Raw genomic sequence first — 54918 nt, forward strand, 5'->3', positions numbered from 1 at the left:
CGTTGCGTAGCATCCTTTGGGAATCCCCTCTCTTTCAAGAAGGGGAGAAGTCAAATCCCTACTTTGTCATTGGAGCGGTGCATCTCATTTCTTCGGCAGTGCTTGGTGCTGGTGCCCTCTTTCATACGTTTCGTGCCCCCCACGATCTCAGTACTGCCACAGGGCGGGCGCGGCGCTTCCATTTCCGCTGGGACGATCCGAAACAACTGGGAATCATTCTGGGGCACCATCTGCTCTTTTTGGGATTGGGGGCCCTGCTGTTCGTGTTGAGGGCAACGAGTTGGGGTGGGCTGTATGACGCAAATTTGCAAACAGTACGCCTTGTTACTGAACCCACATTGGATCCCTTTGTTATCTACGGCTACCAAACCCACTTTGCCAGCATTGACAATCTGGAAGACTTAGTGGGGGGGCATATCTACGTTGCCGTGTTGCTCATTGCAGGTGGGATTTGGCATATTCTTGTACCGCCGCTGAATTGGGCACGGAAAGTGCTGATGTTTAATGCTGAAGCCATTCTCTCCTACTCCCTGGGCGGCATTGCCCTCGCGGGGTTTGTGGCGGCCTACTTCTGTGCAGTGAATACGCTCGCCTATCCCATAGAGTTTTATGGTCCATCTCTAGAAGTCAAATTGGGAATTGCTCCCTACTTTGCAGATACAATTGACTTGCCTCTGGGGCAGCATACTCCCCGTGCTTGGTTAGCCAATGCCCACTTCTTCCTTGCCTTTTTCTTCCTCCAAGGGCATCTTTGGCACGCGCTGCGAGCCATGGGATTTAACTTCAAGCAATTAGAAACTTTTCTCAATCCAGTTGTTGAAAATTAATTGCAGTAGTCATCCTCTTCAGCCATAGGTGCTGCCCTTGATCGCTCCGATCAAGGGTTTTTTATGAATTCAAGGCAGGCTTTTATCCTTTTGGGCAGGTTTGGTACCCCTCAGCTGTCGCGCGATCGCTGGCGCAAAGAAAATCAAAAACGCAACTTGCGCCGTGAAGACCCAGCCATAGTACCGCAGGACAGGATGTAAATCCCACTGCGCCATCAACCCTAGACTGGCCACTGTCCATAGCAGAATGATGGTTGGCAGCAGCAGTTGGCGTTTTGGCCGGGCCATGATTAAGATTCTGCTGGGGTATCGTTTTGCATGGCCTGCATGCGGGCTTTCGCTTTAGCCGCACTCTTTTTCAGGGCTTGCAGACGCAGTTCATAGCGTTTGCGTTGGCGACGATTAGGGGCTTGCTCAATCAAGAGCTTGAGGGCACTGCCAAGACTTTTGTAGGCGTTGGGAAGCTCATAACCAAAGCGGGTCGCCAGGGCGATCGCCCGCTCATCAGCAGCAATGGCTTCCTTGAGAACCTTTTCACTGTTATTGCGCTGGTAGAGCCGCCAGCCCGAAAAGCCACACAGCCCAAGGGCAAGCAGCAGCAACAGGCCGTCCTGTACCCAGAGTTCGCCCACAGCACCCCCCAGACCAATGGCCAGTGCAGCCATCTCCCAGCCATCGCGGGGAATCGTGTCATTTTGGATGCGGGCCACTTCATGCCAAAAGAGGAGGTTGCGCTGATCCTTGGCCAATTGATCCCAACGGGCTAGATCAATTTGAATTTCCACCTCATCCTTACCGATTTCCTCGCAGGTAATCAGAGGCGGATTCACCCCACTGGCTGGTTCAATCATCACCCAGCTTTGCAGCTCTGGTGGCAAGAGAGACTTGAGACGACGCAATTCTGCTAAGTCAGAACGGGCAACTGAGGATGCAGCCGAGGTCATAGCACACCACAATTCTAGGGTAGGTATTACTTATCTTAACAGTTGAAGGCTAACCAATCGGGATGACAGGATTTGAACCTGCGACCCCTTCGTCCCGAACGAAGTGCGCTACCAAGCTGCGCTACATCCCGATAACTTATCTAAGATAGCATTTGCTGGCTTTTTCCTCAATTAGGGGACTGTGCAGCAAAGAAATTTAGGCCAACTTTAGTCCACCATGCAAACTAGGGCAGTTAAAACCCTGTCTGAGAGACACTTTGAAAAATCTGCTTTATTGCGGCAACCGCAAACGAGCTACGCCTAGGAAGAACAATACTCTCCCTCTCAAGTGCCGGCAGAGTTTCAAATCAGCTGAGATCCAGTGTTTGCCCTGATTGTTTTGTTCATCTGCTCCCAGCATTGCCCACCTAAACGGCTCTACGCAGCCAGAAAAGCTATCCTAATTACTCTGCTGTGCTTGATTGGATGGGCTCGGCTTTTTCGCGATCTAGCTTTTTAGTATATCTCGTATGAGATTAAAAATCTCATCAAAAGCCTTATCACGAGTCCAAATATCTCATTTAAGATTATCTCATTTAAGATTAAAGTCGCGACAAGTTGCAAATACGCCCGCTCTCGAAGGGATGGGAGCTTTCTTTTCGAGGTTAAGATTTGCTAAAGTCACGGCCTTACGGCAAGACGGTGCTATAAATTGAGAAATATCTGCAATAAGTTAATTTTAAAAAATTGTTAGATGCAATATGTTATCATCCTTATGGTCGCCTTTTACATACATTGCCGACCCGCATCTTCAAAGGCAGCGCCGGAGAATAGGCATGTCTAAACTGATTTCCCTTGCTGAAGCCAAGGTGGGCGATCGCTACACCATTGCGAAATTAATATGCAGCAATACCCAACAACTCTTGGGGATGGGTTTGGCACCGGGGGCGGTAATCACCATCTTGGACCGGAGTGATAGCGGGGCAGTAATGGTAGCTCTTGATTCGCAGCGATTTTGCCTTAACCACGAGCTAGCCCAAAACATCTTGCTCAAGGCGCTTCCAGGGGTGAACCTGCGCACTGCGCCGGTTGGTACTCGCCTGCGCATTATTGGTTATGCTCCCACTCACCCCAGCTACAAACGCAAACTATTGGCAATGGGCTTAACCCCTGGCACCGAAGTAGAGGTGATTCGCCATGCTCCCTTGGGTGACCCCACAGACATTAAAGTGCGAGGCTTTCATTTGACCTTGCGCAAGGATGAAGCCGATGCCCTTAAGGTGTCTCTCCTCTAGATAAGGAATGTTCTATGGCAGCAACAATTGCTCTAATTGGCAACCCAAATTGCGGTAAGACAACCATTTTTAATGGCCTCACAGGGGCAAATCAGCGGGTGGGGAATTGGCCAGGAGTAACTGTTGAGCGGAAGGAGGGTTCTTATTGGGACCGCGGCCTCGCCGTAACGGTGGTGGATTTGCCGGGGGTGTATGCCCTCGATGCTGAGGATAGCGGCCTAGATGAGCAGATTGCCCGCAAGTTTCTATTGGCGCGCGAGTATGATTTGGTCGTCAATATCCTTGATGCGGCGAACTTGGAGCGTAACTTTTACCTGACCTCACAGCTGCTCGATCTGGAGGTACCGCTCCTCCTCGTCCTCAACATGATGGATGTGGCTCATGCCGCAAGAATCAACATTCATCCAGAGACGCTGAGCCAACGTTTAAGCCTTCCTGTTTTGCCCTTTTGTGCCAAACAAAAACAGTATTTTGAGCAACTGCGGCAGGAAATTCGCACTGCCTTGAAAGAACCCCAACTATCTCCGCTGAGCATTCCCCAACCTTCTGTCATTGAGGAGGCCATCGCTGATCTACTGACCCAAGGTGCTCAAAATCGAATGCAAGCTTTGGTTTGGCTGCAATATGCCGAATCCGTTTCCCAAGAGGTAATTCCTCCCTTGCGCCGATGGCGACAGCGGATTCACCAGACCTTAGGGGAAGATATTGATCTCATCATTGCCGATAGTCGCTATCGATGGATTCAGAGCCTGATGGCCGACGTTCTTGAGCAGCGCGATCGCCTGACAACCACCGTCTCAGATCGCATTGACCGCATTGTCCTCAACCGTTGGCTCGGCATTCCGATTTTCTTGGCCGTCATGTACTCAGTGTTCCTCATCTCAATTAACGTGGGGGGTGCCTTTATTGACTTCTTTGATATTGGCGTGGGCACGCTGGTTGTGGGCTGGCCAACCCAGATCCTTGCAACTCTGAATGCCCCCGGTTGGCTGATTGGTCTTTTGGCCGAAGGGGTGGGGGGCGGTATCCAAACAACGGCAACATTTATTCCCCAAATTGGTTTGCTTTTTATTTTTCTCACGCTGCTTGAGGACTCTGGTTATCTCGCACGGGCGGCCTTTGTCATGGATCGACTCATGCGCTGGATGGGTTTGCCGGGTAAATCTTTTTTGCCGATGATGATCTCCTTTGGCTGTAATATCCCCGGCATCATGGCCACCCGCACGCTCGAAAATCGGCGCGATCGCCTGATGACAATCCTTATGAATCCCTTTATGTCCTGCGGTGCTCGCTTACCGGTCTATGCCCTGTTTGTGGCGGCTTTCTTCCCGCGCAATGGACAAAATCTGGTTTTTTTACTCTACATATTGGGAATTGCAGCCGCCATCTTTACGGGTTTCTTGATGAAGCACACCCTTTTTCAGGGGGAGATGGGGCCTTTTGTCATGGAATTGCCCCGATACCATCTGCCCACATTCCAGGGAGTACTCCTGCGGGCTTGGGAGCGGCTGAAGACCTTTATTGTGCGGGCAGGCAAGATGATTGTTATTTGTGTTGCTCTACTTTCCCTGTGTGTCGGCCACTGCTGCCGTCTATCGGGAAACGAATTTGAGCTAAACGGTTTTTGTTGCGGCTTGGACCACAGGCTTGGCTTATTGGGTGGCCACGGCCTACTACCAACTCATGACATTTGCAGCCCATCCGCTGTTCTCATTCCTGTGGTTATTGGGTTTGGGAGTGGTGATGGGGATGGTGATCATGGGCTTGAAATACTGGGGCGATCGCCAGCGGTTTTCCACCCTAGGGAGGAAGTGATCGTGCTCTTGCAACTACAGGAGTATATCAGGAACCGTCAAATCGTGTCTTTGCGGGAATTGGCAACCCATTTTCGGGCACCACCAGCGGCAATTGAACCCATTTTGGATCAACTCATCCGCAAAGGCCGGGTGCAAAAAGTAGCCTCTAGACACTGTGGCGGTTGTAACCAATGCAGCTCAGAGACCTTTGAACTTTACCAATGGGGAACCAGCAATGCTATCCGAAGCAATGACAAATCGACTCAATGAACAGATCAACCTTGAGATCTATTCAGCGCATCTCTATTTGCAAATGAGTTCTTGGTGTGCCCACAAAGCTCTCGAAGGTTGTGCGGCATTCCTCAGTCAACACGCCGACGAAGAGATGGCCCACATGCGACGCCTGTTGACTTACATGCACGAAACCGGTGCTTTGGCCATTCTAGGAGATGTGGCAGCGCCACCGCACACCTTTCAGTCTCTGAAGGAGATGTTCAGCAAAGTCTATGAGCATGAACAGCTCGTAACCCGCAAAATCAATGAGCTAGTCCAGTTGGCAGATACGGAGCCTGACTATGCAACATTGCAATTCTTGCAGTGGTACGTCGCTGAACAACACCAAGAGGAGTTTTTATTCAAGAGCATCCTCGACAAAATTGAACTGATTGGCACAAAGGGGCAGGGACTCTTCTTCATTGACCAAGAAATTGGCAAGCTTGCCTCAGCCAAGTCTCCCACTAACACTAAAGTGTAATTGACGCCCGTCGCCCCGAAAGTTAGGTGCCGCTTGAGAAAGTGTCATGTGTCGCTCTACAGGTTCCCAGAAGCTCAGAGTATCGTTTAGTTAGTGAGGAGTGATTCGCAAACAAAAGTCCTGGGGTCGAAACACGGCAAGACTCCCGGGGCTTTTTATTTATTTTGAATTTTGAGCTAAAGCCATTACCTTATAGAGTATGCCGTTGCGAATTTCTGGCCAGCGATCGCTCAAAACCCTTCCCGGCCACAGTACCCGTCCCACGAGTGCCAAAGTTCGCCAAGCGATTTTCAATATTTGGCAGGGTCGCCTACAAGGGTGTTGCTGGCTGGATTTGTGTGCTGGTACTGGTGCAATGGGAGCGGAAGCTCTGCTGCGTGGCGCCCAGTGGGTGGTGGGTATTGAGCAATCTCCCCAAGCCTGCCAAGTCATTCGTCAAAACTGGTCAGCCCTTGCCCAACCCCATCAGCACACGCTGGTTTTGCGGGGGGATGTGCGCCAGAAATTGCCTCAAGTTCCTATTCCCCAGTTTGACTTGATTTATTTTGACCCCCCCTACAATAGTGATTTATATCTACCCGTTCTCCAGTTGCTCTGGCAGGACAAGCGTCTCACCCCTGAAGGAGAAATTGCCGTTGAGTGTCGCACAAAACATCCACCAGACTTAGAGGCGATTCTGGCGATCGGCTGGCAGCAGCAGCGAATTAAAATCTATGGCAGTACAGCGGTGCTTTTCTTTTGTGGCCACCCAATTTGACGTTTGCGAGGCAATTTCATCCTTCCGAAATTGGGAATATTCAATCGGCAGTGTGGCAGTTGCAAGAGACCCTGCACGCGCGGTACAGTGTCCATAACATTCTGCAGCGAGCCAGGGAGTGCGTCTGGCTGAGAGCTTGTTCATACAGCGAATCAAGTCCTTTACGCCACCAACGGCTAGGGACAAAGTTAGATTGTTGGGCGCCCCTCCAATACTCCCAGTGTCTCGCCAGTGGTTCCTCAACAAGGACTTTCTATGCAAACTCGCCCCCTCGGTCGCACGGAGATTCAAATTACGCCACTCATTCTTGGCACTTGGCAAGCCGGTAAACGCTGGTGGGTCGGTATTGAGGATGAGGAGTCCATTCGCACGATTCGTACTGCTGTCGAAGCAGGGATGATCACCATTGATACGGCAGAAGTCTATGGTGATGGTCATTCAGAGCGGATTGTGGCTGCTGCTGTGGGAGACTTGCGCGATCGCTGTGTCTATGCGACAAAGGTCTTTGCCAATCACTTGCGCTACAAAGAGGTGATTGCCGCTTGCGAGCGATCGCTTCGCAACCTCAACACCGACTACATTGATCTCTACCAAATTCACTGGCCAGCCGGTTCCTTTGGCTCAGAAATCGTGCCCATTGAGGAAACCATGCAGGCAATGGTGGAGTTGAAAGTCGCCGGCAAAATCCGTGCCATTGGTGTCTCCAACTTTTCCCGTGCCCAACTGGCTGAGGCAATGCAGTACGGACGCATTGACAGCATCCAGCCCCCCTATTCCCTCTTTTGGCGCTGGGCAGAAAGAGAATTAATTCCCTTCTGCATTGAGCACGACATTAGCATTTTGGCCTACTCCCCCCTGGCCCAAGGGTTACTCACGGGTCGCTTTGGCCCCGGCCACCAGTTTGATCCCGACGATAACCGTGCCAAAAACCAACTCTTTCAGGGGGAAACCTACGCCCGTGCCCTCGAGGCGATTGAACTGATGAAGCCCATTGCCACCAGCTTGGGCACGACGCTAGGGAATTTAGCCTTGGCGTGGCTACTCCATCAACCACAAACCTGTGCCATTGTTGGTGCCCGCCATCCAGAGCAGGTGCTAGAAAATATCAAAGCGGCTGACCTCCACTTAGATGAGTCGATTTTGGCCATGCTCGATGAAATTAGCCAGCCAGTCATCGCCACCCTTGATCCGGAAAATCCAGTAATGTGGAAGTGGTAGTTCAAATTCACCAACCTCTCTATGGAACTCCTCGGTCTTGGGGCAATTGTTCTCTACTTCTTAATTGCCCTGCGCTTTTGGCAAGGGTTTCACCGCACGTACTACACACAATCGCGCTTTATGCTCAGTGTGCTGTGGCTGCCACTGCTCGTGAATAAGTCCTATCGGGAAAACTTTCGCCGCGCACTGCTGGGCTAGGTGAGGGGGACGATTTGGCTGATTGGCGGCACCCATGAGAGTCGCTGGATTGCCGATTTAATCCTCTGCCAAGGGTTTCCTTGCTGGGTGAGCGTAACGACACCAGCCGCCTCTGGCCTTTATGCAGCCCATCCATTGCTTACGTGCCATGTTGAGCGCTTGACCCCTGACCACGCCCGCGAGTTAATTCAGCAACACTCTATTCAGGGGATTGTGGATGCCTCCCATCCCTTTGCAGTTGCCATCTCTGCCCTTGCTATTGAGATCAGCCGAGAACTGGGGCTGCCTTACCTGCGGTTTGAACGCCCAAATTTGCCCCAAGTAACGGGTATCTATACAGATGTAGCGACGCTGCTGCAAAGTCATCTGTTGGTGGGGGAGCGGGTATTGTTGACCGTGGGGGTAAAACAGTTGGCGTCCTTTGCCCCTCTCCAGCGTCAAGCAACGCTCTTTGCACGGATTTTACCCACAGTCACTGCCCTAGAAACTGCCCTAGCGGCCGGGTTTGATCGCCAGCGGTTAGTTGCCATTTTCCCACCTGTGTCCTTCGAGCTCGAACGCGCCCTTTGGCAACAGTGGCAGATTACAGCGGTGGTGACCAAGGCCTCGGGTACTGAGAGTGAGCAGATCAAGCAGACCCTTGCCCGTGAGCTGGGGGTGAAGCTGATTACACTACAACGCCCCCCTATGGTTTATCCGCGCCAAACGAGCGATCGCGCTGGTATCGAGGCCTTTTTGCAGGAATTAGCCACCTCTAAACAAAGCGATCGGTCACCGCCCCCAGACTACTAGAAGACACCAGTTTGGCATACTTGGCCAACACCCCACGGGTATAGCGCGGCGCCGGGGGCTGCCATTTAGCCCGCCGCGCTGCCAGTTCTTCCTCACTGACATTCAGTTGCAGCAGCCGCTGATGGGCATCAATGGTGATCGAGTCTCCCTCCTCCACCAGGGCGATCGTCCCACCCACCGCCGCCTCTGGAGCCACGTGACCCACGACCATGCCATAGGTACCACCAGAGAAGCGACCATCGGTAATGAGGCCAACACTATCCCCTAAACCGGCACCAATAATGGCAGAGGTGGGAGCCAGCATTTCCCGCATCCCGGGACCACCAACAGGGCCTTCATAGCGAATGACAATGACATCGCCGGGATTGATCTTGCCGGCAAGAATGGCATCAAGACAGGCTTCCTCGGAGTCAAAGACGCGGGCCGGCCCAGTAATTTGGGGATTTTTCACCCCAGAGATTTTGGCCACAGCACCCTCACTGGCTAAATTGCCCTTGAGAATGGTCAGGTGGCCGGTGGCGTAGAGAGGCTTGTCAAACGGACGAATCACATCTTGGTTGGGATCGGGGGTATCGGGCACATCCCGCAGCCGCTCGGCAATGGTTTCCCCCGTAATCGTTAGGCAATCCCCGTGGAGCAAACCAGCATTGAGGAGCATTTTCATCACTTGGGGAATGCCCCCTGCCCGATGTAGATCCGCAGTGACGTATTTACCGGAGGGCTTGAGGTCGCAGAGGACAGGCACCCGTTGGCGAATGGTTTCAAAGTCATCAATGGTGAGGGGAACCTCGGCACTGTGGGCGATCGCCAGAAAGTGCAGCACGGCATTTGTCGAGCCACCGATCGCCATAATCACACTGAGGGCATTTTCAATGGATTTGCGGGTGATAATATCGCGCGGTCGAATATTCTTGCGAATCGCCTCCACCAGCACCTTGCCCGCTAGCTCTGTATTGTCAGCTTTTTCAGCATCCTCCGCCGTCATCGTTGAGGAGTACATTAGGCTCATGCCCATGGCTTCAAAGGCTGAGGACATTGTGTTGGCCGTGAACATACCGCCGCAGGAACCGGCTCCCGGACAGGCATGGTGTTCAATGGCATGGAGCGTCGCCTCATCCATTTTGCCGGCACTAAACTGACCCACGGCTTCAAAGGCACTAACAACCGTAAGGTCTTGACCCTGCCAGTGACCAGGCTTAATCGTGCCGCCATAGACAAAAATGGCGGGAATGTTCATCCGTGCCATGGCAATCATCGCGCCGGGCATATTTTTGTCGCAGCCGCCGATCGCCAGCACCCCATCCATACTTTGGGCATTACAGGCGGTCTCAATCGAATCAGCAATCACATCTCGCGAGACCAAGGAGTATTTCATCCCCTCCGTGCCCATGGAAATACCATCGCTGACCGTAATTGTGCCAAACAACTGCGGCATCCCCCCCGCTGCACGAATGCCTGCTTCGGCGCGACTGGCAAGGGCGGCAATCCCCATATTGCAAGGGGTAATCGTACTGTGGGCACTGGCCACCCCAACAATGGGCTTGTTGAAATCCTCATCGCCAAAGCCCACGGCTCGCAGCATGGCTCGGTTGGGGGTGCGTTGAACGCCTTCTGTAATGATGCGACTGCGCCAGTTTTCTGCCATAGTGTTCTCGCGATCGGCCTAAACGTCAATAGAGCATCCTTCTATTTTCCCTCACCCGTGGACGATCGCTCCAGAGGCCAAGCCAAATAAAACCCTAAAGCAGCAAACAAGCCTAGACCAGAAAGATACTTCACACTGTTGGGAATCAGCGGATTGGGCGACCAGAAGCCCTCAATTATACCCGCAGTCACCAGTAGGGGTACAATTCCAAACATGAGTTGCGCGGCTAAGGCACCATTGCGCTTCAAAGCGCTAAAGCGGCGGTATCGCCCCGGAAAAAGAACCGCCTGCCCCAGCAACAGACCCGCAGCACCGGCTAGAAAAATGGCGGGCAACTCCAAGGCACCATGGGGACTGACAAACGCCCAAAAGGGATACTCTAGGTTGTTTTGCGCCACAAGGGCAGCGATTGCCCCCATATGTAAGCCATTGTTCCACAGGATATAGAGGGTTCCTAGCCCCCCTAGGATTCCTCCCGCCAGCGTTGCAAAAGCAACACTCAGGTTATTGGTCATAATCGCACTGGAGGCGAAGGGTTCGACACCCACAATTGACCCCATCCACAGCTTGCCCTCCTCTTCTACGAGGGACAGAATATCTGAGGGCACGATCAGTTCCAAAAATTGGCGATCGCTCCACCCATACCACCAAGCGATTGCGGCCCCCACCAGAAAGACCCCGAAGGCAAAGGCAGTATAGGCCCATGTTTGCTGGACCACTGCCGGGAAGCCCCGCTGGAAAAACCACCAAACTTTGCGCCAATCTTGGGAGCGCTGCCCCTGATAGACTTGGCTGTAGCTCCGCAAGGTGAGACCCTGCAAATAGCTGACGATGCTACTGCCCAAGCGGCGAGTTTTTGCCCGCGCCAAATCTGCACTGACCAAGCGGTACAACTGACTGAGGCGGCAAATCTCCGTTGCCGATAGCCCCTGAATCCCCTCTGTCTCAGCACGGTTGAGGAGTTGTTCTAGCTCTAGCCACTGCGGCTCTTGGCGGATCAGCCAGCGTTCAACATTCACGACTGTCGGATTCCTCTTGAATCGCCCCCAAAAAGGACGCTAGGCGTTTGCGGGGAATGTAGGGCCAGCCGCCATTGGTTTCAATATCCCGCAGCAATTTATAGAGCGCTTGGCGGTTGGTGGGCAAGGCCGCTTGAAACTGATTGTCACAAATTTCACGGTGCAATTGCTCCAAAAGGCGCAGCAGTGCCAACAGGTCGTGGACATTTCCATTGGCTTGGTCAGCCGCCATACGGATGCGTTCAGCAAGGGCGTTGAGGTCGGTTGTACTTAAAGAGGATGGTGAGGAAATCATTTTTTCTATAAAGCTTTTTGAACTGAGAATAACGATGTTTTAGCACAGTTGCTACGATCGTCTTAACAAAGAAAGAGGTTTCTGACCATGTTTCGGACACCTGTTGCCCTTCTGGGGACAGCAACTTTAAGCCTAGGTCTGGCGATCGCCCCCCCTGTTTTGGCAGAAATGGAAGTGAAAGTGGCTCGCGACAGTAGAGGCCGTGTTTATACGGTAGATATGCATTCCCGTCGCTTTTATCCAAGTGGATTTTAGCCTCTCGACCGTTGGAGACGATTACTGGCATCAGGCAACCGCCTCCTGTAATCCCTACGATGTTAAGAGTGATTATTACGGTTGGGAGTGGACTGGGACAAAAAGCTATCCTCCCGGCACGATAGCGGGTGACATTGCCCGTGCGGTCTGTCGTCGTTAACCTGCTGCTGCACCAATACCCCGTGCGAGGTCAGCGGGAGCAAAAACCCCTAGCTCCGTGATAATGCCGCTAATTAAATGGGCAGGGGTGACATCAAAGGCAGGATTATAAAAATCCACGCCAGCGGGTGTAATGCGGCTAAACCCCACCTGATAAATTTCTTGGGGGTGTCGCTCCTCAATGGGAATTTCCGCTCCAGTGGCAATTTTGGTGTCAATAGTAGAAAGGGGTGCGGCGACAAAGAAGGGAATGTTATGGGCTTTGGCAGCAAGGGCAACACTATAGGTGCCAATTTTGTTGGCGGTATCTCCATTCAGGGCAATGCGATCGGCACCCACCACCACCGCATCAATCATCCCCCGCTGCATACAGTGCGCCGCCATCGTATCCGCAAGCAGGGTGACGGGAATCCCCTCTTGCACACATTCCCAAGCGGTTAATTTAGCTCCCTGAAGGCGGGGACGAGTTTCATCGGCATAAACCCGCTCCAAGCGACCCGCCGCCCAAGCCGCACGAACCACCCCTAACGCTGTTCCATAGCCTGCTGTCGCTAGGGCACCGGCATTGCAGTGGGTGAGCAAGCGCAACTTCTCGGGAGTTGTCGGCAGGATACTAAGGCCGTTTTCACCAATGGCTTGACAGGTTTGCACATCTTCACGGGCAATGGTTTGGGCGGTTTCAAGAAGGTGATGCTGGAGTTCCTCAAGGGTGGCTGTGGCCTGCTGGGCTGCCCCTAGCATGCGATCGATGGCCCAAAATAAATTCACTGCCGTCGGGCGGGTTTGCCGCAATTCGGAAGCGACATTCTCCAGGTGAGCCAAGAAGCCCTCGCGATCGCTCCCCGTGTATTCCCGTGCCCCTAAGACCATGCCAAAAGCGGCTGCCACACCAATCGCTGGTGCACCCCGGACAATCATTGTCCGAATGGCGATGGCCATCTCCGCTGCGGTGGTGATGTCCTTGAGTTCATACTGTTCTGGCAAGCGGGTTTGGTCGATTAATTGCACGCGATCGCCCGCCCACACCACAGGAAAGATGGTTCCGACATTTGCTGTGACAGCCACAACAGCCTCCGTGCTCACTAAAATAAAATTGAATACAAATCATAACCCAAGGGAGAGCTTATCAGTCTGGAATTTAGCCCCCTAGGCAAAGGTCAGTTCACCATTCACCTCGAGACGGGTAAATTGGTTGGGAATCAGAAACTGCTCCCCCAAGGTTTCCGCCACACTGGGGGTAATCCAGCCCAGTTGCTTCAAAAGTTGAATGGCAACGGCATATTTGGCACGCTTGGCGCCATCGCTGACCTTAATTGCCAATCCCATGCCTTCGCCCACACGACCCACACACTGAATCCCCTCAGCTCCAGACTTACTGAGGATTTCCCCCTCCGTGAGGCGCATTAGCTCGCTATCAAAGGCACCGACTCCGGCAACAAAATCAGGATGGTGAGTCATGGCACGAACGACGCGCTCCATTGCCCAGTCATTGCCCGAGGCCAGTTGGCCGTAAAGGGTAGCCATCTGCACCAGCTGCATCAAGTACGTGGGCGCCCCACAGTCGTCGTGGGCACAGATAAATTCTGCGGCGGGCATCTTCAGTAGTTCCGCCACCTTGGAGAGGATCAGGGTCTGAACGGGGTGATTTTTGTGGAGATAGCTTGCCAATGGCCAATTGCGCTGTTGACAAACCGCTAGCATTCCCGCGTGTTTACCCGAACAGTTGTGTTGGAGTGCCCCTTGGCGGCCGGGGGGAACGGGACATTGCAAAGCGGTGGGATCCACATCAGCACGCCAGAGAATATTAAAGACTTGGCGTACTTGCTCAATACGGCCTTGGTGAGAGCTACAGATAATGGCGAGGTCGCGATCGCTCAAGTCAAACCGCTCCATCGTGCCCGTGGTGGTCACTGCCAAGGCTTGAAAGGGCTTGAGGGCAGAGCGGATAAAAGCAGCGGTTTCAGCGTTTCCCGCAAGGGCAAGAATTCGCCCCCGCACATCACAGACAACGGCATGGGCATGGTGGCGCGACTCAACAATCCCTTCCCGCAGTAAGCAAACATCGAGGGCAGGGGCTTGGGTGCGTTTGGACATAGATTCGGTCATGCGGGTAAATGAGCAACAATAGCAGCAGTAGCTACAGGAGTGCCCAAGCAAGGGCCAGTCCCAACGAAAAGAGCACGAGTGCCAAAAGGGTCACCTGTAACCGTTGCAAAATCGGGCGCAACTCGTAGGTATAGATCAGGCGATCTTGAGCCAATTCCGCTTCGGGCTTTTGCCATTCTTGACCGTCATACCAGCCCGTTTCTTCATAAACCACGGTGGGACGTTGCAGGCGATCGCCGACGTAGGCCCAACCCAACACAAGGCGCAGGAGAATGAGTAACAGCAGGAAATTGGCGCCTAGGGCACCGGCCAAGAACGTGTGAATGGGTGCCTCTTTCAGAGAAAAGCTGGCGATCGCCACCGGTCCACTGACTAGCCAAGCCATCCCCCACAGCAATGCCAAACGCCGTTGAAAACGCGGACGCGGCCAACTCGACCATTCAAAAAACCAAGAGGCTTTGAGGTCACGATATTCGTTGATCGGTCGTTGATCTGCCGGGACAGGACAGAGAATCTGAGACACAGTGGCACAAGTTTAAGGACACTGTTTCCAGCATACCAGTCTCGCTGAAATCGTGGATCGCCACAGCATGTATGCAATCGGGCGATCGCCCCGTACACTAGAGGGTGGCACTCCAACCCTGCGTCTAGTGGGGGAAAAACGTTGTTGGTATATTGATTAATCCCTAACTCCGGCACCTTTGATGGAATGGCACCATTTTGATGTTGCGCAATTACGTCTGATTGATCAGTTGCTGGCCGGGCACAACCTGAGTCCAGCACAGTACGATATTACGCGCCGTGTGATTTATGCAACGGGGGATTTAGAATATCTGAATTTGATTGTCTATTCAGAGCAGGCCCTGCAATCCGGTGTGGCTGCCCTTGCCGCTCATACCCCGATTGTGGTGGATGTGACGATGGTGCAGGTGGGGGTGCTCTCCTACACTCAAAATACCTTTGGCAATCCCATTTACTGTGGAGCAGAAACCTTCACCCGTCCGCAGCAGGAAAAGTCCCGCATTGCCTTTGGTGTAGAAACCTTGGCACGACGCCATCCCACAGCCATTTTTGTTATCAGTAGTGATCCTTCAGTCCTAGAACCCCTCCTGACCTTAGTGGAGGCTCAGGAAATTCGCCCTGCCTTAATTATTGACGCTGCCCCCAATTTTCTCCCTCCCATTTTGGATCGCCTGCAAAAGTCTTGGGTGCCCCACATCTCCATTAAGGGATGCAAGGGGGGCGTGAGCGTTGCCACAGCAATTATGAACGGCTTACTCAAGTTGGCTTGGACGGCCTATGGTGATCCCCTTCCCTGAAACGAGTGAATGGCTCTGTATCGGCCAAATTGTCGGTGCCCACGGCCTGCGGGGGGCGGTCAAGGTCAAGCCCTTTAGCGATTTTCCCGAACGCTTTACAGTGGCGGGTTCTCGTTGGTTGCGATCCCTTCGGCAGCCCCAACCCTATGCGGTTACCCTCGTGCGGGGGCGATTTTTACCCCGTGCTGAACAGTTTGTCGTTACCTTTGCGGAAGTCAGCGATCGCACCGCAGCGGAGGCACTCAAGGGGGCAGAAATTTTAGTCCCCGCCAGCGATCGCCCACCCCTTGCAGCCAATGAATACCACCTCATGGACTTGATTGGACTCGCCGTGTATCACCAAGGTGAGCGGGTTGGCGAAGTGGTGGGCTTGGTCAATGCGGGCAATGACCTACTAGAAGTGCAGTTACTCGACCCAGCGCACAAAGCCCCCCGATCGGTGTATATTCCCTTTGTGCCAGCCATCGTGCCGGTGGTTGATCTAGCAGCCCGAAGAATTGAAATTGATCCCCCCTTAGGGCTGTTGCCCTGATCAATCCCTACTAAGATCGTTAATAATAGTTGTTTAGCCCCGACTCTTGAGATTGTTGTTGAGTGAGTTGCCCCAGCCCATCCCTTAAAACCCGTTAATTTCACCTTGACGGTAGCCTTTACCTGAGCGATCGCCCTACCGTTTGCCCTTTCGTAGAGATTTCAGAGCCTTTGAGAGACAGCATGAGTATTGGTAAAGTTCGCATTTATGACCTATCAAAAGAGCTCAACCTAGATAATCGAGATTTATTGGCGATCTGTGAACAGTTGGGAATTGCCTATAAAAGTCACAGCAGCACAATTTCCGATGCCGATGCCGATCGCATTCGCGAAGCTGCCAAAACCTATCAACCCCATAGTGCCTCTCCCCGTAAAGTTTCAAAAACACCTCCTCCTGTGAAGAAAGCCCCAGCCCCTCCAAAAACACAGCAAATTGTTGCTGTGCACACTCAACCCCGCTCTGAGATGCCAGAAGCGCCCAAGCCTCAATTACAACAACCTCCCGCTCGTCCCCAGGCACCGCAACCCCCTGCGCCAGTTGCCACCAAGCCAGTGGAACCTGTGGCGCCCAAACCCCCTACACCTCCCGCAAAACCCGAACCGACACCACCGCGTCCAGCGCCTACTTTAGTTCCCCCGCCCGCTCGCCCGACCAAGAAAGTGGAAAAAGTCGCTGCGGCTCCCTCGCCCCGCAAAGAGCTAAAGGAACCCCCTAAAAAAGAAAAAGTGGCGATCGCGCCCGCGAAACCCAGCAGTCAAGATCGCATCGAAATTGTCCAGCGGGCAGTTCCCCCGGTACCCGTCAAGCCCCCGGGAATGGCCCCCAAGCCAGCTTTACCAGAGCTACAACCGCCACCCAAACCCGTTGCCCCAGTCCTGCGGGCACCGAATCCACCGAAGCCCGTCACCGAAACCGTTGAGGTACTCGATGACAAGTCCGCTAGCAAAGTCATCAAAGACCGCCACCGTCACAAAGACTTTGATGATGAGGAAAACAAACGGAAATCCTCCCGCGTCGTCAAGTTGCGCGAAGAAATCATTGACGAAGAGGAAGAACTGGAACTCACCAGCCGTTTGGTCGGGGTACACCAAGTAACGGTCGATGTCAGTCAATCCCTGCAACGGCCACCCAAGCCCAAGGCGCCTCGTCCCGCCCGTCCCATTACACCAGCGGCGAAAACTGAAAAAAGCAGCGAGAAAAAACAACCCCGCCAGCGCGATCGCCGTCATGAAGAGCCAGCCGAAGCACCACCGCCCGATCACATTACGATTGAAGGCCCGATGTCAGTGCAGGAGTTGGCCAGTTTAGTGCGTCGTCCCGAAGCGGAAATCATTAAAATCCTCTTCTTTAAGGGAATTGCCGCCACCATCAACCAAACCCTTGAGATGGAAACGATTGAACTCGTGGCCAAGGAATTGGGGATTACGGTGGAAACGACACAGCACAAAGCCGAGGCCACAAAAGTCACCGAAATGCTCGAGTCGAGCGACCTCGATCACCTGCAACGGCGTCCACCCGTGGTCACAATTATGGGTCACGTGGATCATGGCAAAACCAGCCTTCTCGATGCCATTCGCAATGCCAAAGTTGCCCAAGGGGAAGCAGGCGGCATCACCCAACACATTGGTGCTTACCACGTGGATGTCGAACACAACGGCGAGAAACATCAGGTGGTCTTTCTCGATACCCCTGGTCACGAAGCCTTTACCGCCATGCGGGCACGGGGGGCACGGGTCACCGATATTGCCGTTCTCGTGGTTGCTGCCGATGATGGGGTGCAACCCCAAACCATTGAAGCCATTAGCCACGCCAGGGCAGCTAAAGTGCCGATCATTGTCGCCATTAACAAAATTGACAAAGAGTCTGCCCAACCAGAGCGGGTCAAGCAGGAACTTACCGAATACGGCTTGGTGCCTGAAGAGTGGGGGGGCGACACCATTATGGTGCCCGTCAGTGCCCTGCAACAGCAAAATCTCGATACCCTCCTAGAAATGATCCTGCTCGTCGCTGAAGTGGAGGATCTCTACGCCAATCCCGATCGCCCCGCCAAAGGCACCGTCATTGAAGCCCACTTGGATCGGGCACGGGGACCTGTAGCCACATTGCTGGTACAAAACGGTACCCTGCGGGTCGGCGATATTCTGGTGGCAGGTGCCTGTTTTGGTCGGGTTCGCGCCATGATTGACGATCGCGGACAGCGTGTCGAGGCAGCAACCCCCTCCTTTGCCGTCGAAGTCTTGGGTCTGGCGGATGTCCCTGCTGCCGGGGATGAATTTGAAGTCCTCAGCGATGAAAAAGCCGCCCGTGCCCTTGCGGAGGAGCGAGCCGCCGCTCAACGCCAATCCCGCCTTGCCCAAGCCGCCGCCGCCCGGCGGGTCTCCCTGACCTCGTTGTCCAGTCAAGCCCGCGAAGGGGAACTCAAGGAACTCAATCTCATTCTCAAAGCCGACGTTCAAGGTTCCGTCGAGGCGATTTTGGCGGCTCTCAACCAACTGCCCCAAGATCAAGTACAGTTGCGAGTCTTGTTGGCTGCCCCCGGCGAAATTACCGAAACCGATGTTGACCTTGCCGCCGCCAGTAGTGCCGTTATCATTGGCTTTAATACTACCCTTGCCTCAGGGGCACGCCAAGCGGCTGAGCAGCACAACGTTGATGTCCGCGAATACAACATCATCTATAAGCTCCTCGATGATATTCAAGGGGCAATGGAGGGGATGCTCGAACCCGAACTGGTCGAGGAAGAACTGGGTCAAGCTGAAGTGCGAGCTATCTTCCCCCTCAGCAAAGGGGCTGTGGCCGGTTGTTATGTCCTCAATGGGAAGCTCGTGCGCAACTGCAAAGTACGGGTGCTGCGCCAGCAAAACGTGATTCACACAGGCATCTTGAGTTCGCTCAAACGCATGAAGGATGATGTCCGCGAAGTTGCAGCGGGCTACGAGTGTGGTGTGCGCTTGGAGGATTTTCAGCAATGGCAGGAAGGAGATATTATTTACGCCTTCCAAACAGTGACAAAACGTCGTAGTCTTGGCAGCGGTAGCGATAGAAACTAAACTGAGTCAGAGTTGATCAATTGATAACTCTAAATTCAAGATCAGCCTGATGTGAGGAAAACGCTATGGGACTGCAGCGTCGTACGTTTTTGCACCGTTTGGCGCAGGGGATCGAGGCGATCGCGATCGCCACAGGCAGTAAAACCCTACTCACGGCCTGTGCCGGCAATGTGGATTCGACCTCTGGAACCTCAACTACGGGCACCGTCTCCAGCAATGGCCTACTTAATCCCGGTACATTGGCTTGGGGTGCTGAGGCTATTAGTGGTGCTCCCTACGTTTTTTACGACCCAGTTGATCCCAGTAAGTTGATTGGCTTTGAGGTGGAAATTGCCGACGCGATCGCCCAACTGATGGGGGTCAACGCCGTATTCGTTGCCACCGCCTACGATCAACTGTCCGCAGCCCTTGCCGCCAATCGCTTTGACATGATTCTCAACGGTTGGGAAATCACCACCGATCGCAATCGCACCCAACTCTTTTCCCAGCCCTACTATCGCTATGGTCAACAGATCGTTGTCCGAGCCAATGACCCCCGTTTTGAGCAATACACTGCCACTAGTGAAGTCACACTAGCCAATCTGGCTGGCATGACTGTCGGTACTGGCATTGGCTACAAAGCCCAAGAAATTCTTGAAAGGGACAAAAACCTTAAAACCCGTGCCTACGATGGCAACCTGCCCTTTGATGATCTCGCCCAAGGGCGCATTGATGCCGTGATGCTAGACTATCCGATTGTCGCCTACTACGTTCTTGGCGCCGGTCCAGGGGGCACGGTGAACAATAGCCTGCGCCCAATTGGTGTCCCGATCTTTTTGAATAACTATGTGATTGCCTTTAACAAGAACAACCCCAAAGGAGAAACCCTCAAAACAGAAGTGGATCAAGCCCTCGACATCCTCAAGAAGGACGGCACATTACGCCGCATCTACGAAAAATGGAAAATGTGGAATGATCAACAGACCCAAATTGGTATCGTTTAGGCAGTAGCAACAGACGTAACCCAACCTCTTCGATGGAACTGATCCAAGCTGCCCTGCCCGCCTTTTTGCAGGGGGCACTAAATACACTCATTTACTGTGGCATCTCTTTTCCCTTGGCAGTGTTGCTAGGCATTGTCCTCGCAGCCATGAGCACCTCCCCCTTTCTGTTTCTGCGCTGGCCAGCTCTTGGCTTTATTGAGCTAATGCGCAATACCCCCATGATCACCCAACTGCTCCTGCTCTACTACGGCATCGGTGCAGTATTAGCCCAGATGAATCTCGCGACTTGGGTGAATGCGTGGACAGCAGGGGTGACAGCCCTGGCGCTCAACTATGGCACCTATGAAGCAGAGGTCTTTCGTGCCGGCCTGCAAGCGGTGGATGTGGGTCAACGGGAAGCTGCCCTCTCCCTAGGCATGAGTCAACAACAGGGATTTGTGCGCATCATTTTGCCTCAAGCCATTCAAATTGTGATCCCACCCCTAGTCAATGACTTTATCTACATGCTCAAGGATTCGGCCATTGTCAGTGTGATCGCTGGGGTGGATCTAACCTCGGTGATGCGGGTATGGGTGATTCGCAACAGTAGCAATCCATTTCCCCTCTATGCGCTGGCCTTCATCCTCTACCTGCTGATGAGTTTACCGATCGCGTGGTGGGGACGGCGTTTGGAGCAGCAGCTAAAGGCTAAAATATCCTAAGGTCTGCACATTCTGGAGCCGCTTTCCCTGTGAGCGATCGCCTGCACCTGACCCACTTACCCAGTCTCGCCACAGAACGGGACGGCCAAGATGTCATCCGAGGTCTGACTCAGCAACCCAAGTCCCTTCCCTCCTACTACTTCTACGATGCTGCGGGATCGCGCCTCTTTGAGCAAATCTGTGAGCTGCCAGAATACTACCCCACCCGTACAGAATTGGGCATTTTAGAAACCGCCGCCGGGGCGATCGCCCAACTCACGGGCGCCTGTGAACTCGTGGAACTTGGCAGTGGCAGCGATCGCAAGATTCGCCTTCTCCTATCGGCCTATGCCCACGTACAACCTCGGCTTTACTATCGTCCCATTGATGTCAGTGGCTCGATCCTCAAAACTAGCGCCATGACTCTTCTTGCCGACTATCCCCAGCTCAGTATTCATGGTCTTGTCGGCACCTATCAAGTGGGCTTAGAGCACCTACCCCCCCCCTTGGCACCCCGCCGCTTGCTCTGCTTTCTCGGTAGCACCATTGGCAATCTCTCCCCCAGCGAATGCCAGACCCTTTTTCAACAGATTTATCGGGTTCTTAGGGACGGGGACTATTTCCTGCTGGGCGTAGATCTGATCAAAGACACCAGCATTTTGCTCCCTGCTTACAACGATGCCCAAGGGGTGACGGCTGCTTTTAACCGCAATATCCTCCATCACCTCAACTGGCGCTTTCAAGGAAACTTTCAGCCCGCAGCCTTTGCCCATCGCGCCATCTATAACCCAATTGCCCAGCAAATTGAAATGTATCTCGATTCGCAACAGAGGCAAACCGTTACCTTAGCTGCTCTTGATTTTCTGTGCACTTTTACTGTGGGTGAACCGATTCTCACCGAAATTTCCCGCAAGTTTGATCTTGCTACCCTCAAGGAAGCATTAACGGCTGCTGGATTTCGATGGATCAACGCCTTTACTGATCCTCAGCAGTGGTTTGCCCTCTGCCTCTGCCAGGTTTAGAGCGAAGGCCCTAGGAATAGGTTAGAATCAGGGAGAAAAGCCGCCTTCATGGCTCAGGTTGCGGCGTTGATAGCTCAGCGTGGAAGGATTCTATGCCCATCGGAGTACCCAAAGTCCCCTACCGCATGCCCGGTGAACCCTACACCCAGTGGATTGACATCTACAACCGTCTCTATCGCGAGCGGATTATTTTCCTTGGTAAAGAAGTCGATGATGAGATTGCCAACCAAATTGTGGCGGTGATGCTCTACCTTGACTCCGAAGATCCGGGCAAAGACATCATGCTCTACATCAACTCCCCTGGTGGCTCCGTCACCGCCGGCATGGCAATCTATGACACGATGCAACATATTAAATCCGATGTCGTCACTATTTGTGTGGGTCTGGCTGCCTCGATGGGGTCTTTCCTCCTTGCAGCCGGTACCAAAGGCAAACGGTTGGCACTCCCCCACTCCCGCATCATGATTCACCAGCCCTCTGGCGGTACCCGTGGCCAAGCAACGGACATTGAAATCGAAGCGCGCGAAATTTTACGGGTACGGCGACAACTCAATGAGCTATACGCCTACCATACCGGCCAGCCCCTCGAAAAAATCGAGCGGGATATGGATCGCGACTTCTTCATGTCCGCCGAAGAGGCAAAAAACTACGGCCTGATTGATCGGGTGATTGAGGAGCGTCCCAACTAGTTTGCCTGCCCTAGTGACATAAAAAATTGTTGAAATATTGAGGTTTACTATGTTGCAAATCGTGCAAGCATGCCGTAGGCATTTGCCCAAGCGTACCGTAAGCATTAGCCTATCTGTTAGCAGCTTCTCTCTCCTTGTTGGTGCCCTCATGACATTGGGCACAAGTCAGCCCGTGCGTGCTCAAGCCGCCAGCCCTCTGCCGCCGGAAATGATGAAAACCACGGTTCAGCAAGTGAGTGATTCCCTTGCCAAGTATGTTGCCAGGTCAAGCTGTAGCGACATTGGGAAACTAATCAAAATGTTGCCCACCGAGGGAAGTAGCCCAGCACTCGATCCCAACTCGATCATTGGTGCAGTCATGCTCTCAATTAAAAACAGCCCCGATCTGCAATCCATCATTGCCTCGCGGGTCGGACCACCTTTGATTAGCAAAGCCGTGGAATGCAATATGATTCCCCCTGAACTAATTATGCAGGTGATGAGCCGATAACTGTCACAACTGCAAGGAGAACCCCATGACTTGGCGTGCCACCACCACTGTCCTGGATCGGATTTTTGCCAGCTTGGCGTATTTGCTACCGCTCTTTTACGTTATGCCCTTTGGCGGCTTCTTATTTGAGCTGTTTCCGCCACTGCAAGCACTGGTGTTGGTGGTACTGCCCGTCGCCTTGATCTATTCGATTCCCTTTGCAGGGTTACTTGTTTTTATGCTGTTGTACCTGCTGGTGGTGCGCAACAACCGTGTGAGTCTCTTTATTCGTTACAACACGATGCAGGCACTGCTGATGGGGATTGTGCTGTTTATTGTCCAACTACTGGTACAACTACTGATCCGCGTTGCTAGTTTTGATCTACTGATTAAAGTACTCTTTAACTTTGTCTTTATTGCCACGGTGATTGGCGTCGTTTATGCAGTGATTCAGTCTGTGCGCGGCATCTATGCCGAAATTCCCACGCTGTCGGATGCGACAAAAAGCCAAGTATTCTAGGGGATGCGAGGGAGTCCCTCATCCCGTATGATCAGAAGGTGACGCTACGAAAAACGACAACATCATGGAAACACTCAAAATTACCGTTTATATCGTTGTGACCTTCTTTGTCCTGCTGTTTGTTTTCGGGTTCCTCTCGGGTGACCCAGCTCGTAACCCTAAGCGCAAGGATCTTGAGTAATCCTCGCCAAAGGGGGCGGGCATCGGGTAACGTAACTAGGCAGTGGTCGTGAGGAAGTTTGGCCGTTGTTGTTCTTACCCCTTTTTGCTAGTTTGCCCCCCCCGACACAACCCGCAGAAATTACTGAGGTCAGCGGTGCATCACAAGCGGATTTATTGGGAACAACGGTAGCCCCTGATCTCAGCAGTACAACGCCGGTCATCCCCAGGCCAACACTGGATTTTACAGCCCCCCTCCGCCTTGGGGAGGCCAGGGCAGAAACGCCCGTTGTCCGTGACCAGCCCTTAGAGGTGACGGCCGATCGCCAAGAGTTTGACCTGATACGGCGATTATTTAATGCCATTGGCAATGTTTTCCTCCGATTCAAGGAAGCCGAACTCACTGCCGATCGCATTCAAACCGATATTGACGCCCAAATTCTTGTGGCGGAAGGCAATGTGACGATTAGGCGTGGCGATCAAGTCCTACAGGGCGATCGCTTAGAATACAACCTCAGACTCGATCAAGGCTCCCTCACGAATGCTCGCGGCGTTGTCAATACCGCTAGGGCGGATCAAGATCTGAGCCTGATCAGTTTTCCTAGCCCTCTCCCCGGCCTTGATGAACAGGGCACAGACCCCCAAGCAGAAGTGACGGAAACGTTTGATCGGTTGCGTTTTGAGGCCGATCGCCTAGAATTTGATGGCCGCCGCTGGTTTGCCACCAATCTACGCATAACCAATGATCCCTTTAGTCCCCCGGAACTCGAAGCACGGGCACAGGAAGCCACCGCCGAACCCCTCAGTGCCGATGAAACTCTCCTAGTTGTGCGACAGGGGAGGGTTGTTTTCGATCAACGGGTGGCTTTGCCTATAGTCCTGCGCCGCTTTGTCGTGGGTCGCCCCTATGAAATTCTGCCCTTTGAATTTGGCTATGACGAGCGCGATCGCGGCGGAGTATTTTTGGCCTATCGGTACAGAGCAATCAACACCCCCAATACCCAAATCACCTTCCTGCCATCCATTTATTTAGAACGGATCATCAACAACAACTTTGATGTCTTTGATGCCAAGAGCTACGGGGCGGCGATCGAGCTAGGCCATCGGTTCACTCCCCAGACTCGTGTGCGCGGTTACGGCTTCTTGAATACGCTAAACCCCAGCGACTGGCCGAGTACGTCACGGGCAGGGGCAGACTTGTTCCACACCATTGATGCTCGAAATCTGCTGACGGTTTCTGCCATTTATCGCCAACGGGTTTTTAATCGTTCCCTTGGGGAGCAGGAAATTACGAGTAGCTTTGGAGGCGCGTTTAGGGGTACAAGTATTCCCATAATTCAAGGCCTAGCACTCAGTTATCTTCTGGGAGGTCAATATGTCACGGCTGCCAGTGATGATCCCTCCCTACCCCCCAAGCCAAGCCTAGGTCGTCTTCAAGCTGCTGCAAGTCTTAACTGGGTGATGCCCATTTGGCGGGGTACGCCCTCACCGCCAACGCGAACCCAAGGCCTGCGCTATAGCCCCCGTCCTGTACAACCCTTCTTGCAGTTCTATAGTCAGTTGGGCGGTGTAGCGAACTACTATACCAATGGCAGTACCCAACCCGCGTTAGTTGCAGGGGCAGGTTTTCGGGGTCAAGTGGGTCATTTTTCTCGTAATTGGTTTGACTACACCAGTTTTGATGTGGGATTTACACAGACATTGAGTGAGCCATCCTCCCCCTTTCTCTTTGATCGGATTACTGACTTTAGTGTGCTTAATGTGGGACTGTTGCAGCAGATTTACGGTCCGCTGCGAGCGGGTGCCCAAATGCAGATTAATGTGGACACTGGCACAGTTTTCGATACCAACATTATTGTGGAATATAGCCGTCGCACCTATGGGGTGGTGTTTCGCTATAACCTCGATCGCCAGTTAGCGACAATTCTTTTGCGCATTAATGGGTTTAACTGGCGCGGCAATGCTGATCCCTTGTCCAGTCGCGGACTCGGTAGGGCGACCGATGGTGTGATTCGCTCCAATTAGGATGATTCTTCTATGCCAACACCCAATGTACGTGTTTTTCCGGATTTGGCTGCCCTGACAGCGGCGGCAAAGCAGTTTGTTATTGAGCAGGCCACTGGGGCGATCGCCCAACAGGGGCAATTTACGCTTGCCCTTGCCGGGGGCAACACGCCAAAACCGTTGTATGAAAGCCTTATCTCTGCAGATACCCCCTGGTCACGGTGGCACATTTTTTGGGGGGATGAACGCTATGTGCCCCTTGAGCATCCCGACAGCAATGCGGGGATGGCTTTTCAGGCGTGGCTCAATCATGTACCGATTCCCAAAAACCAGATTCACCCCATGCCAACGGAGGATGCGGATCCCCAGATGGCTGCCGATCGCTATGAGCACATCCTGCGCCAAACCTTTGGCATCCGTGAAGGAGAATTTCCCAGCTTTGATCTGATTTTGCTCGGTATGGGGCCCGATGGCCATACGGCGTCCCTGTTTCCCCACACAGCAGCCCTGACGGTGGGCGATCGCCTGATGACTGTGGGCAACAAAGATGGCCAACCCCGCCTTACCTTCACAGTGCCCCTGATTAACCATGCCCGCCAAATTCTCTTTCTCGTGACCGGTGCCAATAAACAAACTGCCCTGCGCCATATCTTTGCCGGCACGGGTGATCCCCATCTCTATCCGGCACGGCTGATTACTGGCAACGCCCTTTGGTTTTTGGATGAGGCGGCGGCTGAGGGTGTCGTTGAAAACGCCTAGGCGGTGGGTCTGCCCCGTTCGTGAATGGCCTGAATAATTGCAGTATTGGCTTTCGGAAAGGGAAACTGCGCCAAGCCCTCAGGGGTTACCCAACGGATGGCATCGCACCCCAAGGGCTGAGGACTTCCTGAAAGATGCTGGCAGTAGTAAACATGGAGCGTCACCCGAAAATGGGTGTAGGCATGATCAATGTCAATCAAATGCTCACCAACACTAATCTCAATGCCCAATTCCTCACGAATTTCCCGCTGAATACACTCCTGAACTGTCTCATTGGGTTCAATTTTGCCCCCCGGAAATTCCCACAGTCCCCCCAATAGACCCGTTGGTGGCCGCCGATCAATGAGAATCTGACCTGCCGCATTCCAAATCACCGCGACACCAATCTTTTTGTGGGGTAAGGGGGAACGGCTCATTTTGCGAGGAATCTCATGGGTTAACTGGTGGCGATGCGCCAAGCAATGATCTTGCCAAGGACAAGCATGACATAGGGGTTGGCGGGGTGTACAGATCATTGCCCCCAGATCCATCAGGGCTTGATTAAAATCGCGAGGCGATTGGGGACAGAGGAGTTGGGCCGACCACTGCCACAGTTGGGCTTCTGCTTGCTTGGGGGGGATAGTGAGTCCATAGAGACGGGCAAGCACCCGTTTGACATTGCCATCGAGAATCGGCTGTGGCTGATTAAAGGCAGCACTGAGGATCGCACCTGCGGTACTACGACCAATTCCCGGTAATGCCACCACGCCCTCGTAGGTGTGGGGAAATTCACCCCCATGATCGGCCATGATCTGTTGAGCCGCTCGGTGCAAATGGCGTGCCCGTGCGTAGTAGCCCAATCCTTGCCAGAGTTTCAGGACGGTTTCCAAGTCGGCAATGGCTAAGTCGGCGATCCCAGGAAAGGTGGCTAGCCAACGCTGGTAGTAGGGAATCACCGTGGCCACTTGGGTTTGCTGGAGCATGATTTCTGAGACCCAGATGGCGTAGGGATCGCGAGTGTGCCGCCAAGGTAAATCCCGCCCCTGCTGCTGATACCACTGTAAAAGTGCAAAACGAAGGGCAGGTAGTGCATACCCGCCCCCACTGTCCTGTACCGTTGGCATGGGTTATTTGCTGTCTTCGGCTTGGGCAGCCGCTTGGAGCGATCGCTCGAATTCAAGACGTTGCTCGGCACCGCGCAAGAAGTAACCGCTCATCATTGCCGAAGCCAAGAGACGCCCCAGGTGCTCCCGATTCGTGGTAATGGAAACCTCAAACCCCTCCGGTGGCAAGTAGCCCAGCAGGTTACCAATGTGGCGTTCCATCACAATGGCCATTTCCGGCGACGCGGGACGGGACAGGCGAGCCACCACTTCTGCATCCAAACTTTGCAGATAGTTCCAGAGGGAATCAGCACTTTCTTGAAGATTGCGAGGGTTCATGGTTGGCTCCATAGAGTGTCCTCCCAAAAGGTAGTCTGGCCAACAGGTCATCGTGCCTGTGATAGCCTAGTTTTAATCTAGCAAGGGTGAATTTTAGGTGGGGGGTGGGAGAACCGATCTCCCAAGGTCTCATTTTCCGTCCCCGTTTTTACTATTATTTTTAAGTTACTAAGAGTAGGGTTGTTCTTGGTGAATCCATATGACGGAAGGTGATTTGTTTGACCTTGCACCCTACATTGATCATACCCAGCTTGACCCCCTGGCAACCACAGCAGATATTGAACGTTGCTGTGCCGAAGCCGAACAATGGAAATTTGCCACCGTCTGTGTCATGCCCGTATGGGTGAAGACGGCAGTCGAGTTGCTCCATCGCACACCTGTAAAAGTGTGTACTGTTATTGGCTTTCCCAGCGGTGCCCACACCAGTGCCACGAAACTCTATGAGGCGCAGGAGGCGGTTGACAGTGGTGCGACAGAGTTGGATGTGGTCATTAACTTGGGGTGGCTCAAGGAGGGAAACACCGAGGCCGTCTATCGCGATATTGCCCCAATCTGCGCTGAAACGGGGGTGACCGTCAAGGCAATTTTGGAAACCACAGTGCTGACGGCGGAAGAAAAGCAACTGGCGGTGGATATTTGCTTGGATGCTGGGGTGGCTTTCCTGAAAACCAGTACGGGCTGGCGCGGTGGTGCCACGGTTGCGGATGTGCGTCTTCTCAAGCGCCTGAGTCGCGATCGCGTGGGCATTAAGGCCTCTGGCGGCATTCGTACCCGGGAGCAAGCCCTTGAACTCATTGATGCCGGTGCCACCCGCTTGGGCACCTCCCGTAGTCTCGACTTGATGCAGGTTTAGCTATTCACCTGTAATCGCAAGGGGACTCACCCACACGGGCGGACAGCAACCGTAGGGGGTCACTTCAACCTCCGTGCCCAGATGGAGGACGTTTTTCAGCAGGCTGCGGATGTCTCCGGCCACGGTGGCCGCTTCAATGCTGATGGCTTCGCCGTTGCGCAGTAACCAACCGTCAAAGGGCAAGGAAAACGAGCCTTGAAGGGCTTTGACACCGGCGTGCAGAGCATGGAGTTCATCAATCCACACAAGGCCATCGGCGCGATCGCCCCCTTCACCCGCTGGAACATCGTAGAAATGACCACTGACCGTTACCTTTGCCCCTAAGTTGGCATGACCCGTGGGTTGGGTTTGAAAGCGGCGAGCGGTGCCTGCACTGTGGTAGAGACCCGTAAGAATCCCCTGCTCAATTAAAGGGGTGCGGCGGGTGGGAGTCCCTTCGCCATCAAAGAGGGGTTGACCGACATTTTCAGGGTGGCGAGCGTCATCATAGATGCTGAGAAGGGGGCTGGCAATCACCTGATGCAGGGACTCTGGGGTTGAGAGGCTCTGGCGATCTAATATGCTTTGGGCATTAAAGAGATTACTAAAGGCATTGAGCAAGCTGAGGAAGGCGGCGGGCGAAAAAAGAACGGGGTATTGACCCGAAGCAATGGGTTCATAGGCCAAGTGGCGAATGGTTTTCTCGGCCACTTCATCAATGCAGCCTGCAATGTCTAAGTGCTCAAGATCGGGACTGATGCGAATGGCACCGGCACTGCGGGGTTTGCGACCCGCCTCATCGGTTTTGCTGTAGAGATAGAGCGTGGTCGTGGTGGTGGTTTGCTGGCGATTGGCGCCCTCACTGTTGAGATAAAACCGTTCTAACCGCCGCTGACTGAGACCATTGTAGGGCACACTGGCGATCGCTGGGTGGCGTCCCAAGAGGTCTTGTTCCGCAGCAATCAGTTGATCCAAGAGGGTTTTTGCCGGGGCAAGGGGCACATCAGCCGTCGTTCGCGTTGTCTCCCCAAGGGGCGCTGTCGCCAAGGGGCTAAAGTCGGGAATGTCCTCGGTGACGCCAAAGGCACTGGCTTCTTTGGCCATTTCGAGGGCTGTTTCCAGACCGCAATCGTCCAATTGGGTGGTGCTGGCGACCCCTAAGCGACCCGTTGAGTTCCACACCCGCACGGTAATCCCCGATCGCTGGGAGGCCTTCACCTGTTTGGGTTCCCCCTGCTGTACTTGGACACTCACCTCATCCACGTGGGAGCCACCAAGGTCAAATTTCTCAATACCAAGGCGGCGGGCGATCGTCGCGACCCGCTCGTGGAGGGTAGATGTAGGGGTCAAGGTTACCGTCATGGTGTTCGGAGGGATTAATTAACAAATCTTAAAACTATTCTAGCCCTATCCTCGCTGCTGCGAGCGATCGCCAAAGTCGACCAAACCTCATCATTTCTCGCTAAGATTTTTGGAGCAATGTCAGTTACGGGAAAAAATTCATGGTGCAACCATCCCTAGGGATCGATGGTGACGGTGAATGGTTGGGGGGAAAATCACCCCAGTGGTCTGAGCGCCGCGCCCGCCTTGAAGAATTAATTGTGACACTGCGGATTGCCGATGAATTGGCGGCTGGTAAATACTTGATTACCAGTGGCGAATTGGCAGAATTGATGGATGTGCACGCCAGTGCCGTCACCAGTCGCGGTGAAGAATGGACATGGCGCAATTGGCAAATCTCCCGCGTCCGCCGTGAAAGCAACCAAATCCTCTGGCAATTGGAACGCATTGATGTTGCCAAAGAGCAGTCCTCAGAATTGCCGCCCACCTAGTTTGCGAGCGAACCATGGATCTGGAATTTCCCCTTGAGTGTTTTGAATACGATTTGAGTGCCACCGCCCTAGCCCATTTTCTCAATGCCGATCAGTTGGCCGTGGATACGGAAACCATGGGCTTGAATATCCCCCGCGATCGCCTGTGTCTGGTGCAGGTGTGTGACCCCGAGGGGCAAGTAGCCGTCGTCAAGATTGGTCGCGGCCAAGCCGAAGCCCCCCACCTTCAGCAACTCCTAGAGCACCCCCGCATTACCAAAATCTTTCACTATGCCCGCTTTGATCTGGCCACATTGCGCTACCACTTGGGGATCCGTGTTCATCCCGTCTTCTGTACGAAAATTGCCAGCAAGATTGCCCGCACCTATTCCCCCCGCCACGGCCTTAAGGATTTGGTTCTGGATTTGCTGGGGATAGAAATTGACAAATCGGCTCAAAGCTCCGACTGGGGCAATGCGATGGCACTGCGGGAAGATCAACTGCGGTATGCGGCCAATGATGTGCGCTATCTGATTCCCTTACGGCAGCAACTCACGGCAATGCTGAAACGGGAAGAACGCTTTGAGTTAGTGCAAACGGCGCTGAGTTGTCTACCCGCGATCGTCGATCTGGATTTAGCGGGGTACACTCAAGTCTTTGAGCACGGCTAGAAACGCGTCAATGGTCAAAACAGAAGTTGGCTGGCGACGCTGACACCGCTCATTGAAGGCACACTCATGGCAGTATTCCCGCATCTGGGCGGGGGGCACTTGGGGCAAATCCTGTCCTTGCTCATAGGCTTGCAGCCACTGGCGCAGTTGGTTAAGGCACTGCTCTAGGGTGTGGTGGATTTGCTGGTGGATTGCCTCACTGTAGGAAAAGGTGTAGAAATTTGCTCCCTTCTCTCCTTGGGCAAACCAGTAGGTCATGGCAATCTGGCTGGGGAGATAGGAACTAGTGGCTGCCAGGAGATAGCAGTACAGGCGAGTCTGCCAATGATGGCTTAGGGTTTTTGGGGCGGGCAGGCGGGCATAGGTTTTCCAGTCGAGGATCTGCGCTTGCCCCTGGCCAAAAATCACGTAGTCATAAACGCCCACAAGGGTAAACTCCTGCCAGCCCAGACTGCGCACGTGCTCTGCTTCTCCTTGACCCTCAATCATGGGCGGCGGCATGGTTTGAAAGGCCGCAAACCACGGTTGTAATTCCGGCTGCGCCTCAAGAATTGGGTGGATATCGAGTCCTTGAAAGTGCTGTTGCATCAGGCGGTGGAAGTCGCGACCCCGCTTTTGGGCAGTGGTTTCCGTTAATTGTGTGGCCTCTGGCAGCATCAAGCTGTCGAGATAGCGGTACTGGTATTGCCGTGGACAGGTTTGTAATGTGCGTAAATGGGCTTGGGAAAGTTGCATGGCCTAGATCCAACCCAATAGTGTCATGAGGCCGTAGAGGATCCATAGTGTAGCAACTACAACTGCCCAATAGGGGGCAGCCCAAGATTGCTTTTGCTGTAAATCCGGGGAGTGCCACTCACTCACCTCAACAAAGGGAACTGTCCCACGTCGAAACCAACCGCGTACCACCAGCGATCGCCCCACCAAGGTTTTCAGATAGGCGGGCTCAAGGATTGGCCAAATCGGCCCCCAAGCTCTATGGCAGCGCAGGGGAAACAAGCCCTGATCTGTCTCCAGCCACAGGTGCTGTCCTAGACCATTGCGCAAGCCCGTCACTGCCCCTAAATGCCCCTTTAGCTCGGCAACGGGACTATTGAGGGGCAAAAGACGATGGAGAAGCTGACCCAAGGTGTAAGTTTTGGGGGGCCGAGGAGGGTAGTAGGCGTTCAAGCGTAAAAAGAGACCTAACCCAATGCCAAGGGGAATAAAGCCCCGTGCCAAGGTTAACCCATCCGCCAACCACCACAGAGGAAAGGCGATTGTGCCCGCCCGCAGCGCAAATTGACCAACCCCCGTGAGGATGAGTGTGAGCCCAAAGCCAGCGATCGCCCCCCAGAAGGGAGCCAGTTGTTGCCAAGCCCGTTGACAGCGAAGGGAGGGAGCAGAGGTCAGGGAAAGCAGGGGTTCCAGTCGCCATTGCCGCGCATAGGTCATCAGGGCTTGCAGGCGCAGTCCAAGGGGACGATGGGAGGAGGTCAAGCGAAACCAATATCGCAGGGGATGGGCGGTATCCCAGCGGATCAACGTTGGCCAATCGAGGGGTTGATTTCCCCACAGGGCGGCTTGGGTTGGATTGAGGGGCAGGAGCAGGCGCAAGGATTCTAAGGGAGCACCGATTTCCCCCTGGGCACGCACCGTCGTTGCTGTGGCTTCCATAAGGCGAAACCAAGCCATGACAAGGGTATTGGGATTACCGATCAAGGCTGCCCCTTCGCGATCGCTATAGTAGTGCCGCAATTGATTGCTCCAAAAGCAGAGCATCTCCAGCCCACGAAAGAGGAGGTAACTCCCTTGACCCACCATGGCACAGAGGAGATAGAGAGTACCCCTGATGATCCACTGTCCCCAGTGCTTGCCATAGGGAGGTGCCAAGCGATCGCCCCAACAACTACACCAACTGTAAAGGTCATAGGGTAGTTGCAACAGCAGTACAAGGGGGGTCACTAGCGTATTCAGCCCCAGCCGCAGTTGGGTCATTTCAGTGGCCATTAAAGCCAACAGTTCCTCACTAGAGAGCGATCGCAACAGACCTTCGCTAACAATGATGCGGCGCTGCCAGCGTCCATAGCTAAAAATGATCGGTACTGCCGTCATCAAGCAGCCTATTTGGGGACGGGGTTGCCACCATGACCACGGCAAACGCCCCAAGAGCATCACCGTTTCGGGACTATACTCCTCAAGTTCTCCGAGACTAACCGGACGCAAACCATAACGGGCACGCAATCGCCACGACCACAGCCAACTACCACCACTGAGTAGCCCCAGCCCCAAACAGCCCAGCAAAAACCACGCCATCACCCCTTCCCAGCCCCGCAGGAGTGCCAGTTGATCATTCCCATAGCTAAGGAGACCAGCAATCACCCCTTGGAGCAGCCCTTGCAGCAGCCAGGCAATCAGTAGCAGTGTTGCCCCCTGACTCAGCCAAAGATAGATGCGAGGCACCCGCCGCAGTTGTACGGGCGGATTGGTACCCGTTGCCGCAACAAACAGAAGATGGGGCGAGGTCGGTTCCTCTTCGCGATAGCGTTCTAACTCTGGTAGATACTTTTGTGCCCAGGCCTGAAGCGGCGGCAGGGACGATCGCGCCAAAAGTTGACATAGATCAATGGCCTCTTGCCACTGGTGGGTGTGGGCATAGGCTTTAATCAGGTGCAGATGAGCCTTTAGACCTTCGCGGCGTTGACCGTGGCTGGCAATAACTGCTTTGAAGGCGGCGATCGCCAGTTGATAATCTCCACGATTAAAGGCCGCTAAACCGGCAACGTAGCGAGGATCTAGGCGAAAATCGGATTCTGGATCGGCCATACTTGAGTATTCCCCAGTTCACGGCTGCTGGCTACCACCGAGGGCGTGGGCTTTCAAATCCTCCAGGGAGACATACTCAAGGGCACTGACATGGGTTGCTTCCAGAATTACTGGGGGAGCTACGCCTGCTTCGAGGGCTTCACGCCAACGGGAGGCACACAGACACCAGCGATCGCCCGGTTTCAACCCCGGAAATTGATAGGCGGGCACCGGCGTCGAAAGATCATTCCCACGGGAACGGGTAAATGTGAGGAATTCTGCGGTCATTTCAGCACAGACCACATGGGCACCGACATCCCCCGCCCCCGTCCGACAAAAACCATCGCGATAGAATCCTGTGAGTGGATTTTGACAGCAGCACTCTAAGGGTCTTCCCAACACATTCATTGCCGTCATAAACCAATGTCCCCAAGTCATCAACCTAAGTTTAGCTATAGCATAGGAGTTTTCCCAATGTTCCTATAGCAAACCAACCAATCCTTCACGAATGAGTTAAACTAGGAAGCAGTGTAGCTACGAAAATATTTGACCTATGCCTAGTGTTGTTCCCCAAGAGCGGCAGCAGGTTATTCGCAAGCACTATCCCAACTACAAAGTCATTGTCCTCAACGATGACTTCAATACGTTTCAGCACGTGGCTGCCTGTTTGATGAAATACATTCCCAATATGACCAGCGATCGCGCGTGGGAATTAACGAATCAAGTTCATTACGAAGGCCAAGCCATTGTTTGGGTGGGTCCTCAAGAACAGGCAGAACTGTACCATGAGCAACTTTTGCGGGCGGGTCTGACAATGGCACCCCTTGAACCCGAATAGGCATTGCCCTTTGTAAAGCTTGTTATCACGGCTATTAAAAACTTTGAATCCTGTTACCTTTCTTCATATGTCAGGATAAAAGGTAGTTTCAAAGATTGAGGAACTGCCTATGGCCGTCACTACGCCCAAACGTCCACCGCGCTTAACGCTTCAGGTGTTGGACATTGCCCCTGAGACGACGGCAATTCGCTGCCTAGATTGGGATCGCGATCGCTTTGATATTGAGTTTGCCCTTGAAAATGGCACCACCTACAACTCCTTTGTGATCAAAGGGGAACAGATTGCTCTCGTAGATACTTCCCATGCCAAGTTTGGCGATCGCTACCTCGAGCAACTCTGGCAATTGGTGAACCCCAGTGACTTGGACTATCTCATCGTCAGCCACACCGAACCCGACCACAGTGGCCTCGTCAAGGACGTATTGGCAAAAGCTCCCCATGTAACCGTGGTGGCCTCGAAGGTGGCATTGCAGTTTCTTGGGGATTTGATCCATCAGCCCTTTAGTCAGCGGCAGGTGAAAAATGGCGATCGCCTTGATTTAGGCAAAGGGCACGTTCTTGAATTTGTCATGGCACCCAATCTCCACTGGCCAGATACGATCCTCACATTTGATCACGGCACCCAGACCCTCTTTACCTGCGATGTTTTTGGTGCCCACTTCTGCAATGACGATCCCTTTGACACCGAGCCAGAACTGCTGGAGCCAGATTTCAAGTTCTACTATGACTGTCTCATGGGGCCCAATGCCCGCTCAGTCCTCTCCGCCTTCAAACGCTTGGAACCCCTGCCCCCCGTGCAACTGGTCGCCACAGGTCATGGTCCGCTGCTGCGCCATCATCTGGATCAGTGGCTAGATTCCTACCGCAACTGGAGTCAAGAACAGGCCAAAGCGGCAACAACGGTGGCCATTTTCTACGCCGCTAACTATGGTTATGCCAATGCTCTCGCAGAGGCGATCGAACGGGGAGCCGCCAAAACGGGCGTGGTGGTTGAAAAAATGGATCTGCTCACCGCTGAACCCCAAGATATTCGCGAACTTACCGAGATTGCCGCTGGAATTATTATCGGTACACCACCCACTACTGCCGTTGCCAAAACTGCCCTGAGCACGATTCGTGCGGCCGCCCATGCCAAACAGGCGATTGGGGTCTTTGAAAGTGGTGTGGCCGATGCTGAACCCGCCTATCCCCTACTCAACCAGTTCCGGGATGCCGGTTTGACGCCCTCGTTTCCTGTGATTCGGGTAACAGCAACTCCCACCGATGCCCTCTTTCAAGAGGCTGAAGAAGCGGGTACCGACATGGGTCAATGGCTGTTGCGCGATCGCACCGTCAAGCAGATGAAGGCTTTGGATACCGACTTGGACAAAGCCCTTGGGCGACTAAGCGGTGGTCTCTACATTATCACAGCCCAAAAGGGTGCCATTAACAGTGCCATGTTGGCCTCTTGGGTGGCACAGGCCAGTACCGAACCGCTGGGGGTTTCCATTGCGGTGGCCAAAGATCGTGCCATTGAGTCTTTCCTGCATGTGGGGGATACCTTTGTCCTCAATGTTCTCGAAGAGGAAAATTATCAGCCCCTGATGCGCCACTTCCTGAAACGCTTCCCACCGGGCGCCGATCGCTTTGCCCATGTGAAAACCTATCCTGCGAATAACGGCAGTCCGATTTTGGCCGATGCCCTTGCCTACATGGAATGCACAGTGGTCAGCCGTCTTGATGCCCACGATCACTGGATTGTCTATAGCACCGTTGACAGTGGCCGCGTCTCGAAACCCGATGGTATGACCGCCGTTCACCATCGCAAAGTGGGGAACCATTACTAAACTTGGGCACTCAGGCGATCGCCCCTTATCCAAAGTGCGCTAGACTAGGTTTGCTGCGGACGTGGCGGAATTGGCAGACGCGCTAGATTTAGGTTCTAGTACCGCAAGGTGTGTGGGTTCAAGTCCCTCCGTCCGCATTCAAAAGATCAGCAATTGAGTTGCAAAGTTGACAGCTAAGAAAGGATTGGCAACTAGCCTCCCTTAGACCATCTTTAGAATTCTTTAGAATTCCTTGAATTCAAGATTCTAGAAAAATGGACACAACTGGACTCGAACCAGTGACCCCCACGATGTCAACGTGGTGCTCTAACCAACTGAGCTATGCGTCCTCGGAATTACTAATATACCATACATGGGCTTAGGTTTTGAGCAATTTGACCGTCACATTTGTATCAGTGCGATCGCTCAAGGAGCGGCTGGCCACCCCTAAAATGACGGGTTCAGTTACCCCCGGTTCAGGGTGCACAACGGTACGCGCGATCACCGTCAGGCGATCGCCCCCTCGGCCAAGCCGTCCCAAGGAAAACAAATCATTAGCCGCCTGTACCAGCGTTGCTTCAAGGGTACTGCGCTCAATGTCGGGAGGCACGGTGATGACCACTTGCGTTGCCCCATTGTCATAGACGAGGGTGTATTTGCTGGCACCGGGCACCGGAGAGTGGACAATCGGCACAATACTCAGGGCAAAGAGTCCCACCGTCACAACCCCGAGAAAGCCCGTAATCCCAACAAAGCGAAAGCGTACACCCCAGCGAAAAACAAATGTGAGTGCGGTTAAGCCAGCCATGACAAGGGTAGCAATGCCAGCCCAGCGGCTATAGGTGGCAAAATCAGCGGGGGTCAGCACTACTCTTCCTCCTCATTACTGACAAAACCATTTACAGAGGTTGGATCCTGCTGCAACGCTGCCCGTAGGGTATGCCATGTCAATGTGGCACACTTAATCCGCACCGGGAACTGAGCCACCCCCTGCATTACATTGAGCTTGCGAAACTCCCGAGGGAACTCAAACTGCCCCTTCATCATGGCTTGGAACTGCTCCACCATTTGCAGGGCACGACTCACGGGTTGCCCCCGCAGGGCATCGGCCATCAAATCCGCTGAGGCCATGGCGATCGCGCAGCCTTCCCCCTCAAACTGAATATCCTGAATGATGGTCTCCCCCTGCTCATTGGTGCCTAGGGCAACAGTTAAATCAATTGTGTCGCCACAGGAGGGGTTATGTCCCCGCTGCTGACGATCCACAGGCTGGGTGCGGCCACGGTGGCGGGGTTTCTTGTAGTGCTCCAGAATGACTTGCTGGTAGAGGGTGCGGAGATTATCAAGAGACATTTAGAATACTCTATACTCAGTGCATTTCCTCAAGGTTTTTATAAACTATATTAACGGCCAAGGGCGGTGAGACTTTGCCAAAAAAGCGTCAAGGTGGCTGCTGTCCCGACACCAAACATGAGAGAGCGGCCAAGGGGAAAGTTGGCAATGTAGCAGATGCTGTACAAAAAGCGAGCGGCAACAAAACTCAGGCTGGCGATCGCCACTGTTGAATTATTCACCCCCACAAAAAGGGTCAGCAACACTGCCGCTGCAAAGGGCATAAAGGTTTCAAAGCTATTTTCGTGTGCCCACACCGCCCGCTGCGCAAAGGGCGGCAGTTTCTCAAAGAGGGCACGGGGAGCCGCCATATCAAAGCCCGCCTGCAAGCGCCCCACCACAACAAAAATGTAGGGGAAATAGATCAGTAGCGTTGCTGTCAGTAAACTAGCGGCCAGTAGCCAAGGGATATTGCTCAACATTACCTAGACTCGCTCCAACATTGGTAGAGCACCACTCAGCATCCTATCCGTGGGGGGCAATTCCTCACAGAGGATTTCGCAGGCATTGTTGGGACTTTCAATCAACTTCACCTTATGCAGCGTCGCACCCAACTGGCGAATCGGCTCCTGCAACAAATGAGCAATGTAAATGGCGATATTCTCTGCCGTCGGCACCACCGTGGCAAAATAGGGAATATCCTTATTCAAAAACGTGTGATCCAAAGGTTCAATCACCTGTTCCTTGAGGATCTCTTCGAGCTTGACCAAATCAACAATCATGCCCGTACGCGGATGAATGGCGCCCTTGACCGTAATCTCCACGTGGTAGTTGTGGCCATGGCCGTGGGGGCGGGCACACTTGCCATAGATGCGGCAGTTTTCTTCGTAGCTGAGATCCTCAAGGGCTAGGCGATGCGCCGCACTAAAGTGAGTACCAACAGAAAGATAGGCTTCCATAGGGTCTCCCGTGTAGTCCGCCCAAAGGCGGGGATGTTCATACAGTCGAATACGCACAAGGGGTAAGTGGGGAAAGAGCCGATCCCAAATCACCCGCGCGATATGTTCAGTTGTCGGTAACGTGGCTTGAAACTCTGGCCACACCTCATTGAGATAGGAAAAATTCAGAGGTTCAATGACTTCACGGCGAATGATGTGTTTGACATCCGATAGGTTCAACACCATGCCAAAGTCATCAACAACGCCGCCCATCGAAACAAACAACTCATAGTTATGACCGTGGCCGGGAAAGCGACTATTGGCACCAAACCGAGCCAAATTCTCCGCGTCAGACCATTCTGGCAACCAGTAGCGATGACTGGCGGCAAACTCAGCACGGCGGTGAATAATACAATTCATGTCGAGTTATGAAGATTTGCAACAATTCAGCAATCTCCCCCTATCCTAACGGATTTTGGTTTCCCCAACCATTGGCTTTTTGGGCACATTTCCCTAAAGTCCGCCAAGGATGAAAGGCTTTTGCCGCACTTGGCCAATCAGCCAGCGGAGACTATGGTTACTAAGAATGGACACAGGCCCCATCACCATCAAAGATTTCACCTCTGCGCGGCTAATTTTGACCACACCCCCCGGTTGCAGCATCGCCGTCGAGTGAGTGAGTTCCCGCAGGGTGGCATAGGCAAAGAGCAGCGGCAGCACGCAAAAGAGGCGAATCGGAATTGCCGCCTTAGGCACCGACAGCAAGTAGGCTTGGGCTTCATCGAGATCATGCCAAGCAAGGGCAATCAATTCCTTGATGGCTGCATGATTTTGCTCAAGGTATTCAGCACTGAGGATGGACTGGTGGCTACTGCCTTGGAGCAACAGAGATTCATTGGGAATATAGATTGAGTTTTCGTGCTCGGCATCCCAAGCAATATCCTTGAGAATGTTCACTGTTTGCAGCGCTTCACCAAAGGCAGCGCAGCGCTTAAGCAGCACTTGGTATTCATCGGCACGAATGCTGGGGGAATGCTCATACCACAAATCCGTCAGGAGATAGCCAACGGTACCCGCGACATAATAACAGTACTCTTTATATTCATCGAGGGTTTGAATGCGAATGCCATTGGGGTAGAGGTTAATAAACTTTTTCATCCCATGCACCATTTCGCTGACCCAGCGTTGGACGTGCTGTTGGGACGTGAGGGGCAAAGAACGGTAGAGGGCAAAGACAAGTCCCGTATTTTTCACCAGTTGTACGTGGGCTGGCTCCCCCTGAACCCCCCGTGCGGTTTCACCATAGCTATTGGCCAGATCAGCACTGTCAAAACACTCCAACAAGTGATCCAATAGAGCTGTTTTTGCGGGGATACTGGCAACTGGATCATCCTCAACAGTATCGGCAATGCGACAGATGAGATAGGCCACAAGAACCGCCCGACCCAAATTTCCGGGAAGGAAGCGAATACTGAGGGCAAATGTGCGCGAGACTTGGGGAAGGATTTCTTGGCAAAAGCGCTCAGCATCCTTGACGGAAACTGGATTCTCCAGCACCATTTGAATCATATGGGGGTTCACTCCTACACGCATTGATCGATAGTTGAGTCAATCCTCGACCGTTCCTTAGGCCAACGCTCTAGGGCAGGCAATTCGCGATTCTCCAAAAGGGTCTCGCGATCGCAACCTAGCAGGGGACGACTGCCACAAACAGGGATTGAGCAAAGTCTATAGGTATCATACTCATTTTTGTTAGTCTAGGTGGCCTGTGACAGTTGCCCAGATTGGCTGAGGTAGAATGGCGGATAGCTCACAATTTGCCAGAACAATAACATAGCTTCAACAATTAACAACGGTATCAGATTTGGCGGAAAATGCCTCTTGTTTACCATAGCGGACGCTTGAATGTGACACTCTTTCCATTGGTCAGTTTCTAAATTGCCCGCGATCGGCCTATTCAAAAGTTCGGCGGGTCGGGAGTGTGATAGGTGATGGATTCGCGTACAATTCTGGTTGGCTGGTTGCGAAGCCAGTTCGCGGAGGAAAAATCGACTGGCTTCGCACGTTTAAGACGGGTACCTGATACGCATGTGATTCGTTTCCTCGATCACTTCGCAAGCCTTAACGAAGTCGAGCAAACGAGTATTGCCGCAGTTCTATCCGAGTGGGCCTCGTACCCCTTGTCGGGTACGCCGCTTCCCCAGACTATCTACGAGCAGTTCGCTCGGGCGACAGCGATTCCAGGTCGATCCGGTGGGTTGCGCTACACGAATGTGAACCTCCTCGCCGGTCTAAAGAAAAAGCACGGCGATCTGGTGAACTGGTTTCAAAGCCGTGGAATCGGTGGCATGGCCCTGCAGTTGCCGGAACTCTTGGTGCGCGATGTCAGCGAATTGGTTCCAGTCAAGCCAGCGAGTTTACGCCGACTTGTGCGGACCGCATTTGCCCAACGATTCGCCGCAACTGATCGAGACATGGGCAGCGAGATCTGGTGTTACGACGGCACGCTGGGCGAGTCGTCGGTGCGGGTGATGGTCCGCTACTCGGGAAGAATGTCACGGCCGCAACTGGATTACCAAGTCCAAGTTCGGTCGGCGAACCAAGTGAGGACACTGCCGCCGCTCTGCTTCGAGTCGGTTTTGGGCGTGGGCTTTGGCCAGTGGGATTACCTTACAACGGTGAATGCCGAGCGCTCTGTGGAGCTACTCGGCGAACTCGTCGAGTCCGTTGTGAACTTCGCTGAACGGCTCCCGGTCTTAAACGGGGCCGAACCAGGCGTTGCAGCCGACGGCGGTCCAGAGCAGGACTGCTGAGCTGGGTCGTTCGGCGGCGGAGGGGCGATGGCTCAGTGGGGGAAGCCTGAGGTTGAGCGGCTGAAGCCCACGGTCACCCCGGCCGGGTTCCGCTACGTCAAGAAGGACGAGAGCTTCGTCCGGGCGATCGCTGGCGGGCGACAGAAGCTCGGGGTAGCCCTCTGGAACTACAACCCGCTGTTCGCGTTCTCGCTGACGATGACGGTCCGGCTCGACGCGGTCCAAGCGATCCTGAATGAGTTCACCGGCTCGCCACCGCGGTTCCACGGGATCACCACCACGTCGTTCAGGCAGTTGGAGTTCCTCGGGCTTCGACGCGAGCAACCAGCCGTACCGTGCGATGGCGGGTGTAGCGGTGGCCCGACTCGCGCGCGAGCCACGGTGGGAGCAACTGGTCGCCGCCTACCGGGCGCAACTCGCCTTCACTCTCTTTCTCATCGCGCTGCCGGCGCTGGTTGGTCAAATCTCAGTGGTTTGGATGGGTATGGCTATTTGCTTCAGTGCCATCATTTTTGGGCTGTCCCATTTGCCAGCCCTCACGAGTTCAGGCAGTAACCCAAGCTTAACAAGTGTATCTTTAATTCTCGGCGGCAATATGCTCTTTGGCCTCTTGGCGGAGTACTTGTTTTGGCAGTATGGTCTAGAAGCAGCGATATTTGCATTTGCCCACGCTCTTGCCCATGGGCTAGCAGTAGCACGCCCCATGATAAAACAATGACCTCATGCCTCATCCTTGTGCCCCAAGGGGCAGAATATCAAGCCGTACAACGGGGGCTACAGGCGTCCAAGGGGTCGATTATTCCGATCCGAGCAGGGGCAGCCGCAGTGACCACACCGGCATTGATTAGTGCCCTTGAGGAATCCCCTGACATGGTTCTCATCTTGGGGGTCTGTGGCGGCTTACGTCCTGATGACCGCGTCGGTGAAGTGGTGGTTTATACCACGTGTCAAGATGAAGCAGGGCAAACGTATTCTTTAGACCAGACGTTATCGGCGAAATTCGCGCCTGCGTGGCGACGGGTGAAAGGCATCACAACCGCAAGACCCCTTTCTCAGGCTCAGGAAAAACAGAGCCTTGCAGTTCGCTGGGGGGTGGAGGTGGTGGATATGGAAGGGGTACCACTCCTCAAGGCTTTAGCAGGAATGCCAGTGGTGATGGTGCGGGTGATCAGTGATGGCGGCGATCGCGACCTACCCGACTTGAGCCCAGCCTTTGATTCTCAAGGCAATTTGTGTCCGGGGCCACTGGCTATCGCGATGCTGCGCAACCCCCTTGCGGCGGCACACTTGATTCAAGGCAGCCTCAAAGCCCTCAAGGTGCTCACAAGAATTGCCCCAGAGATTGTTCAGCAACTCACTCGCTAGGATAGAGTTGACCAGCGGGGAAAGAAATGTGGCGGAACTGATTGGTCAAATTTTGGGCGATCGCTATGAACTCCTGCGCGAACTGGGGTCTCTGCCGGGGCGGCGCACCTATCTGGCGTTGGATCGGCGGCGCTATGAACAGGTGGTGCTGAAGCTGCTGCTCTTTGGTAGCGGCATGACGTGGGACGACTTTAAGCTCTTTGAACGGGAGGCGGCTGTGCTGCAAACCTTGGATCACCCGGCTATTCCCCGCTATCTCGACTACTTTGAAATCAATACTCCTGATCTCAAGGGCTTTGCTCTGGTGCAAACCTACATTGAGGCAAAATCCCTCGCCACATGGCAAGCAAAAGGACGAGTTTTTGGCGAAGAGGATTTGCGGTTACTGGCTGATCGCCTGCTGGATATTTTGATTTATCTCCACAGTCGTCAACCGCCGGTGATTCACCGCGATATTAAGCCCACGAATATTCTCTTGGGCGATCGCTCCGGTCATGATCTTGGCAAGGTCTATCTTGTGGATTTTGGGGCAGTACAAACAGCGATCGCAGGCAGCACCCGAACTGTGGTTGGTACCTATGGCTATATGCCCCCGGAACAATTCGGCGGTAAAACCTTGCCCGCCAGTGATCTCTACGCCTTGGGAATGACCCTCATCTACTTAGCAACCGGCACTCCCCCCGATGAGCTGCCGCAAAAGGAACTGCGGGTTCAATTTCAACCCTTGGTCTCCTTGAGTCCCCCCTTTATCCGCTGGCTCGAAAAAATGGTTGCCCCTGCCCTGGAGGAGCGATTTGACTCCGCGACTGCGGCTCGCCAAACCCTAAAGCAACTGGACACCTCACCCCACGAGGCCTCACCCATAACAAAAACACCCCCCTACGGCTCCCGCCTACAGGTGAGAGAAACGCCCCAAGGGCTACTGGTGCAAATTCCCCCTGTTGGATTTAATGTCGGTCTATTCTTCCTGATTCCCTTTGCCGTGGCTTGGAATGGGTTTTTGGTGGTCTGGTACACTCTAGCGATTAGTTCTGGCTTTTGGCTGATGGCTGTTTTTGCCACCGGTCATCTTGCTGTCGGTTTAGGCCTCATTGGCAGCATTCTTCACATGCTATTGGGATGGCAGGTGCTAATGGTCACCCGTAAGGATCTGCGCTTCTACGAACATATCCTTGGTTTCCGCTGGCGTCCTCCCAAAGTTCTCCCCCTTGAAGTGATTGAACAGATTGAATTTCAGCCCCAAGGCACGTACTGCGATCGCGAGGGCGATCGCCAAGATCTATCGAGCAAACTGGTGATTCGTGCCGGTAGCCAAGCGATCAAATTGACTGAAAATGGCCTTGGCGTGACCTCAAGGGATGTGGAATGGTTGGCCTACACCCTTGGCCGCTATCTGGGGCGACGGGTCATACAGGCTCGTCAGAATGTCCGAAGTGTTTGAGGACATCACCACTAACGCGGCAGATACGCCAGTCAGGTAGCACAGTCGCACCGACGCGTTCATAGAATTGAATCGCAGGAGTATTCCAGTCCAAGACGCTCCACTCGATACGGCCATAGTCGCGATCGCTGGCCAGCCGGGCTAATGCCTTGAGTAAAGCAGTGCCCACCCCTTGACGCCGATAGGCAGGGAGGACAAACAAATCCTCTAGCCAAAGGCCGGGGCGCGTGAGGAATGTGGAGTAGGTGGTGAAAAACAGGGCATAGCCAATGACTTCTGCGGGGGTATGGGCAAGGAGTACCTCGGCATAGGGACGATCGCCAAATAAATGCTGCCGCAGCGCTTCCTCTGTACCCGTTACTGCGTGGCTGAGCTTTTCATAGGCCGCAAGGGCTTGGATCAGTTGAAAGATGATTGGAACATCCGCCGGGGTCGCTGGACGAATCGCAAAGGAGAAAGACACGCCAACCCAACTAAATTGAGCGCAGCCAGCCGGCACTCAGAGCAACGGTGAGCGCCATAAACAACACCGTCAATGTCCAGGTAGCACGGTTTAACGTGGTTTCTGCACTTTTGGTGCTGGTAAAGAGTTGGGCTTGACCGCCAATACCACCGAGGCCATCCCCCTTGGGACTGTGGAGCAAGACCAGGACAATCAGGCCAACTGCTGAAAATGCCCACAGACCAATGGCAATTTTTTCAATCATCTTCAACCTCGCTGGCGATGCGAATCTATACAACATGACCTCTCCCTCATCTTACCGCAAGCCTAAGAGCCAATGGCACAATACAAGATAGGCGTTTTGAACGTGCCCCATGAACCAGCAAAATCTGCTTCAGCAATTGCTTTTAATTGGTGTCGGCACCACCTCCCTTGTGGCCGAAAAGTTACGTCAAGTGAGCAACCAATGGGTGAAAGAGGGACGCCTCAATGCCGATCAGGCCAAGGCAATGGTGGATGAAGTCCTTGCCCACCTTAAGGAAGATGCTGCCTCCCTCGATGAAGCGGTGCAACGACAAACGCGCCAGTTTTTAGAGAGCTTGGGGGTGCCACAACAGTCAGAAATTGATGAATTGCGGGGACGTATTGATCGCCTAGAACGAGATGTTAGGGAGTTAAAAAATCGCTCATGGTAAGACAATTGGGGCATCGAGCCTACGGCTGGCTCCTCTGTGGTATTGTCCTAGTAGTGGTATGGTTGGTGGCCGCTCCGATCGCGATCGCCAGTGTGCCGCTGGAAGCGTCAACGGAGGCTGCGGGACTTATGGGGAATCCAAAGGTGGTGACTACCCCTTCAGGTTTGCAATACGAAGATATTGTTGTCGGCTCAGGGGCACAGCCTCAAGTGGGCGATCGGGTGACGGTGCACTACACAGGAATGCTCACCAATGGCCGTATTTTTGATAGCTCCCGCGATCGCGGCCAGCCCTTCCAATTTCAAATTGGTGTCGGTCAAGTCATCAAAGGCTGGGATGAAGGGGTTGGCTCAATGCACGTGGGGGGTCAGCGGCGGCTGATTATTCCCCCAGACTTAGGCTATGGGGCACGCGGTGCGGGTGGGGTCATTCCCCCCAATGCAACGCTGATTTTTGACGTTGAACTTTTGGGTGTGCAATAGGGCAAGGGATGCCCAAGGCCAAGGTACTGTACATCTGCCGCGAGTGTGGTGCCGAGTCCCTGCAATACTTTGGTCGCTGTCCCAACTGTGGTCAGTGGAATACCCTTGATGAGCAGGTGGTTACCCCAGTAGAGACCACTGCTCGACGCACAACCCCTCGAAAATCGACCACTCCCCACCCCCTCAGCGCCAAGGCCTTAGGAGAGATTAGCGAACAGACACAGAGCCGTTCTGCCTCTGGATTTACTGAGTTGGATCGGGTTTTAGGAGGGGGGATTGTTGTTGGCTCCCTCGTGTTGGTGGCCGGCGAACCGGGAATTGGCAAGTCCACGCTTTTGTTGCAGATGGCAGCCACCTTGGGGCAACAGCAGCGGGTGCTCTATGTCTGTGCAGAGGAATCGGCGCAACAGGTGAAATTGCGATCGCAACGCTTGGGCATTGCTGCCCCCTCTTCCCTTTATCTCTTGGCCGAGACGGATCTAGAGGTCATCTTGCAGGAACTGACCCATCTGCAACCCCATCTGGCGATTATTGATAGCATCCAAGCAGTGTATCTGCCCCAACTGACGGCTGCCCCGGGATCCGTGTCTCAGGTACGTGAGGGAACCGCCGCCTTGATGCGCTTGGCCAAGCGGGAGCAGATGAGTCTCTTTATTGTGGGTCATGTGACAAAGGAGGGGGCGATCGCGGGTCCGAAGGTGCTGGAACATTTGGTGGATACCGTGCTCTACTTTGAGGGGGATCGCTTTGCCAGTCACCGCCTCGTACGCGCCGTTAAAAATCGCTTTGGTGCCAGTCAAGAAATTGGCGTTTTTGAAATGGGGGCGCAGGGCTTAGCCGAGGTCACGAATCCCTCCGCGCTGTTTTTGGGCGATCGCGAGCCAACCCCCGGTACCGCCACCATTGTTGCCTGTGAAGGTACCCGTCCTCTTGTGGTTGAGTTGCAAAGTTTAGTTAGCCCCACCAGTTATCCCTCTCCGCGCCGCACGGCCACAGGCATTGAGTACAATCGTTTTTTGCAAATTCTCGCTGTCCTAGAAAAGCGCCTAGGGGTGCCCCTCTCCAAGCTAGATGCCTATGTGGCGTCCTCAGGGGGGCTGAATGTGGCGGAACCCGCTGCTGATCTGGGGGTAGCAGTGGCTGTTGTGGCTAGTTTTCGCGATCGCTGGGTGCAACCCCAAACCGTAATTATCGGCGAAGTGGGCTTAGGGGGACAAGTGCGAGCGGTCTCTCAATTGGAGCTACGGCTGCGGGAGGCGCTGAAGTTGGGATTTCGCCGTGCCATTATTCCCGAAAGCCAAGCCTGTGCGATCGCGGGGCTAGAGATTTATCCTGTCCGTCGTGTCACCGATGCCATTGTGGTTGCCCTTGCCCCCATGACCACTGAGGAATCCCCATGAGGCTTATCTTTGCGAGTCCAATTTATCCCTCAGAGGTTGGAGACGGATACCCCATTGGTGGAGCGGCAGTGCAAAGCCAGTTGTTACAAGATACACTTCCGCCATCAACGGGCTCAGTTGCTGACACAGTTCGCCTAGGCGATCGCGAAAACAGCGACCACTGGCATAGGCAGGAACGACTCCCCAGCCCACCTCTTCGGCGACAAAAATGAGTCGAGCGGCACAGACTTCCACACTCGCTAGAAATTCGGTAACGGTTTCTTGCCATTGATCTTGGAATTGCTCTAGGCAATTGGCCACCCACGTTCCCAAGGAATCCACAAGGGCACAATGATCAGGCGGCAGGTCACGCAGCAGGGCAGCCAGTTCGAGGGGGCACTCCCGCAATTGCCACTCAGCGGGGCGGCGAGCACGGTGCTGTTCAATGCGTTGCAGCCATTCCGTATCTTCTGGGGGGGCGATCGCCGTCGCAATATAAATCACCGGTTGTGCGCTTTGGGTGGCAAAGGCTTCTGCCCATTCACTCTTGCCGCTGCGACTTGGACCGGTCACCAAGACATGATCAGGCATGATGAGACACTGTTGGCTAACTCAACTGTCGGGGATCAAGACGTTCTCCCAAGCCCTCGCCAAGGAGCGACAGACCCACTACCAGCAGTGTCATGGCTAGCCCCGGAAAGAGCGTCGTCCACCAGATGCCCACCGATAACCCATCCAAGGCCTGTCGTAGATCCTGCCCCCATTCTGGTACCTGCGGCGGCAACCCTAAGCCCAAGAACCCCAATCCGGCCAAGGTCAGGATGGCATCGGCGGCATTGAGGGTAAAGAGCACGGGAATACTGGGAAGCACATTCACTAAAAGATACCGTTGCAGAATGCGGGGGGTAGAGGCACCTAGGGCACGGGCAGCTTCGATAAAGACCTCATTTTTTAGGCTCACCGTGTGGTTGCGCACAACCCGATAGTACTGGGGAATATAGGCGACACTGAGGGCGATCGCCGCATTGAGCACGCCCTTGCCGACGACAAAGGCCACTGTTACCGCCAGTAATAGCCCCGGCAACGTGTAAATCGTATCCATAAAAAACAGCAACCCGCGATCGAACCAGCCCCCTCGGTAGCCACTTAACAATCCCAAGGGCACCCCCACCACCAAGCTCAAAAGCGTTGCCACCAAGACCACCTGCAAAGCTGCTTGGGCACCAAAAATCGTGCGGGAAAAGACATCGTAGCCCAAGCGATTCGTACCAAACCAGTGCTGCGGCGAAGGCGGCGCGTGAATCGGAAAGTCAAGAAATTCTTGGGGATTGGCAATCCAACCGAGGGCTTGGCCAAGGGGAGCAAGAACCGCCAGCAGCAAAAAAGCCCCACAAATGACCGCTCCCACCAGCAATAATCGATCCGAGAGGCTGAATTTCTGCCAACGGTGGTAGAGCATCACCCTATCCCAAGAGACTGGCAAGCAGAGCCTTCTGGGCATGGAGACGATTTTCCGCCTGCTCCCAAACGCGAGACTGTGGTCCTTCAAGGACACTAGCAGTAATTTCCTCGTCGCGGTGAGCCGGCAGGCAATGGAGAACGATCGCCCGTGGATCCGCAAGGGCTAGCAGTTGATCATTAATTTGGTAGGGCTGAAAAATGGGTTGGCGATCGCCCGCTTCTGCTTCCTGCCCCATACTCGCCCAGACATCCGTATAAAGCGCATGGGCACCCTTAGCCGCTGCCTGCGGATCCGTAAGAACAGTTACTTCACTCTTACCGCCACTCAATGCCTTGGCTTGCGCCACAATATCGGGTAAAGGCGCAAACTGCGGTGGGGAAGCCACACGAATATTCACCCCCAAGAGGGCACAGCCCAGTAGTAAGGAATGCGCCACATTATTGCCATCGCCAATGTAGCAGAGGGTCAGTCCCGCCAAGGTGCCAAAGGATTCCCGTAGCGTCAGCAGATCCGCCAAAATCTGACAGGGATGCTCGCGATCGGTGAGGGCATTAATCACCGGTATCCGTGCATAGTCAGCAAACAGTTGCAGTTCCGCCTGACCATAGGTACGGATCGCCACCGCATCCAAATAGCGATCCAATACCCGTGCTGTATCGGGCAATGGTTCACCGCGCCCCACCTGTGTGGATTGGGGATTCAGGTCAATGACTTGGCCGCCCAGTTGGTACATCGCCACCGTAAAGCTGACACGGGTACGGGTGGAAGCCTTCTGAAACAGCAGCCCCAAGACCTTGGGACACTGGGGAGCCACTTTACCGATTTTCATCTGGGCTGCTAAATCCAGCAGATATTCCGCCTCTGCCCGTGAGAGGTCGGCGATGCTCAGCAAATCACGGCCCCGCAGTGTTTCCATCACAAATCTTCCCACCAAAACTGGTATCCACTCATGGTAGCAACCTCAGGAGCCTTCCAAATGTACAAATACAACCGTTTTCTCAAATGTGGGGCGCAGAACCTGTCCAAAAGTTATCTCTCCGAGGTGCCCAACCGTGGTTCTGTTCCTGCAAGGAGGCGCTGAATATTACTCTGGTGTCGCCAAATCACAAAGGCACCTGCCATCACGCTAAAGCCGACAAACGGCCACGACTGCGTAAAAAACCAAAACCAGAAGGGCAAGGATATAGCAGCAGTGATTGAACTCAGGGAGACAATGCGGCTGGCCGCCAAGACCACGAGAAACACCCCAAAGGTGGCCAAAGCCGTGGGGACATTGAGGGCAAGGAGCACCCCTAAACTAGTGGCAACGGATTTGCCGCCGCGCCAGCCCAACCAAATCGGCTTACTGTGGGCTAGAACCGCAATGAAGGCGATCGCCAGCAGCACAAATTCAAACCAATCGGTGGGTACTGTACTCCAAGATTGCCCCAAGACCCAACGCGCCAAAAGAACTGCCCCTAGCCCCTTACCCACATCTACCAAGAACGTCAGCAGGCCGGGGCCTTTGCCCACCACCCGCAGCACATTGGTTGCCCCCGTTGAGCCAGAGCCATGCTCACGAATATCAATACCCTGCAGTGCTTTCGCCAAGAGGTAGCCTGTGGGAATCGAGCCGAGCAGGTAGCTAATGAACGCCAGCAGTCCAAGGATCAATGCAGTGGTCACGGGAGCCTCCAAGGGTGACTGAAACTACTCAAAGAAATCAGAACTACGGCTAGGACGCAACTGGGGTTCAGGGGCAAAGCCCAAGAGCAAGGGATATTGCAGCAGTGAAAGGCTGACTTGAGGTTGGGAATCATCAATGAGAATTAGAGGGATGTAGTCCTCCTGCTCGAGGCGATCAGCACGAAAGGCCAAGGCATCCGCAGATTCAAAGAGAGCCACCCCCTGATCGGGGCCAAAATCTTGACGGTTAATTCCCAAGCAGTCTTGCAATCCCCGTCGCCAGTCCCCCAGCCGCTCAGGGGAATCAGCCAAAACCAAAACCCGTAACATATCGCCATAGAAGTCCCGCAGGATCGAGATGATTGCCGAGGCAACAAGGATATTTTGCAACCGACTGGGGAGCGATCGCAGGGCACCCCGTCCCCCGAGATCAAAGAACCAGCTTTCTACCCGCTCAGCATGAACTTGCTCAAACGTGCGTCGCAACTGCCAAGGGGGGCCATAGTAGTTGGGGCTACTCCGATATTGCTCTAGCAAACGGCGAATCCGATCCGCTTCCTCCTGAAATCCCTCATCAAGAACTAACTTGGGCGGCGTTGTGGCTGTTTCTGTTGAGGCAGGGGCAGTTTCCACTACAGCAGGCGCCGAGGGCAGCAATTCCATTTCCTCAACGGTGGCCGCCAACTCCTGCATGCTCTTGACGAGAAATTCCTTGAACCCCTGCACTCGAATCGCGAGTTCTTGGGAGGCACCCACAAAGTTGCGGCGTAGCTCCTGTTCAATGCGTTCCTTGCGCCGTTCTAGTTGTTCAACGGTGAGTTGCAGACTTTGTTGCCGCTCTTCAAGGGACTTGAGGCGATCGTGGACGAGACGATGAAACTCAGCATCGAGGGCTTGAATTTCAGCTTTGAGGGCATCGCGTTGAGCTTTGAGGGCAGTTAGTTCCTCTGGGGTAGGTTCAGAGGCATCAGTCACCGTAGGGTCATCCGTCATTGCGAACTGTGGAAATAAAGGCTGTGCGTGGGCAGCGTTCTTGGAGGCATTGTACTAAAGTTTTGGCGTCAAACAGAATCGGCAGAAAGTGGATATTCTTGACCTCCCGAAAATAAAAGAGGACGGGAAAGGCTGGCCAAAAGACCTCCCAGTGCTGCCATTGCTGATAGGGAAAGTGGCGAATCTGTTGGCTGCCGCGATAGACATCGAGAGCGGTTGCTGTAAACTCCAAGCGCAGCGTCGCCGCCTGCACAGCCAAAAATATCGCAAAGAGCGAAAGGGGCAAGCCCAACCACCAGCGCAGCCACCATAGGGGCAGACTCAACAGCAGTACGCCTAAAGGGACGGCAAATGAAGGTTGAAGGCGAACAGTAGCTAAGGAGGTTCCTTGCATGGTTTTACTCCTGAGGGGTCGTCGGTTCTTCTAATTGTGGCAAATCCTCTGGAGTGGGAGCCGTTTCTGGTCCAGTGACCGCTGGGGTGGGTTCATCCACAGAAGGAGAGGGTTTGGAGAGGACTCGTGGGCTGATGAGGACAGAACGAGCTGGGCTGTCTGCTTTCTTGAATTTCTTGAAGGGATTTAGACGCTGCCAGAAGGGCTTTTGCGGCGTAGACGCAGGTGCCGAAGGGGGTGTCTCAGTAGCTTTAGGTGTAGCTTTCACCGTAGGTTCTGGCGCAGGGGGGGTCTCTTCGGTAGCTTTCACCGTAGGCTCTGGCGCAGGGGGGGTCTCTTCAGTAGCTTTCACCGTAGGTTCTGGCGCAGAGGGGGTCTCTTCGGTAGCTTTCACCGTAGGCTCTGGCGTTGGCTCTGGGGCAAGGGGGGCTTGCTCTACCCGTTCAACAGTCAGTGGTCCCTCCTCTGCGGTTGATGTTGGTGCAGATTCCTGAGCAACAGGCGCTTTAGGAGCAGTAGTGGGTTCCTCAACAACGGGGCTTGGCTCTGGTGTAGGTTCGGGAGGCAAATTGCTGGGGAGTTCTGGACTGAGGCTGCTTTGGAGATTTTTCGCCGCCAGTTCTCCCCGCAGTAGGCGCGAGAGGACATCCTTGCCATTGGGTTGATAGGTGACAAGGTGGGTAATGGGGTTGTAGGGGGAGGGAATACGCTGACCGTTGCCATCCAGGAGTTCGAGGCGCACCCAGTTGTCCCCCGGCTGGAGACCCGTGAGATAGTAGGCTTGCCAGCGATCCACCGTGAAAGATTGGCCATTGATGGTGCAGCGCACCTGCCAGACGTTTTCGTTGTTGAATTGTCGATCCAACGGCAGGTTGCTAAGGTAAAAGTCGAGCAGCACAGGTTCAGCGCCATAGGTTCCGCTGGGTTGGTTGTAGGTGAGCAGGGGAAGATGAGCAGCTCGCGTGTCCTCGTCTGCGGTGTAAAGATGAAAAGTGGTTTGGGCATAGGCAAGGGGATTTTTCAGGCTTTCACCCCACGGGTACACGACAAAAGCACGGAGAAGGTGCGTTCCCGGCTCAAGGTTCGTAAATTCAATGGGGGTGTTCAGATCATAAACACTGCGGCTAGGCAGATCATCCAGCACCACCTCCACATGGGGACCTAACCCTGTGCGCTGATCCTGAAACAGGCGTAGCCCTTGGACACTTAGCTTGACGGTGACGTTGCGGCTTTGGAGGGTTTGGTTAGCTTCAGGGCTGAGAATTTTCAGCCGAGGTTCATAGCGATCAAACCAATCTTTCATATCTTCAATAGCTACAGGAGGAGCTACTTCTGCCAGCGAGCCACTGGATTTTGCCGCTGCTCTATCCCCTACCGACCAAAGAAGAATAATGCCAAGAACGACAGCGATCGCCCGTTGCCAACAGACCTGCCAACCCTTCATGCACACCTCAGATAGTTGTAGTACTAAGGACAATTTTGGCAGACGGGCTGCCCACTTCCGCAATCAATTCTTAGGAGCCGTAGATCACATGGCCACTGCTAAATTCGCGCACTTCGCCATTGCTGAGGCGCACCTGCAATGTCCCGCGATCGCTAATTCCCAAACCGATGCCCTGCCACCTTTGTTCTCCTTGGACAAGAGTGAGCGATCGTCCCCGTAGAAAATCTCGCTCCGCAGCTACCGCCGCGCACTGTGCCCGTTGCCAGCACCAAAGGAGTTCAGCACGAATGGCTGCCAAGAGTTCCAAGTCTGTGGGTACCGCTTCACAAGGATCAAGCAGCCTATGAAGACTCATGGCTTGGGGAAGGCCCATGGTTTCAACATCAACACAGCGGTTCAGCCCCACCCCCACCACCAGCCAAGGGGAACGACTTTCACAGAGAATTCCCGCCAGTTTCTTGCCCTGAGCCATCACATCATTCGGCCACTTCAATTGCAGATGGCGTTCCACCGTTGGTCGCAGCCCACTCAACGCCCGCATCACTGCTATCCCTGCTTGGACACTGGGAGCAGCGATCGCCGCCGACTGCGGCAGGATAAAGGAGGCCGTCAACACTCCCTTTGGGGACTGCCAAGCGCGGTTGTACTGACCTCGCCCCCGTGTTTGTGCCTGAGTGTAGATGACTTGACCACCATAGAGTTGATCGGCATGGTGCAATGCCCATGTATTCGTGCTCTCACAGGTTTCTAACCACACCAACCAAGGAAAGGCCATGGCGATCGCTTACTTGGGTACAGAAACAGATGGCTCAATTAGTGCCCGCAAGAGTTCTGGTTTCGGATGTGCCCCCACCCGTTCAAAAGACACCCGAAGGGTCTGATCTAGCCACTGCGCCAGTGCTCCATAGCTTTCGGCAAGTGTTGTGATTTTCGCAGCGACAAAATAGCGGTCGCCACTGTGGGGAGCTGGCACGAGAATATTCGCCGCTTGGCAGTTATTCAGCGCAATTTCAATTTGACTGCGACTAAGCTCCGCTGGGGCAGTTTCCTCAATCATGGTGGCCAGTTCTTCTAGGGGGGCAGCGCAATCGCGATGGTCAAGGAGCCACGCCAAAACATGAGCCAAGGCTGTAGGGTGAGCAATCACCACCCGTTCGTGACTGAGCAGGGCGCGATAGGTTGCCAGACTGTGGAGGGGACGCTTTTCAAAGTTGGCCATCACCACAGCACTGGGGGGAAGATGCTCCCGTAGGCCAAGACGCAGTTGATTGGCATTGCCCTGACGATGAAAGACGCAGAAGGTCGTGTTTTTGCAGATGTAGCGCAAGTATTCCGAGAACTTGACCATCCCCAACTGTAAAATGTCAAAGTTGGGCAGCAGGGCTTGCACCGCCCCTTGGACTTTACTAATGGGTAGCCCTTCCTCCCGCAGGAGCTTGCCACACTCCGAATCACGGCGGTACCAATCTAGAATCTCCCGCGTTTTGGCGATCGCTCCCTCGGCATGGCGAGCCAAGCTGACACTCAAGTTCGCACACAAACGACGATTATCGGGATCTAAGGGAATGGCCGAGGGTGTGATGCTCGGCGCCGGCGCTTCAATGGGGGGAGCGGGACTGGCGACAGGTGGTCGAGATTGTACGGTTGGATCGGGAATGTGGACAAAGGCATCACAAATGGCCTGAAAACT

At 54.0% G+C, this 54918-nt stretch carries 63 protein-coding genes, 3 tRNA genes and 1 pseudogene (1 of these 67 only partly in view); 35 read left to right on the plus strand and 32 right to left on the minus strand.

Translation table 11 applies throughout. The features are described from left to right. Positions 1 to 827 (plus strand): chlorophyll a/b binding light-harvesting protein (locus tag IGQ15_RS00005; protein ID WP_297047343.1); only part of this gene is annotated, 827 nt, incomplete at its 5' end. Between the two features lie 69 nt (positions 828 to 896). Here the strand turns inward: IGQ15_RS00005 and IGQ15_RS00010 are convergent. From IGQ15_RS00010 to IGQ15_RS00020, 3 genes are all read right to left on the minus strand, one after another. After that, the gene (locus tag IGQ15_RS00010; RefSeq protein WP_297047346.1) at positions 897 to 1115 is read right to left on the minus strand and encodes a hypothetical protein; all 219 of its coding nucleotides are present in this window, start codon (positions 1113 to 1115) and stop codon (positions 897 to 899) included. Positions 1116 to 1117: 2 nt separating this feature from the next. Continuing rightward, a complete protein-coding gene (locus IGQ15_RS00015) occupies positions 1118 to 1771 on the minus strand; it encodes a DUF3318 domain-containing protein (RefSeq protein WP_297047349.1) in 654 nt (217 codons plus the stop codon). A gap of 57 nt (positions 1772 to 1828) precedes the next feature. Next, positions 1829 to 1902 (minus strand) — tRNA-Pro (locus tag IGQ15_RS00020). 684 nt (positions 1903 to 2586) lie between these two features. On the opposite strand from IGQ15_RS00020, the gene IGQ15_RS00025 reads away from it, so the two are divergent. From IGQ15_RS00025 to IGQ15_RS00065, 8 genes and pseudogenes are all read left to right on the plus strand, one after another. After that, a complete protein-coding gene (locus IGQ15_RS00025) occupies positions 2587 to 3045 on the plus strand; it encodes a ferrous iron transport protein A (protein WP_297047351.1) in 459 nt (152 codons plus the stop codon). 14 nt (positions 3046 to 3059) lie between these two features. Beyond that, positions 3060 to 4860, plus strand: a pseudogene (feoB, locus tag IGQ15_RS00030) (ferrous iron transport protein B). A 2-nt stretch (positions 4861 to 4862) separates the two neighbouring features. Then, the gene (locus IGQ15_RS00040) at positions 4863 to 5111 is read left to right on the plus strand and encodes a FeoC-like transcriptional regulator (RefSeq protein ID WP_297047522.1); all 249 of its coding nucleotides are present in this window, start codon (positions 4863 to 4865) and stop codon (positions 5109 to 5111) included. Next, entirely contained in the window at positions 5077 to 5595 is a 519-nt protein-coding gene (ftnA, locus tag IGQ15_RS00045; protein ID WP_363315747.1) for a non-heme ferritin, read from the plus strand. The genes IGQ15_RS00040 and ftnA overlap by 35 nt, the downstream gene beginning before the upstream one ends. A gap of 199 nt (positions 5596 to 5794) precedes the next feature. Further along, the gene (rsmD, locus tag IGQ15_RS00050; RefSeq protein ID WP_297047356.1) at positions 5795 to 6352 is read left to right on the plus strand and encodes a 16S rRNA (guanine(966)-N(2))-methyltransferase RsmD; all 558 of its coding nucleotides are present in this window, start codon (positions 5795 to 5797) and stop codon (positions 6350 to 6352) included. A 255-nt stretch (positions 6353 to 6607) separates the two neighbouring features. Continuing rightward, a complete protein-coding gene (locus tag IGQ15_RS00055; protein ID WP_297047358.1) occupies positions 6608 to 7570 on the plus strand; it encodes an aldo/keto reductase in 963 nt (320 codons plus the stop codon). A gap of 21 nt (positions 7571 to 7591) precedes the next feature. Further along, positions 7592 to 7768: a hypothetical protein gene (locus IGQ15_RS00060; RefSeq protein ID WP_297047361.1), complete on the plus strand. Its 177-nt coding sequence runs from the start codon at positions 7592 to 7594 to the stop codon at positions 7766 to 7768. Further along, positions 7769 to 8560, plus strand: a complete 792-nt coding sequence (locus IGQ15_RS00065; protein ID WP_297047363.1) for a cobalt-precorrin-6A reductase — start codon at positions 7769 to 7771, stop codon at positions 8558 to 8560. Here IGQ15_RS00065 and ilvD read toward each other — a convergent pair. The 3 genes from ilvD to IGQ15_RS00080 are packed head-to-tail and all read right to left on the minus strand — an operon-like array spanning position 8523 to position 11519. Then, complete coding sequence (gene ilvD / locus IGQ15_RS00070; protein WP_297047366.1) at positions 8523 to 10205, minus strand: dihydroxy-acid dehydratase; 1683 nt, start codon at positions 10203 to 10205, stop codon at positions 8523 to 8525. The two genes, IGQ15_RS00065 and ilvD, sit on opposite strands and share 38 nt — an antisense overlap. 41 nt (positions 10206 to 10246) lie before the next feature. Next, on the minus strand, positions 10247 to 11224 hold the full coding sequence (locus IGQ15_RS00075) for a stage II sporulation protein M (RefSeq protein ID WP_297047369.1): 978 nt from the start codon (positions 11222 to 11224) through the stop codon (positions 10247 to 10249). After that, positions 11214 to 11519, minus strand: a complete 306-nt coding sequence (locus tag IGQ15_RS00080; protein ID WP_297047371.1) for a hypothetical protein — start codon at positions 11517 to 11519, stop codon at positions 11214 to 11216. Before IGQ15_RS00080 ends, IGQ15_RS00075 begins: the two co-directional genes overlap by 11 nt. Before the next feature lie 87 nt (positions 11520 to 11606). Here IGQ15_RS00080 and IGQ15_RS00085 point away from each other — a divergent pair, with 87 nt between their 5' ends. Then, on the plus strand, positions 11607 to 11774 hold the full coding sequence (locus IGQ15_RS00085) for a hypothetical protein (protein WP_297047373.1): 168 nt from the start codon (positions 11607 to 11609) through the stop codon (positions 11772 to 11774). A 156-nt stretch (positions 11775 to 11930) separates the two neighbouring features. Here IGQ15_RS00085 and mtnA read toward each other — a convergent pair whose 3' ends face one another. The 3 genes from mtnA to IGQ15_RS00100 form a co-directional block, all read right to left on the minus strand. Further along, the gene (gene mtnA / locus IGQ15_RS00090; RefSeq protein ID WP_297047376.1) at positions 11931 to 12998 is read right to left on the minus strand and encodes an S-methyl-5-thioribose-1-phosphate isomerase; all 1068 of its coding nucleotides are present in this window, start codon (positions 12996 to 12998) and stop codon (positions 11931 to 11933) included. Positions 12999 to 13079: 81 nt separating this feature from the next. Beyond that, complete coding sequence (locus IGQ15_RS00095) at positions 13080 to 14027, minus strand: asparaginase (protein WP_363315748.1); 948 nt, start codon at positions 14025 to 14027, stop codon at positions 13080 to 13082. Between the two features lie 43 nt (positions 14028 to 14070). Beyond that, positions 14071 to 14562 carry a CGLD27 family protein gene (locus IGQ15_RS00100; RefSeq protein WP_297047381.1) on the minus strand — a complete coding sequence of 164 codons (492 nt, stop codon included), beginning with the start codon at positions 14560 to 14562 and terminating at the stop codon, positions 14071 to 14073. A gap of 181 nt (positions 14563 to 14743) precedes the next feature. Between IGQ15_RS00100 and IGQ15_RS00105 the strand changes: the two genes are divergently transcribed. The 12 genes from IGQ15_RS00105 (at position 14744) to pgl (ending at position 26225) form a co-directional block, all read left to right on the plus strand. Then, complete coding sequence (locus tag IGQ15_RS00105; RefSeq protein ID WP_297047383.1) at positions 14744 to 15358, plus strand: precorrin-8X methylmutase; 615 nt, start codon at positions 14744 to 14746, stop codon at positions 15356 to 15358. Continuing rightward, on the plus strand, positions 15339 to 15890 hold the full coding sequence (gene rimM / locus IGQ15_RS00110) for a ribosome maturation factor RimM (RefSeq protein WP_297047385.1): 552 nt from the start codon (positions 15339 to 15341) through the stop codon (positions 15888 to 15890). The genes IGQ15_RS00105 and rimM overlap by 20 nt, the downstream gene beginning before the upstream one ends. 182 nt (positions 15891 to 16072) lie before the next feature. After that, positions 16073 to 18940 carry a translation initiation factor IF-2 gene (gene infB, locus IGQ15_RS00115; protein WP_297047388.1) on the plus strand — a complete coding sequence of 956 codons (2868 nt, stop codon included), beginning with the start codon at positions 16073 to 16075 and terminating at the stop codon, positions 18938 to 18940. Between the two features lie 65 nt (positions 18941 to 19005). Further along, positions 19006 to 19923 carry an ABC transporter substrate-binding protein gene (locus tag IGQ15_RS00120; protein WP_297047391.1) on the plus strand — a complete coding sequence of 306 codons (918 nt, stop codon included), beginning with the start codon at positions 19006 to 19008 and terminating at the stop codon, positions 19921 to 19923. A gap of 32 nt (positions 19924 to 19955) precedes the next feature. Then, complete coding sequence (locus tag IGQ15_RS00125) at positions 19956 to 20624, plus strand: amino acid ABC transporter permease (protein ID WP_297047394.1); 669 nt, start codon at positions 19956 to 19958, stop codon at positions 20622 to 20624. A gap of 29 nt (positions 20625 to 20653) precedes the next feature. Next, the gene (gene egtD / locus IGQ15_RS00130; RefSeq protein ID WP_297047397.1) at positions 20654 to 21625 is read left to right on the plus strand and encodes an L-histidine N(alpha)-methyltransferase; all 972 of its coding nucleotides are present in this window, start codon (positions 20654 to 20656) and stop codon (positions 21623 to 21625) included. A gap of 92 nt (positions 21626 to 21717) precedes the next feature. After that, positions 21718 to 22314, plus strand: coding sequence for an ATP-dependent Clp protease proteolytic subunit (locus tag IGQ15_RS00135; protein WP_297047399.1), 597 nt, complete (start codon positions 21718 to 21720; stop codon positions 22312 to 22314). A gap of 148 nt (positions 22315 to 22462) precedes the next feature. Then, on the plus strand, positions 22463 to 22804 hold the full coding sequence (locus IGQ15_RS00140; RefSeq protein ID WP_297047402.1) for a hypothetical protein: 342 nt from the start codon (positions 22463 to 22465) through the stop codon (positions 22802 to 22804). Positions 22805 to 22829: 25 nt separating this feature from the next. After that, on the plus strand, positions 22830 to 23303 hold the full coding sequence (locus IGQ15_RS00145) for a Tic20 family protein (RefSeq protein ID WP_297047404.1): 474 nt from the start codon (positions 22830 to 22832) through the stop codon (positions 23301 to 23303). A 64-nt stretch (positions 23304 to 23367) separates the two neighbouring features. Then, the gene (locus tag IGQ15_RS00150; protein WP_011056917.1) at positions 23368 to 23484 is read left to right on the plus strand and encodes a photosystem II reaction center protein I; all 117 of its coding nucleotides are present in this window, start codon (positions 23368 to 23370) and stop codon (positions 23482 to 23484) included. A 68-nt stretch (positions 23485 to 23552) separates the two neighbouring features. Beyond that, complete coding sequence (locus tag IGQ15_RS00155; RefSeq protein WP_297047410.1) at positions 23553 to 25487, plus strand: DUF3769 domain-containing protein; 1935 nt, start codon at positions 23553 to 23555, stop codon at positions 25485 to 25487. Positions 25488 to 25499: 12 nt separating this feature from the next. Next, entirely contained in the window at positions 25500 to 26225 is a 726-nt protein-coding gene (gene pgl / locus IGQ15_RS00160; RefSeq protein ID WP_297047413.1) for a 6-phosphogluconolactonase, read from the plus strand. Here pgl and mutY read toward each other — a convergent pair. Beyond that, the gene (gene mutY, locus IGQ15_RS00165) at positions 26222 to 27328 is read right to left on the minus strand and encodes an A/G-specific adenine glycosylase (protein WP_297047416.1); all 1107 of its coding nucleotides are present in this window, start codon (positions 27326 to 27328) and stop codon (positions 26222 to 26224) included. The genes pgl and mutY overlap by 4 nt on opposite strands. A gap of 3 nt (positions 27329 to 27331) precedes the next feature. After that, entirely contained in the window at positions 27332 to 27646 is a 315-nt protein-coding gene (locus IGQ15_RS00170; RefSeq protein WP_225871774.1) for a DUF760 domain-containing protein, read from the minus strand. Positions 27647 to 27845: 199 nt separating this feature from the next. Between IGQ15_RS00170 and deoC the strand changes: the two genes are divergently transcribed. Then, positions 27846 to 28499: a deoxyribose-phosphate aldolase gene (gene deoC, locus IGQ15_RS00175; RefSeq protein ID WP_297047420.1), complete on the plus strand. Its 654-nt coding sequence runs from the start codon at positions 27846 to 27848 to the stop codon at positions 28497 to 28499. Here deoC and IGQ15_RS00180 read toward each other — a convergent pair whose 3' ends face one another. After that, positions 28500 to 29840: a TldD/PmbA family protein gene (locus tag IGQ15_RS00180; RefSeq protein ID WP_297047423.1), complete on the minus strand. Its 1341-nt coding sequence runs from the start codon at positions 29838 to 29840 to the stop codon at positions 28500 to 28502. Between the two features lie 140 nt (positions 29841 to 29980). On the opposite strand from IGQ15_RS00180, the gene IGQ15_RS00185 reads away from it, so the two are divergent. Both IGQ15_RS00185 and IGQ15_RS00190 read left to right on the plus strand, forming a co-directional pair. Further along, the gene (locus IGQ15_RS00185; protein ID WP_297047426.1) at positions 29981 to 30310 is read left to right on the plus strand and encodes a hypothetical protein; all 330 of its coding nucleotides are present in this window, start codon (positions 29981 to 29983) and stop codon (positions 30308 to 30310) included. 14 nt (positions 30311 to 30324) lie between these two features. Next, positions 30325 to 30960 carry a ribonuclease H-like domain-containing protein gene (locus IGQ15_RS00190; RefSeq protein ID WP_297047428.1) on the plus strand — a complete coding sequence of 212 codons (636 nt, stop codon included), beginning with the start codon at positions 30325 to 30327 and terminating at the stop codon, positions 30958 to 30960. Here IGQ15_RS00190 and IGQ15_RS00195 read toward each other — a convergent pair. The 3 genes from IGQ15_RS00195 to IGQ15_RS00205 are packed head-to-tail and all read right to left on the minus strand — an operon-like array spanning position 30925 to position 34158. Next, positions 30925 to 31695, minus strand: coding sequence for a PD-(D/E)XK nuclease family protein (locus IGQ15_RS00195; protein WP_297047430.1), 771 nt, complete (start codon positions 31693 to 31695; stop codon positions 30925 to 30927). The genes IGQ15_RS00190 and IGQ15_RS00195 overlap by 36 nt on opposite strands. A gap of 3 nt (positions 31696 to 31698) precedes the next feature. Next, positions 31699 to 33762 (minus strand): zinc metalloprotease HtpX, encoded by a 2064-nt coding sequence (locus IGQ15_RS00200; protein WP_297047434.1) that lies wholly within the window; start codon positions 33760 to 33762, stop codon positions 31699 to 31701. A gap of 18 nt (positions 33763 to 33780) precedes the next feature. Continuing rightward, the gene (locus IGQ15_RS00205; protein WP_297047437.1) at positions 33781 to 34158 is read right to left on the minus strand and encodes a DUF2237 domain-containing protein; all 378 of its coding nucleotides are present in this window, start codon (positions 34156 to 34158) and stop codon (positions 33781 to 33783) included. A 136-nt stretch (positions 34159 to 34294) separates the two neighbouring features. On the opposite strand from IGQ15_RS00205, the gene clpS reads away from it, so the two are divergent. The 3 genes from clpS (at position 34295) to IGQ15_RS00220 (ending at position 36541) form a co-directional block, all read left to right on the plus strand. Continuing rightward, positions 34295 to 34579, plus strand: a complete 285-nt coding sequence (gene clpS / locus IGQ15_RS00210; RefSeq protein WP_181495524.1) for an ATP-dependent Clp protease adapter ClpS — start codon at positions 34295 to 34297, stop codon at positions 34577 to 34579. 109 nt (positions 34580 to 34688) lie between these two features. Continuing rightward, the gene (locus tag IGQ15_RS00215; protein ID WP_297047441.1) at positions 34689 to 36404 is read left to right on the plus strand and encodes a diflavin flavoprotein; all 1716 of its coding nucleotides are present in this window, start codon (positions 34689 to 34691) and stop codon (positions 36402 to 36404) included. 55 nt (positions 36405 to 36459) lie between these two features. Beyond that, a tRNA-Leu gene (locus tag IGQ15_RS00220) sits at positions 36460 to 36541 on the plus strand. A gap of 118 nt (positions 36542 to 36659) precedes the next feature. Here the strand turns inward: IGQ15_RS00220 and IGQ15_RS00225 are convergent. The 6 genes from IGQ15_RS00225 to IGQ15_RS00250 form a co-directional block, all read right to left on the minus strand. Next, positions 36660 to 36733 (minus strand) — tRNA-Val (locus IGQ15_RS00225). A gap of 29 nt (positions 36734 to 36762) precedes the next feature. Next, entirely contained in the window at positions 36763 to 37251 is a 489-nt protein-coding gene (locus IGQ15_RS00230) for a Ycf51 family protein (protein ID WP_297047444.1), read from the minus strand. After that, positions 37251 to 37736, minus strand: a complete 486-nt coding sequence (gene sufU / locus IGQ15_RS00235) for a Fe-S cluster assembly sulfur transfer protein SufU (protein WP_297047446.1) — start codon at positions 37734 to 37736, stop codon at positions 37251 to 37253. Before sufU ends, IGQ15_RS00230 begins: the two co-directional genes overlap by 1 nt. Before the next feature lie 50 nt (positions 37737 to 37786). Next, the gene (locus tag IGQ15_RS00240) at positions 37787 to 38197 is read right to left on the minus strand and encodes an MAPEG family protein (RefSeq protein ID WP_297047448.1); all 411 of its coding nucleotides are present in this window, start codon (positions 38195 to 38197) and stop codon (positions 37787 to 37789) included. A 3-nt stretch (positions 38198 to 38200) separates the two neighbouring features. Next, on the minus strand, positions 38201 to 39073 hold the full coding sequence (locus IGQ15_RS00245; protein WP_297047451.1) for a 6-carboxytetrahydropterin synthase: 873 nt from the start codon (positions 39071 to 39073) through the stop codon (positions 38201 to 38203). A gap of 93 nt (positions 39074 to 39166) precedes the next feature. Then, positions 39167 to 40222, minus strand: a complete 1056-nt coding sequence (locus tag IGQ15_RS00250) for a phytoene/squalene synthase family protein (RefSeq protein WP_297047455.1) — start codon at positions 40220 to 40222, stop codon at positions 39167 to 39169. Between the two features lie 419 nt (positions 40223 to 40641). On the opposite strand from IGQ15_RS00250, the gene IGQ15_RS00255 reads away from it, so the two are divergent. The 4 genes from IGQ15_RS00255 (at position 40642) to IGQ15_RS00270 (ending at position 44272) form a co-directional block, all read left to right on the plus strand. Next, positions 40642 to 41466, plus strand: a complete 825-nt coding sequence (locus tag IGQ15_RS00255; RefSeq protein WP_297047458.1) for a hypothetical protein — start codon at positions 40642 to 40644, stop codon at positions 41464 to 41466. A gap of 355 nt (positions 41467 to 41821) precedes the next feature. Beyond that, a complete protein-coding gene (locus IGQ15_RS00260; RefSeq protein WP_297047459.1) occupies positions 41822 to 42184 on the plus strand; it encodes a hypothetical protein in 363 nt (120 codons plus the stop codon). Next, the gene (locus tag IGQ15_RS00265; protein WP_297047462.1) at positions 42181 to 42831 is read left to right on the plus strand and encodes a phosphorylase; all 651 of its coding nucleotides are present in this window, start codon (positions 42181 to 42183) and stop codon (positions 42829 to 42831) included. The genes IGQ15_RS00260 and IGQ15_RS00265 overlap by 4 nt, the downstream gene beginning before the upstream one ends. Positions 42832 to 42859: 28 nt before the next feature. Continuing rightward, positions 42860 to 44272 carry a serine/threonine-protein kinase gene (locus IGQ15_RS00270; protein ID WP_297047465.1) on the plus strand — a complete coding sequence of 471 codons (1413 nt, stop codon included), beginning with the start codon at positions 42860 to 42862 and terminating at the stop codon, positions 44270 to 44272. On the opposite strand, the gene IGQ15_RS00275 is transcribed toward IGQ15_RS00270, so the two are convergent. Then, positions 44238 to 44735, minus strand: coding sequence for a GNAT family N-acetyltransferase (locus IGQ15_RS00275; RefSeq protein WP_297047467.1), 498 nt, complete (start codon positions 44733 to 44735; stop codon positions 44238 to 44240). The two genes, IGQ15_RS00270 and IGQ15_RS00275, sit on opposite strands and share 35 nt — an antisense overlap. A 10-nt stretch (positions 44736 to 44745) precedes the next feature. Then, positions 44746 to 44979: a preprotein translocase subunit SecG gene (gene secG, locus IGQ15_RS00280; protein ID WP_297047470.1), complete on the minus strand. Its 234-nt coding sequence runs from the start codon at positions 44977 to 44979 to the stop codon at positions 44746 to 44748. A gap of 109 nt (positions 44980 to 45088) precedes the next feature. Between secG and IGQ15_RS00285 the strand changes: the two genes are divergently transcribed. The 3 genes from IGQ15_RS00285 to radA are packed head-to-tail and all read left to right on the plus strand — an operon-like array spanning position 45089 to position 47291. Continuing rightward, complete coding sequence (locus IGQ15_RS00285) at positions 45089 to 45409, plus strand: phasin family protein (RefSeq protein ID WP_297047472.1); 321 nt, start codon at positions 45089 to 45091, stop codon at positions 45407 to 45409. Then, complete coding sequence (locus IGQ15_RS00290; RefSeq protein ID WP_297047475.1) at positions 45403 to 45891, plus strand: FKBP-type peptidyl-prolyl cis-trans isomerase; 489 nt, start codon at positions 45403 to 45405, stop codon at positions 45889 to 45891. Before IGQ15_RS00285 ends, IGQ15_RS00290 begins: the two co-directional genes overlap by 7 nt. A gap of 8 nt (positions 45892 to 45899) precedes the next feature. Beyond that, on the plus strand, positions 45900 to 47291 hold the full coding sequence (gene radA / locus IGQ15_RS00295) for a DNA repair protein RadA (protein WP_297047478.1): 1392 nt from the start codon (positions 45900 to 45902) through the stop codon (positions 47289 to 47291). A 3-nt stretch (positions 47292 to 47294) separates the two neighbouring features. Here radA and cobU read toward each other — a convergent pair whose 3' ends face one another. The 9 genes from cobU to IGQ15_RS00340 form a co-directional block, all read right to left on the minus strand. Then, complete coding sequence (gene cobU, locus IGQ15_RS00300; protein WP_297047481.1) at positions 47295 to 47861, minus strand: bifunctional adenosylcobinamide kinase/adenosylcobinamide-phosphate guanylyltransferase; 567 nt, start codon at positions 47859 to 47861, stop codon at positions 47295 to 47297. 16 nt (positions 47862 to 47877) lie between these two features. Continuing rightward, positions 47878 to 48729, minus strand: a complete 852-nt coding sequence (locus tag IGQ15_RS00305) for an ABC transporter permease (protein ID WP_297047484.1) — start codon at positions 48727 to 48729, stop codon at positions 47878 to 47880. 4 nt (positions 48730 to 48733) lie between these two features. Next, positions 48734 to 49648, minus strand: a complete 915-nt coding sequence (gene argF / locus IGQ15_RS00310) for an ornithine carbamoyltransferase (protein WP_297047486.1) — start codon at positions 49646 to 49648, stop codon at positions 48734 to 48736. Between the two features lie 113 nt (positions 49649 to 49761). After that, on the minus strand, positions 49762 to 50397 hold the full coding sequence (gene plsY / locus IGQ15_RS00315; protein WP_297047488.1) for a glycerol-3-phosphate 1-O-acyltransferase PlsY: 636 nt from the start codon (positions 50395 to 50397) through the stop codon (positions 49762 to 49764). Positions 50398 to 50421: 24 nt separating this feature from the next. After that, positions 50422 to 51390 (minus strand): DUF3086 domain-containing protein, encoded by a 969-nt coding sequence (locus IGQ15_RS00320; RefSeq protein WP_297047491.1) that lies wholly within the window; start codon positions 51388 to 51390, stop codon positions 50422 to 50424. Further along, the gene (locus IGQ15_RS00325) at positions 51380 to 51784 is read right to left on the minus strand and encodes a DUF3119 family protein (RefSeq protein WP_297047494.1); all 405 of its coding nucleotides are present in this window, start codon (positions 51782 to 51784) and stop codon (positions 51380 to 51382) included. Before IGQ15_RS00325 ends, IGQ15_RS00320 begins: the two co-directional genes overlap by 11 nt. A 4-nt stretch (positions 51785 to 51788) precedes the next feature. Next, complete coding sequence (locus IGQ15_RS00330; protein WP_297047497.1) at positions 51789 to 53228, minus strand: hypothetical protein; 1440 nt, start codon at positions 53226 to 53228, stop codon at positions 51789 to 51791. 70 nt (positions 53229 to 53298) lie between these two features. Then, entirely contained in the window at positions 53299 to 54003 is a 705-nt protein-coding gene (locus IGQ15_RS00335; RefSeq protein ID WP_297047499.1) for a biotin--[acetyl-CoA-carboxylase] ligase, read from the minus strand. Positions 54004 to 54012: 9 nt separating this feature from the next. Next, positions 54013 to 54918, minus strand: the 3' portion of a protein-coding gene (locus IGQ15_RS00340) for an NYN domain-containing protein (RefSeq protein WP_297047502.1). Its footprint extends 621 nt past the window's final position; the window shows 906 of its 1527 coding nt (coding positions 622-1527); its start codon lies off the right edge, out of view; it ends in the stop codon at positions 54013 to 54015.

Origin of the sequence: Thermosynechococcus sp. M98_K2018_005, from assembly GCF_015295825.1 — a bacterium.
In the GTDB taxonomy this organism is placed as follows: domain Bacteria; phylum Cyanobacteriota; class Cyanobacteriia; order Thermosynechococcales; family Thermosynechococcaceae; genus Thermosynechococcus.

What these genes read in the sequence shown, in the direction of transcription:
- IGQ15_RS00325 (WP_297047494.1), bottom strand. Translation starts at nt 51,784, where the DNA reads ATGCAAGGAACCTCCTTAGCTACTGTTCGCCTTCAACCTTCATTTGCC.
- secG (WP_297047470.1), bottom strand. Translation starts at nt 44,979, where the DNA reads ATGATTGAAAAAATTGCCATTGGTCTGTGGGCATTTTCAGCAGTTGGC.
- IGQ15_RS00015 (WP_297047349.1), bottom strand. Translation starts at nt 1,771, where the DNA reads ATGACCTCGGCTGCATCCTCAGTTGCCCGTTCTGACTTAGCAGAATTG.
- IGQ15_RS00240 (WP_297047448.1), bottom strand. Translation starts at nt 38,197, where the DNA reads ATGTTGAGCAATATCCCTTGGCTACTGGCCGCTAGTTTACTGACAGCA.
- deoC (WP_297047420.1), top strand. Translation starts at nt 27,846, where the DNA reads ATGACGGAAGGTGATTTGTTTGACCTTGCACCCTACATTGATCATACC.
- IGQ15_RS00125 (WP_297047394.1), top strand. Translation starts at nt 19,956, where the DNA reads ATGGAACTGATCCAAGCTGCCCTGCCCGCCTTTTTGCAGGGGGCACTA.
- IGQ15_RS00200 (WP_297047434.1), bottom strand. Translation starts at nt 33,762, where the DNA reads ATGGCCGATCCAGAATCCGATTTTCGCCTAGATCCTCGCTACGTTGCC.
- IGQ15_RS00185 (WP_297047426.1), top strand. Translation starts at nt 29,981, where the DNA reads ATGGTGCAACCATCCCTAGGGATCGATGGTGACGGTGAATGGTTGGGG.
- IGQ15_RS00190 (WP_297047428.1), top strand. Translation starts at nt 30,325, where the DNA reads ATGGATCTGGAATTTCCCCTTGAGTGTTTTGAATACGATTTGAGTGCC.
- IGQ15_RS00085 (WP_297047373.1), top strand. Translation starts at nt 11,607, where the DNA reads ATGTTTCGGACACCTGTTGCCCTTCTGGGGACAGCAACTTTAAGCCTA.
- sufU (WP_297047446.1), bottom strand. Translation starts at nt 37,736, where the DNA reads ATGTCTCTTGATAATCTCCGCACCCTCTACCAGCAAGTCATTCTGGAG.
- IGQ15_RS00215 (WP_297047441.1), top strand. Translation starts at nt 34,689, where the DNA reads ATGGCCGTCACTACGCCCAAACGTCCACCGCGCTTAACGCTTCAGGTG.
- IGQ15_RS00120 (WP_297047391.1), top strand. Translation starts at nt 19,006, where the DNA reads ATGGGACTGCAGCGTCGTACGTTTTTGCACCGTTTGGCGCAGGGGATC.
- IGQ15_RS00025 (WP_297047351.1), top strand. Translation starts at nt 2,587, where the DNA reads ATGTCTAAACTGATTTCCCTTGCTGAAGCCAAGGTGGGCGATCGCTAC.
- IGQ15_RS00195 (WP_297047430.1), bottom strand. Translation starts at nt 31,695, where the DNA reads ATGCAACTTTCCCAAGCCCATTTACGCACATTACAAACCTGTCCACGG.
- IGQ15_RS00095 (WP_363315748.1), bottom strand. Translation starts at nt 14,027, where the DNA reads ATGTCCAAACGCACCCAAGCCCCTGCCCTCGATGTTTGCTTACTGCGG.
- IGQ15_RS00305 (WP_297047484.1), bottom strand. Translation starts at nt 48,729, where the DNA reads ATGCTCTACCACCGTTGGCAGAAATTCAGCCTCTCGGATCGATTATTG.
- IGQ15_RS00150 (WP_011056917.1), top strand. Translation starts at nt 23,368, where the DNA reads ATGGAAACACTCAAAATTACCGTTTATATCGTTGTGACCTTCTTTGTC.
- IGQ15_RS00285 (WP_297047472.1), top strand. Translation starts at nt 45,089, where the DNA reads ATGAACCAGCAAAATCTGCTTCAGCAATTGCTTTTAATTGGTGTCGGC.
- ilvD (WP_297047366.1), bottom strand. Translation starts at nt 10,205, where the DNA reads ATGGCAGAAAACTGGCGCAGTCGCATCATTACAGAAGGCGTTCAACGC.
- IGQ15_RS00250 (WP_297047455.1), bottom strand. Translation starts at nt 40,222, where the DNA reads ATGATTCAAATGGTGCTGGAGAATCCAGTTTCCGTCAAGGATGCTGAG.
- IGQ15_RS00055 (WP_297047358.1), top strand. Translation starts at nt 6,608, where the DNA reads ATGCAAACTCGCCCCCTCGGTCGCACGGAGATTCAAATTACGCCACTC.
- IGQ15_RS00205 (WP_297047437.1), bottom strand. Translation starts at nt 34,158, where the DNA reads ATGACGGCAATGAATGTGTTGGGAAGACCCTTAGAGTGCTGCTGTCAA.
- IGQ15_RS00245 (WP_297047451.1), bottom strand. Translation starts at nt 39,073, where the DNA reads ATGAATTGTATTATTCACCGCCGTGCTGAGTTTGCCGCCAGTCATCGC.
- IGQ15_RS00140 (WP_297047402.1), top strand. Translation starts at nt 22,463, where the DNA reads ATGACATTGGGCACAAGTCAGCCCGTGCGTGCTCAAGCCGCCAGCCCT.
- IGQ15_RS00060 (WP_297047361.1), top strand. Translation starts at nt 7,592, where the DNA reads ATGGAACTCCTCGGTCTTGGGGCAATTGTTCTCTACTTCTTAATTGCC.
- IGQ15_RS00080 (WP_297047371.1), bottom strand. Translation starts at nt 11,519, where the DNA reads ATGATTTCCTCACCATCCTCTTTAAGTACAACCGACCTCAACGCCCTT.
- IGQ15_RS00330 (WP_297047497.1), bottom strand. Translation starts at nt 53,228, where the DNA reads ATGAAGGGTTGGCAGGTCTGTTGGCAACGGGCGATCGCTGTCGTTCTT.
- pgl (WP_297047413.1), top strand. Translation starts at nt 25,500, where the DNA reads ATGCCAACACCCAATGTACGTGTTTTTCCGGATTTGGCTGCCCTGACA.
- clpS (WP_181495524.1), top strand. Translation starts at nt 34,295, where the DNA reads ATGCCTAGTGTTGTTCCCCAAGAGCGGCAGCAGGTTATTCGCAAGCAC.
- argF (WP_297047486.1), bottom strand. Translation starts at nt 49,648, where the DNA reads ATGGAAACACTGCGGGGCCGTGATTTGCTGAGCATCGCCGACCTCTCA.
- IGQ15_RS00335 (WP_297047499.1), bottom strand. Translation starts at nt 54,003, where the DNA reads ATGGCCTTTCCTTGGTTGGTGTGGTTAGAAACCTGTGAGAGCACGAAT.
- IGQ15_RS00010 (WP_297047346.1), bottom strand. Translation starts at nt 1,115, where the DNA reads ATGGCCCGGCCAAAACGCCAACTGCTGCTGCCAACCATCATTCTGCTA.
- IGQ15_RS00135 (WP_297047399.1), top strand. Translation starts at nt 21,718, where the DNA reads ATGCCCATCGGAGTACCCAAAGTCCCCTACCGCATGCCCGGTGAACCC.
- IGQ15_RS00105 (WP_297047383.1), top strand. Translation starts at nt 14,744, where the DNA reads ATGGAATGGCACCATTTTGATGTTGCGCAATTACGTCTGATTGATCAG.
- IGQ15_RS00180 (WP_297047423.1), bottom strand. Translation starts at nt 29,840, where the DNA reads ATGACGGTAACCTTGACCCCTACATCTACCCTCCACGAGCGGGTCGCG.
- infB (WP_297047388.1), top strand. Translation starts at nt 16,073, where the DNA reads ATGAGTATTGGTAAAGTTCGCATTTATGACCTATCAAAAGAGCTCAAC.
- mutY (WP_297047416.1), bottom strand. Translation starts at nt 27,328, where the DNA reads ATGCCAACGGTACAGGACAGTGGGGGCGGGTATGCACTACCTGCCCTT.
- IGQ15_RS00320 (WP_297047491.1), bottom strand. Translation starts at nt 51,390, where the DNA reads ATGACGGATGACCCTACGGTGACTGATGCCTCTGAACCTACCCCAGAG.
- IGQ15_RS00265 (WP_297047462.1), top strand. Translation starts at nt 42,181, where the DNA reads ATGACCTCATGCCTCATCCTTGTGCCCCAAGGGGCAGAATATCAAGCC.
- radA (WP_297047478.1), top strand. Translation starts at nt 45,900, where the DNA reads ATGCCCAAGGCCAAGGTACTGTACATCTGCCGCGAGTGTGGTGCCGAG.
- IGQ15_RS00290 (WP_297047475.1), top strand. Translation starts at nt 45,403, where the DNA reads ATGGTAAGACAATTGGGGCATCGAGCCTACGGCTGGCTCCTCTGTGGT.
- rsmD (WP_297047356.1), top strand. Translation starts at nt 5,795, where the DNA reads ATGCCGTTGCGAATTTCTGGCCAGCGATCGCTCAAAACCCTTCCCGGC.
- rimM (WP_297047385.1), top strand. Translation starts at nt 15,339, where the DNA reads ATGGTGATCCCCTTCCCTGAAACGAGTGAATGGCTCTGTATCGGCCAA.
- cobU (WP_297047481.1), bottom strand. Translation starts at nt 47,861, where the DNA reads ATGCCTGATCATGTCTTGGTGACCGGTCCAAGTCGCAGCGGCAAGAGT.
- IGQ15_RS00170 (WP_225871774.1), bottom strand. Translation starts at nt 27,646, where the DNA reads ATGAACCCTCGCAATCTTCAAGAAAGTGCTGATTCCCTCTGGAACTAT.
- IGQ15_RS00145 (WP_297047404.1), top strand. Translation starts at nt 22,830, where the DNA reads ATGACTTGGCGTGCCACCACCACTGTCCTGGATCGGATTTTTGCCAGC.
- ftnA (WP_363315747.1), top strand. Translation starts at nt 5,077, where the DNA reads ATGCTATCCGAAGCAATGACAAATCGACTCAATGAACAGATCAACCTT.